Here is a 56,561-nt window from a genome sequence, read left to right as displayed (position 1 = left end):
CGGCTGGTGTGCGAGCTCGCCGAGCATTCCGGGATGGTGCTGACCCGTCAGCAGCTGCTCCAGCGGGTATGGGGATACGACGTTGGCGACGAACGGCTCGTCGACGTCCACGTCGGACGGCTCCGGCAGAAGATCGAACAGGACCCACGCGCCCCCGTGCACCTTGTCACGGTCCGCGGCATGGGATACAAGCTGCAGCGATGAGACGCGCCGGCCTCCGCACACGGGTCGTTGCCGGGTTCGCCGCGGGCGCGCTCGGCCTGTCGACCTCGATCGCCCTGGTGACCTATCACGCCACCCGCACTTCGCTGCTGTCCGCCCGGGAGCGGGTGGCTGTGCGGACCGCGTCCTTCGACGCGCGGATCATCCGCGAAGGACTCACCGCCGACGAACCGGACATCGTGGAGTTGCTCGGATCATTGGACATCGGCGGCAACCGCCGCGCCTTCGTCTATCGCGAAGGCCGCTGGTACGGACGCTCCGCCGACGACGGCACCACCGCCGCCGTCCCGGCCGGGCTGCGGCACCTCGTCGAGCAGGGCTACGCCAGTCTGCAGCGGGTCCGAGTCGACGGCGTCCCCGCCGCCGTGATCGGGATCCCGTTGTCGGCAAACACCGCGCTCTACGAAGTCGACTACCTGCGGGAACTGAACCAGACGCTGCGGGTGCTGAGCCTGGTCCTCGCAATCGTGGCGGCGGCAACCGCCGCCGCCGCTGCCGGACTCGGCTGGTACGCGGCCAGGTACGTGCTGCGCCCCATGCGTTCCATCGCCGCAGCTGCACAAGGCATCGCCGGCGGTGACCTCTCCACCCGGCTCGACCCGGCCATGGAACCGGACCTCGTGCTGCTCACGACGTCGTTCAACGACATGGTCGACCGGCTCGCCCAACGCATCGAGCGGGACCGCCGATTCGCCGCCGACGTCAGCCACGAACTACGCTCCCCGCTGCAGACCCTCGCAGCATCCGCGAGCGTCCTGGCCAAACGCCGCGAGCACCTCGACACCCGCAGCAACACCGCCGCTGGGCTCGTCGTCGACGAAATCGAGCGGTTCCAGTCGCTCGTCGACGACCTGCTCGAACTGGCCCGAAGCGACCAACCCGCCCAGCGCGCCGACGTCGATGTCGAGGAGGTCGCCCGACGCGCATGCCGGAACCGAAATCTGGCAGCCGACCTCGTCGAGGTCACCGGCGGCGGGTCCGGCCTCTGGCACGTCGACGGACGCAGAATCGAACGCATCATCGGCAACCTGCTGGACAACGCCACCCGCTACGGCGGCGGCCCGGTCACGGTCCGGCTGGGCCGATCCGGTGACAAAGCATTCATCGAGGTCGACGACGAAGGGCCCGGAGTCAGCCCCGAGGACCAACACACCATCTTCGAACGGTTCGTCCGCGGCCGGGCCGCACGCGCCCGCGGCGCCGACGACGGCACAGGCCTCGGACTGGCCATCGTCGCCCAACACGCCGCCGCGCACCACGGCACCGCCGTCGTGCGCGACCGGCCCGGCGGCGGCGCCCGTTTCCGCGTCGAACTCCGCGAGGAATACCCATGATCGTCAGACGGCCGCTCCTTGCCCTTGCGCTGTGTTTCGCGACCATGACCGCCTGCGGTGTACCGACCGAAGACCACCCGCGAACCTTCACTCCGCCAGGGGGAAGGTCGGCCAGCGCACCGTCCGCCACAACGAGCGCGGCGACCGGCGCACCGAAGCAGATCCTTTACCTGGTTCGTGACGGGCGGCTGGTCGTCGTCCATCGTCTGACAGCCTCGGACCCCACCATCAGCCAGCAGCTGGAAAGCCTCCTCGCCGGACCGACTGAATCTGAACGCAAGGCCGGTCTGACCAGTGCGCTCACCGGCATCACCGTCACTGGTCACGTGCGTCTCGACCGTGGCCAGGCAGACGTGGAGATCGACACCCCACCGGACGGCACCGGCCGCAGCGACGAAGTGCTCGCCTATGGACAGGTCGTCTGCACGCTCACCACCCGCAACGACGTGAATGCGGTGACCTTCACCCACGGCGGTGAGCCGCTCGGCATCCCCCGCGCCGACGGATCGCTTGCTGAAGGACCGCTCACCGCCGCTGACTACGCCGCCCTCATCACAACCTGATCGCGACCGCCCGCTCGCAGGGCACGCCGGTCCGTCATCAGCGGTGGGGCCCGGACCTCGCCCGCCGCCGACGCATCGCCGCGTCAACGATTCTCGGCGCCCGGCGGGTTACGCCGGGACTATCTGAGCGGTCCGTGCTCGCCGCTGTTGGCGCTCAGCACCGCGCCGCGATTCTGGAGCGCGTCGGCGACATTGCGGTGCGTGCTGAGTGTGGCGCTGCGAAGCGTTTCGACTGCCGTCCACACGGCGGCGGACGGCGCCACCAGGCGCAGGAACCCGCCGCGATCGACGGCGATCTGTGCAGCGGCGTCCAGGAGCATCGCGGCAGTCTCATCCATTGCCGTCACGGCACTGGTCAGCAGGACGAGGTTCGGGGGCCGACCGGTCAGTGCGCGAGCCAGGTGGACCTCGAGAGTGAGGGCGGTGAGCTCCACGACGTGCCCGCTGACGGTTATCAGCACGAATCCCTCGCGGCCTTCGGTGGTGACGCCGAGCCGGGGCGCGATCCGCTTCTCGTCGTCATTGCTTGGCTGGGCTGCGTCGGACATGTCAACCGCCGATCTCATGGGTGGGCGGGCCCGCGTGAACCGCCAAGCTGGCGCCCGTTGCGGGCTCACGGCTGCGACCGTCCTCATCGACTTCCCTACGGCGACCGTCGGTTCGAATGAGTTCGCTGTCCCGTGCTGTTGCCGATCGGCGCCGTCGCGCGCCGGCTTTATGGGCGTCAGTCAGCCAGACCCGAACCAGCCCTGGGCCGAGCAGACGCCGACGCATGCCAGCAGCGCACCGGAAACACCGAGCACTGCCAGAACCCAGACGGTCAGCGCGACAGCATCGGCCATGACTACCGCCGGGACACCGCCCAATGCGACGAGCAGGGCTCCGAGCGCCACATGGAAGCGCCACCGCACTACCGGCTCGAACCGGGACAACGCTCGCGCCAGCGCCGGGTCGTCGCCTGCAATCTGCTGCTCGATCTGCCGCAGACGCCACAACTCGTCGTCGTCGAGCATCAAACCATCCATCAGTCTCCGCCATTCCTCGGACCACCGGCGATCATCGCTGCGGGACATGACGAATGTTCTGCAGATGCATGACAGTCACGACATGACTTCCAGTAGAGGCTTCGGCCGCCAACGACGACGCCCTCGGCCGCGGTGTGCCGCAGGGTCAATGCGGACCGCTGATGCTGCCGATCACAACCGCCGGGCCGACCGGTTTCCTGCTGCTGGCCGGGCCGGCCGGGCCTTCCAGCAGCCGTGCCGCGACCAGCCTGACGTCGGCGCAGCGTAGTGCGTGGTGCACTGCGTCGGCGTAGCCGTCGTAGTGCGCGATGGCGTATCCGGCCGTCACGATCGCGATCCGGGCGTCGTCCGGCAGGCGGGGCGGGATCACCGGTTCTAGTACCGCTCCGAGCGGCAACGCGCCAGGTCCGGCATCCACGACGTCCAGCCGGCCGTCTGGTGTGTCTGCCGTGCTCCGCAGTGCGAGGATCTCCGGGCCGCCGCACCGTAGCACCTGTACCGCACCGGCCCGGCTCACCTGCACGAACGTGGCCGCTACGTACCCGTCGGGGGCGTACCGCCGGATCAAGGGTGTCAACACCGCCGCCATCTGCGGCAAGCCGGCGCCGCCGCGACGCACGGCCGCACGGAACGCCCGCTCCATCACCCACACACACCGTTCCGGATCCGGCACTTCCCCCATCACCATGCCGATCAGCAGCCATATGCCACCGCCCGGGGCGTACGCGGTGACGGCCACCTCGCCGGGCAGCCGCGACACCGCCAGCATCACCGGCCGGTCGACCCGCCCGGTGCCCACGTCGACAAAGGCCGGCTTTGCCGGCCGGGACCGGCGGAACAGGGTCCGTCGCCGCTGCCATGACAACACCGGCAGGACGGCAAGGTAAAGCGCGGAGGTCACCAGTGACCCCCGGTCGCCGCGGTGGCCCGGGACGATCGGTACTGCCACTGACAGCAGGATCAGCGCACCTGCCCAGCCGGACATCAAGGCCGCCACCCGCGGCCTCGACGCCATCCCGGCCACGCCGGGCACCAGCAGCCATCCGATCGGAGCGGTGACCCCGGCGGCGCCCATCACGACGGCGTTGCCGGTCACGGCGAGCAACGCCGCCCGGGTCGATACCCTCACGAACCTCACACCCACTCGGCCTCATCATCGGCCAGCATGGTCGGTCGGATCGCCGCACCCTGCGGACCTGGATCTGCTCAGGCCGACGGGGCCCTCACCCGGAACACCGTAGCCATAAACGTGCCGACGAGACAGCGCAGGCCTCGCCCGGCTGCTGGTGACCGGGCCGGGTCTGCGTGCTGTGGTGTCAGTCCGGGCCTCGCCGGAGGCGAAGATGGCGGGTGCACTGGTTGCCGGTCCCTGCTGGCAGGGTTCCCGGAACGGACGGAACTGACGGCGCCGGTGTCGACGTACCGCTCCCGCGGCCGCGGCACAGCCAGGATCTCAGCTGGGTGTTCGGCTGGGTGTATGGTGTCGCGATCTCGGTGCCCGGCGGGAGTTCGGCCTGAGCGGGGCGGCGGGTGTGACAGGGCGAGAGACAAGGTGGCGGTTGGCGACTGCCGTGGACAAGGTCGGCGCACCGATCGCCTGGCGCGGTGGGCGGTGCCATGTTGCCGGGCTCGCCGCGTTGATGCTTGCCGCGTCGCTGCTGTATGCGACGGTGTCACTCAATCGGTACCGCACGTGGCGCGCATCGACCTACGACCTGGTCATTTTCGACCAGGCCGTGCGGTCGTACGCCCAAGGCCGTCTTCCGGTCGCGGTCGTCAAGGGCGTCCACAACGGGTTCGGCCCCGACTTCAGCGTGCTGGGCGATCACGTGTCGCCCGTCCTTGTACTGCTCGCCCCGCTGTACCTGGTGTATGACGACCCCCGCACGCTCCTGGTGGCGCAGGCCGTCCTGCTGGCCTGCGCGATCTTGCCGTTGTGGCGGTTCGCCCGGCGCGAGATGGGTACCGCCGCGGCATACTGCGTTGTTACGGCGTATGCGCTGTCGTGGCCGGTGGCCGGTGCGGTCAATTTCGACTTCCACGAGGTGGCGTTCGCTCCGTTGTTGCTGGCAGTGCTGTTCGACCAGCTCTCCATGCTGCGTCACGGGGTCGGCCGGAGGTGGCGGCTCGCGGTGGCCGCCGGAGCCGTGTTGTGCATCAAGGAAGATCTTGGGTTGGCCTTGGCGGGTGTCGGGCTGTGCCTGCTTCTGCCGTACCGCGGCCGACGGCCCAGACGTGGCGATCTGCTGCTCGGACTCGGCTGCCTGCTCGGTGGCCCGGCCTACACCGCGTTCGCCACGCAGGTGATCATTCCCGCATTCGGGGGTCGGTCGGACTACTACTGGTCGTACAACCACCTCGGTCCCACAGCTCCGGCCGTGCTGTGGCACGTCGTCAGCCAGCCGCTCGACGCCTGGTACACCTTGACCCATCCGACGACGAAGATCAACACGATGCTCCTGCTCCTGGCCGTCGGCGCGCTCACGCCACTGGTGTCGCCCTACCTCGCGGTCACATTGCCGCTCGTGGCCGAACGGATGCTCTCGGAGTCACCAGGCTGGTGGGGAACCGGTGCGCAGTACAACGCATTCTTGGTGATTCCGTTGCTGTGCGCGGGCGTGGACGGCGCGGTCCGGCTGGAACGCCGCTGGCCTGCCTGCCGCATCGGCGCGGTCTGGGCGGTCACCGTGGTGACCGTCGCTGGGGTGACGCTTCCCCATTTCGCCTTCGGCGAGGTGCTCCGCACGTCGACCTGGCGGCAGACCGAGGACATCGGCGCGGCGGCACACGCCGTGGCCCAGATCCCAGACGGGGCACTGGTCGAGGCCGCATCCAGTCTCGGGCCCCATCTGACCAGCCGCACCCAGGTGCTGCTGTGGGACCGGATTCCCCGCTGGGCACCTTGGGTCATCGCCGATGTTGCGCGACCACAATTTCCGTTCTGCAGCATCGCCGATCAGCGTGCACGGGTTGAACTGCTCCGCAGCCACGGCTACCGGATCGTCTTCCAGGAGAAGGACTTCGTGGTGCTGCACGACCCGTCCGCGGTGCCTGAGCTGTTCGCCCCACCTGCCCCGCCGTGCACTTGACTGGCGGCACCGCGCCGTGGTGGCGTTCGACCCGAGCTGTGGCAGAGGATAATGATCCGATGAGCATCCATATCCGGCAGTTCCAGCGAGGTGCCGAGGCCGAATTCGTATCGGGGTTGGAGTGGCTCTTCGACCCGCCCGGCAGCCGTCCCTCGGATTGGGATCGCGACCGCGCCGTCGAGCGCACCGCGCAGGTCCTCGACCACGAGAACGTGGCGCTGTTCGAAGCCCGCTCGGATCAGGATCAGCTCGTCGGCGTGGCCAGCGTCTACATCGACATCCTGTCGGTTCGCTTCGGTCGACGGGCTTCGATCGAAGATCTCGCCGTACATCCCGAGTGGCGCTCCCGAGGGGTCGGCACCAGCTTGCTGACGGCCGCAAGGGCGTGGGCGCACGACCACGGCGCCAACTACGTCTTCCTGGAGTCCGGCGTTGCGCGGACCAACGCACATCGCTTCTACCTTCGCGAAGGTGCAACGCATGTGGCCGCAGCGTTCAGGTGGACCGGTCCGTACCTCGGTGGCGGGCGGCACGACCTGGCGAACCAGTAGGACTCGAGCTGCGCATCACCGTTCGTTCGCGAACGGATACGGCTTCCGGATCAGGTTCCGCTGAGGCGTTGGTGACGGCTCTGGGCGGAACTCCGTCGGTAAGCGGCCAAGCCGACCGCCGCCAGGAGCAGCGGGACCACTGCGAGGCCCGCGCCGTTGAAGCGGCTGTCGGGCCACGCCGCCGTGGCCCCAGCCGAGCTCACTCGCGCCCTGCTGTAGCTCGGTCGTGACCTGCTAAGACCGTTGAGCCGGACGTCCATGATGCGGGTGCCATCGTCGCCGACGAAATCCGCACGGCATTCGTTTCGGTCTGCGCACTGGATGTTCTCCACTTGACCCCGGATGCCCGAGTACGAGGCCTGAAGGCCGTCGAGTTCGTAGGGGGCGAGGCCGACAATTACTCCCACCACGACCCCACCGAGCAGCAGACCTCCCAGCCCGCGGAGGAACCACATGGCGGCGGTGTCGACCCTGCCTTCCGACCACCCGTGTTTCCCCACGAGATCATCGTGGGACATCAAGTCACCGTTGCCAAGGCGCATTCGCCGCGAATGCAACGTCCCGCTCCACCCGGGTTGGCAAGTCATCCATGAAGTCAATTGAGTCCGGAACGGTTGAGGTGGAAGTGAACTTGTCGTAGGTACTGATCGAGATAGACGCGCAGCACGAAAATACGTTGCCCTAACGACCAGGGGTTGAGCAATGAGCCATTTTCATCGTGACGGTGCTGGTCACCGATGGTGTGGCGGGTGGGGATCGACGTAGGGCGAGGCTCGCGGTACGACAGCTGTCGACCAAGACTCGGTGCCCCGACCAGGAGCCTCGTTGCTGTCCTACCCTGCCACGATCACACTGTCCACCCGCGTCCTCAACCAGCTCGCGGACCTGATCCGCCGGCAACGCCGTCAGCGTCGCAGCCGATGGCGGCGGCTGCAGCCGGGCGACCAGGCGCTGCTGGTCCTGGCCCACCTGCGCAACGGTGACACCTATGCCCGACTTGCCGACGGGTTCGCGATCGGCACCAGTACCGCGTGGCGCTACGTCCGAGAGGGCATCAGCCTGCTCACCGCCCAGGCAGACGACGTCCTCGCGGCCGCTCGCCGCGCGGCCCGGCTGGCCTACGCCATCCTCGACGGCACGCTGATCCCGATCGACCGTGTCGCGAACCAGCGCCCGTACTAGTCGGGAAAACACAAGTGCCACGGCGTCAACGTGCAACTGCTTGCCGACCCCGGCGGCCGGCATCGGTGGCGCACCTCGGGCAGCGTAAAGCAGGCGAAGCGAACCTCATGCATGTGGATGGTTGATCTGGTTCTGACCGGCGTGGTTGAGGTCGGCCATGCCGACAGCCCGGCCGTCGTGCCGGTAGGGCGACCGCCCGGCATCATGGACGCCATGGACCCATCGAGCAACGCCTCGAACCCCCAACTGTTCAACACCGAACGGGCACGTCCGGTGCCGACCAGTGGCCCAGATCCCGGCTACCCCCGGAATGCATCTGGTGAAACATACGGATCGGCCGCCGAGGCTGGGTCGCCCGACCAGGTGCCTGACCTGATCCTCGTCTCGTTCGGGCAGGGTCGACGAGGGTATGTGAAGAAGAAGGAGCTTGATCCACCTGACTTCACCAATCCTGAGGACGCCGTCGAATGGTCGCGACAGAACGAAGGCAAGCCGCCGCGGGTGATCACTGTGTACGAATCGGACGGTAAGACGGCCATCGGGACCCGCGCTTTCGGCTAGGAACCCGACCCGCCAGACCGCCCAGGCGCTGACTGTCCACTTTAGACAATAGTCGCCACGCGGTCGGGTCGGGACGCGATCGGCCCGAACAGCTTCGCGTGCTCTCGCAGTACACCGAGATCGGCGACGGCCTCAGTTCGAGCAGGTTCGCGGACGTGACTACGCCTGCGCCGTGATGGAGTCCCTGCTTGCCGCCACCTGAGTTTCATATGAGAAGCCGTGCGCGGACAAGAACTTCAGGAAGTCCGCGATGTCGAAAGCCTGGGCCGGGGACAGCACGCCGGTCCGGTCACCGCCGGCGACCAGGCGGCGGGCACCCTCGACTGCCATGACAGCCGTGGAGCCGTACACGTCGTAGCCGCGGATCAGGGCCCTTGCGAGCCTGCCGTCGGCGCTTACCGCCTCGGCCAGGACCGTGAATGTCGCGGCCGTGCGCTCGTGCTCGGCCGGTCCCTCGGGCAGTGCGTCGATGACCCGGGCGGCCGTCTCTGGGGGTGCCTGCAACAGCTGAGAGAACTCCGGCGTTGCGGCGGCTGCGTTGATGACCACCTCGACGTTGCGGGTTTGGACGTGCCGCGGGACGGTGACCACCTCGCAGCCCGGCCAGGCCATCACAGGCGCTTCGTCCGTCTCGCCCGGGAACCGTACTGCCGTGCGGCGGGCTGGACGGGGCGACCGGTTCCAAACGCCGTCGGTGTAGCCGAGTTGGGTGCCGTTCAGCATCTCGTACGCGGAACGCAGCGTGCCCCGGGTCATCCCGAAGTTGTTCAGGTCGTAGGCGACGACGAGTTCCTCAACCGGCTCGATCGCGGTGCCGGCAAGATGGGCGACGAAGTCACCGGGCAGGATGTCGTAACCGATGGCCGGGACGACTGCAACTCCGGCCCGCTGGGCCTCGCCGGCGAAGCGCTCGAAGACACCGGCGAGGAACTCCTGCTCGGCGCTGGTGTCGACGTAGTGGCAGCCGGCCGCGACAGCAGCGCCGACGACGCCCAGGCCGAACGCGGTAAATGGGCTGGCGCAGTTGATGACGGCATCGCAGCCGCGGAAGACGGTGGTGAGGGCGTGGGGGTCCTCGGCTCCCGCCGGGCGGACCTCGGCGCCGCCGAGCCCGTACGCCGTTTCCCGCAGGCGGCCGGCGTCGCGGCCGGACAGCACGGCCTCGATGCCGCGACGGCGCAGCTCCGCGGCGACGAGCCGACCGGTGTATCCACTAGCTCCGTATACGGCGATCTTCACGGTGATTCCCTTCTCGGTGCCTCGGGTGACGCACCCACCGTGTCTGCCACGCCGTGCTGTGGCCATCCCGCAGGTGAGGGGTGGCCTGGCCGGTCGCGAGCGGGCTACGGTCGGGCGATGCGCACAGCGAGACTCGGCTCCGGCGCCGCCGCCACGCGGGCCGCCATCGAGGCGCTGTGCGCGCAGCCGCTCGAGCCCGAGGTGATCGTCCAGGAGGTCGCCGAGCGGATCGGCCGGGTGGTGCCGCACGACACCGCCGCGTGGATGCGCACCGACCCGGAGACGCTACTGCCGACCCATGCCTTGACACTCGGCCTACCCGACGCGGACAGCGTGGCAGCGGCCAAGGCGCGGGGTGAGTTCGTCGACCACGACTTCAACCGTTTCCTCGACCTGGACCGCTCCGGGCGGACCGTGGCCACCCTGACCGCGGCCACCGGCGGTGACCTGACGCGCAGCGACCGGCACCAGGCCGTCTACGCACCGCGTGGCCTGCACGACGAACTGCGGCTGCTGGCCCGCTCGGCGACCTCGACATGGGCCCTGGCCTGCCTGGTCCGTGCAGCTGACGCACCGCCGTTCAGTGCCGAGGAGACGCGTTACCTCGCCGGCATCGCCCGCCACGTCGGCGACGGCCTACGCGCGGCCCTGATCCGCACCGCCCGCCCCGCACACACGGCAGAGACGGCACGGACGGCCGACCCCGGCGCTGGGCCCGGCATGCTCGTGCTCGACGAGCAGGGCCGGATCGAGGCGGCCACCGCCGAGGCCACCCGGTGGCTGGATCGGCTCCCCCGGTCCGGCCCGGGCGAGACTCCGCTGCCCGTGGCGATGGTCGCGCTGCAGGCACAGTCCGGACACACCGGCCGCCCGGCCCGGGTACGGGTACGGCTGGCCGACGGAGGCTGGCTGCTGGTCCACGCCGACATCCTCGTCGCCGGGGCCTCAGGGCCACCCCGAGTCGCCGTCATGCTGGAGCTCGCCGCCCCCGCAGAGCTGCTGCCAGTGCTCTTCGCCCTGCACGGCCTCACCGACCGGGAGCGCCAGGTGACCGGGCTGCTGCTGGCCGGCCACGGCACCGACGACGTCGCACGGCAACTGCACGTGAGCCGGCACACTGTGCGCGACCACATCAAAGCGACGTTCGGAAAGGTAGGCGTTTCCTCACGCGCCGAGCTGACCGCAACCCTCGCCGGCGCTTGAGCGGCGCCCAGCAGTCGTTGTCTCGATGGCTGCGACGCAGCCCACCACCAAGCACCGGCTGATCAGGTGTGACTCTCGGTATCAGTGGTTCGGGGCTGACGACTGCTAATCTTTGATGCTGGAGCGCTGGCCGGAGGTGGGGTGCGAAATGTCGGTGCCGCTGTATCAGGCGAAGGCGGAGATGTTCCGGACACTCGGCCATCCGGTCCGGATTCGGGTGCTGGAGCTGCTGCAGGATGGGCCCCGCCCGGTCCGAGACCTGCTGGCTGAGATCGACGTTGAGGCGTCGAACCTGTCGCAACAGCTCGCAGTGTTACGGCGGGCCGGAATCGTCACGTCGTACCGGGACGGTCCGCTGGTGATGTATGCACTGAGCACTCCCGACGTAGCGGACCTGCTCGCCGCTGGCCGCAGAATCCTCGGCTCGCTCCTCACCGACCGTGACGGCCTGCTGGTCGAACTCCGCTCACGTGGCGACTAGTCCAGTTCTTGCGGCGGCCACCATCCCTTGTGATTGGTGGCCGCCGTTTCAGCCGACCGTGTACGTGAGGGTGACGCTGTTGTTGTTCTCGTTGTATTCGGTGAAGTTGACCGAGTCGGCGTAGATCGTCGTCGTGTAGGTGCCCGGCTTGACCGGCACCTGGAACGACCGGGTGAACTCGCCGCTCGTGAACGTCTGCACGTTGTTGGCGAGGCAGGCGAGCCCTCCGCGGTAGCCGCCGCAGCTGAACCCGACGACGCCGCTGCCGGACCCGCCGCGGACCGGGAACTCCTCCGGCGTGGACGGCTGCAGGACGACGTACACCTCCTGGATGGTGGGCCCCGGCCACTGCACCGGCGCGGTGAGCCCACCGGTCCGCCAGCCCGTGCTGGTCACCAGCACGGTGTAGCTGTGGACGCTGCCGGGCGTCAGGGGCCCCGGATCGGTCCACGCGTCGATGGTGATGTCCGCCCACACCTTGTAGCACCGGATCCCGGTACAGGGAGCGGCCGCCGCAGGCGCGGCGCCGGCAAACATGAGACTTGCACCGAGGCCACCGGCAAGCACGCGCAGCCAGGATCTGGGAACCATCACCTGACGCTAGAAGTCGCCCATCGCGGCTTCAACGTGGTGGCGCCAACCCGACACGACCCGGGCGGTAGATTGCCGCCGCTACCGGCGACGGTCGCTTCGGCTGCGAGAAGGCTGCGACCTGAGTGTTCGGCAACGAGTGGCTGGACTGCGGTAGATCCGCGCCGATGGAGCCTCGTCGCCGGGCGGAGTCTGGTGTGCGGGCGCCACCACTGCGAACTGGGCGTGCACGACCGCCGAGGCGACCACTGTACGACGGCACGCGTTACTCACCTTGACCGGGCGCCGGCAACGGGCGGGCGTCGGACAGGCTCGGCCAGTCGGCGTCAGGGTCGTCGCGCATGACGCCGATGAAGTTGCCCTCGGTGTCGGCGAGGCAGGCCAGCCAACCCGCGCCGATCAATGGCATGGGGGCCACGAGAATCTCGCCTCCGGCGGCGACGGCGGCCTGTGTCACGGCGTCGAGGTCGTCGACGTGGACGGCGGGGATGGTGATCCCCTCGTCCGCGGCGGCACGCACTCGCGGGTCATGACTGGGGGTGATGACCCAGCAGCGCTGGCCCTCACCGGTGGCCAGCGACCACCCGAAGACCTTGGTGTAAAACGTGGCCGCGCGCTGTGGGTCGGTCGCGTAGATGCGCAGGTACACCTGCTGGCCCACGCCAACCTCCTGCGCGCTTCCCCGCGACCTCTCCGCGGGTCCTGCCTACGGAACGCTTTATCAGTTGATAATGTCTGCAACTACTGAAGTATGCAACCGTACGCTCGGCGGACACGGATGGGCCGAGCGCAGCGTCAGGGCAACGGCGGGGTTCCACTCGACACCCGGACATACCGTCCGCCCGTTCGCCCGCCGACTTTCCAACTTTCACAAACTTGCAACTGCTAAACTGAACATGTTGCAGCACACGCAGGTGGGAAGGGTGGGTGGCCGCATGTCCGTGCCGTTGTACCAGGCAAAGGCCGAGCTCTTCCGCACGCTGGGTCATCCCGTGCGCATCCGGGTGCTGGAGCTTTTGCAGGACGGCCCGAAACCGGTACGGGACCTGCTGGCCGAGATCGACATCGAGGCGTCGGGCCTGTCTCAGCAGCTGGCGGTCCTCCGCAGAGCAGGCCTGGTGACATCCGCCCGAGACGGGTCGACAGTGGTGTACGCGTTGAGCACCCCAGACGTTGCCGACCTCCTGGCCGCCGGGCGACGGATCTTGGGCGTGGTGCTGACCGATCGGGAAGGGCTGCTGGTGCAGCTCCAGGCGGGGCAACACGGCCGATGACAGCGGCGCCCCTGCGCGCTGCCGGGCGGCGCCTCTCGGACCTGCTGCCCCAGCGATCGGACTGGGCGGCTGCGCGCCGCGCCCCGCGCCGGGACCTGGTCGCCGGACTGACCGTGGCCGTGGTGGCGCTGCCGCTCGCGCTCGCCTTCGGAGCGACCTCGGGACTGGGCGCTCAGGCGGGCCTGGTCACGGCGGTGGTCGCGGGCGCGGTCGCCGCGGTGTTCGGCGGCTCCAACCTGCAGGTGTCCGGCCCGACCGGCGCGATGACCGTGGTACTGGTACCGGTGGTGCAGCAGTTCGGCGCTCGTGGTGTCCTGATGGTCGGCGCGTTGGCCGGGCTCATCCTGATCGCGTTGGCGCTGGCCCGGCTCGGCCGCTACGTGCGATACCTACCCACCCCGGTCATCGAGGGGTTCACCGCCGGTATCGCGGTCGTCATCGCCCTGCAGCAGGTGCCGGCCGCGCTCGGCGTCACCGGCGCCGACGGCGACAAGGTCTGGGCAGTGGCCGCCGATGCGTTCGTCCGCTTCGTCCGTGATCCGCACCTGACACCCGTCTGTGTCGCCCTCGGGGTTGCGGCGATCATGCTGCTCGGCGCGCGGCTGCGGCCGGGTTTGCCGTTCTCCCTGCTCGCCGTCGCGGCGGCAACGATCACGGCGGAAGTCGTACCACTCGACCTGGCCCGTATCGGTGCGCTTCCGGGCAGCGTGCCCGCGCCGTCGCTGGGCTTCCTCGATCCCGGCGCGATCGGCACGCTGCTGCCCTCCGCGCTCGCTGTGGCTGCGCTCGCCGCGCTGGAGAGCCTGCTGTCGGCGACCGTCGCCGACGGGATGAGCGTCAACCAGCGGCACGACCCCGACCGGGAACTGTTCGGCCAGGGTCTGGCGAACCTCGCGTCACCGCTGTTCGGCGGGATCCCGGCCACCGCGGCGATCGCTCGCACGGCCGTCAACGTCCGCGCCGGCGCCGGGTCGAAGCTGGCGGCGTTGACCCATGCCGTCGCCCTGGCGGTGATCGTCCTGGCTGCTGCACCGCTGGTGTCCCGTATCCCGCTCGCGGCGCTCGCCGGGGTCCTGTTGGCGACCACCGTGCGGATGGTCGAGGCCGGCACGCTGCTCGCGTTGGCCCGGTCGACCCGTGGCGACGCCCTCGTGCTGGCCCTGACCTTCACCGTGACCGTCGTGTTCGACCTGGTCGCCGCCGTAGCTGTCGGCATCGGCGTGGCGGCGGTCCTGGCTTTACGCGCCGTCGCCCGCAGTGCCCGGCTCGAACAGGTACCGCTGGAGCCTGGCGACCACAGCGCCGAGGAGCACCGCCTGCTCGCCGAGCACATCGTGGCGTATCGTCTCGACGGCCCGCTGTTCTTCGCCGCCGCCCACCACTTCCTCATCGAACTGTCCGAGGTCACCGACGTCCGGGTGGTGATCCTGCGGATGTCCCGGGTCACCACCATCGACGCCACGGGCGCGCACGTGCTCGGTGACGCGATCACCCATCTGCGGCGCCGCGGCATCGTCGTTCTGCTGTCCGGTGTCGTCACCGGCCACGACCAGGTCCTCACCGCGCTCGGCGTGACCGACGAACTGCGCCGCGACGGCCTGATCTTTCCCGACACCACCGCCGCCATCGATCACGCCCGGACACACATCATCACCCGAGGTTCCCGACGTGGATGACACCGGCGCCCCCGACAGCAAGCGGCATTTCGATCCAGCCGGGTCCTCCTTCACACGGTCTTGGGGACCTTGCCGGTGCAGGACAGCACGCAGCGCATCACCTTGTGGCCGAGGTCGGCGGCGGGGTCGTACATCAGTGGGCAGCCGCCGTCGATCACCGTGATCCCGTGGCTGCGGCCATATTCGGTGGCCGGCGCGGACACGCTGCCGGCGGCCACGTTGGTGCGCATGTCGTCCTCCTCGGATGTGCTGTTCAGTAGGCGGTGACCCCGGCGTCGATGAACCGGTCGCGGACCCTCGCCACGAGTGCGGCGTCCGGCGGGGGCGTGTCGCGCAGCGCGAACGGGATGCCGAGCCGGTCGTACTTGGCGGCGCCGAGGCGGTGGAAGGGCAGGACGTCGACGCGTTCGACGTTGCCCAGGCCGGCGGCGAACCCGGCGATGCCGTCGATGTCGGCGAGGTCGTCGGTGAGGCCGGGGACGAGGACGTAGCGGACCCAGACGGGTGTGCCGCGGTCGGCGAGGCGATGCGCGAAGTCCAGGGTCGGGCCGAGCTCGGCGCCGGTGAGGTGGTGGTAGCGGGCCGGGTCCCACGACTTGATGTCGAGCAGGACGAGGTCGGTGACGTCGAGCAGGTCGTCGCCGGCGCGGGCGCCGAGTGCGCCGGACGTGTCCAGGGCTGTGTGCAGACCGAGTTCCTTGGCGCCGGTAAACAGCGCCCGGGTGAATTCGGGCTGCAGCAGTGGTTCGCCGCCGCTGACGGTCATGCCGCCGCCGGTGGTCCGCACGAACGTGACGAACGAGCGAACCTGGCCGATGACCTGTTCGGCGGTCGTCGCGGTGCCGTCGCGCATGTGCCACGTGTCGGGGTTCTGGCAGTACAGGCAGCGCAGCGGGCACCCGGCGAGGAAGGCCACGAAGCGGGTGCCCGGCCCGTCGACGCCGGTGGAGATGTCCCAGGAGTGCAGCCGCCCCCGGGCCGGACGCCACAGGGAGGGGGGTCCTGAGGTGGCGTCCGGCCGGACGGTCCCGTCACGGGGGGCAGCTGACGGGACGGCTGGGAGGCTCATGTCGAGCCGTGGAAGGTGCGGTTGACCACGTCGCGCTGCTGTTCGGGGGTGAGCCGGACGAAGTTGACGGCGTAGCCGGAGACGCGGACCGTCAGCTGCGGGTGGCGCTCCGGGTGTTCCATCGCGTCCAGCAGCGCCTCCCGGCTCAGGACGTTGACGTTGAGGTGGAAGCCGCCGGCCATGGTGTAGGCGTCGAGGATGCGGGCCAGGTTGGTGGCCCGTTCGTCGTCGGCGCGGCCCAGGCCGTCGGGGGTGACGGTGCTGGTGAGGGAGATCCCGTCGCGGGCCGCCGCGTAGGGCAGCTTCGCCACCGATAGGGCCGAGGCGACCATGCCGTGGGTGTCGCGGCCGTTCATCGGGTTGGCGCCGGGTGCGAACGGTTCGCCGGCCCGGCGGCCGTCCGGGGTGTTGCCGGTGTGCTTGCCGTACACGACGTTGGAGGTGATGGTCAGCACCGACTGGGTGTGGATCGCGTGGCGGTAGGTGGGGTTGGCGCGGACCTTGTCCATGAACGCCTCGACCAGCCAGACGGCGATGCTGTCAGCGCGGTCGTCGCCGTTGCCGTAGGCGGGGTACTCGCCGTTGACGACGTAGTCGACGATGAGGCCGGTGGCGTCGCGGATCGGTTCGACGTGGGCGTACCGGATCGCTGCGAGGCTGTCGGCGGCGACGGAGAGGCCCGCGATGCCGCAGGCGAGGAACCGGCGGACCGGGTAGTCGTGCAGCGCCATCTCGATGCGCTCGTAGGCGTACTTGTCGTGCATGTAATGGATGATGTTGAGCGCGTCGACGTAGGTGCGGGCGAGCCAGTCCAGCGTCGCGTCGAACGCGGCGAGGACCTCGTCGTAGCGCAGGACGTCACCGGCGACCGGCGGGGTCGCGGGCGCGACCTGCGCGCCGGACATCTCGTCGCGGCCGCCGTTGATGGCGTACAGCAGTGCCTTGGCGACGTTGACGCGGGCGCCGAAGAACTGCATGTCCTTGCCGACGCGCATCGCCGAGACGCAGCAGGCGATCGCGGTGTCGTCGTCGCTGTAGCGGCGCAGCAGGTCGTCGTTCTCGTACTGGATGGCGCTGGTGTCCATCGACACCTTCGCGCAGAAGCGCTTGAACGGCTCGGGCAGTGCCGGCGACCACAGCACCGTCAGGTTCGGCTCGGGTGCCGGGCCCAGGTTGTACAGCGTCTGCAGGTATCGCAGCGACGTCTTCGTGACGAGGGTTCGCCCGTCGGCGCCCATCCCGCCGATCGACTCGGTGACCCAGGTGGGGTCGCCGGAGAACAGCTGGTCGTATTCGGGGGTGCGCAGGAACCGGATGATGCGCAGCTTCATGACGAAGTCGTCGACGAGTTCCTGCGCGCCGGACTCGGTCAGGGTGCCGTCGGCGAGGTCGCGTTCGAGGTACACGTCCAGGAACGTGGAGGTCCGCCCGAGGGACATCGCCGCGCCGTTCTGCTCCTTGGTCGCGGCGAGGTAGGCGAAGTACAGCCACTGCACGGCCTCCCGCGCGGTGCGGGCCGGCCCGGAGATGTCGTAGCCGTAGCTGGCCGCCATCGTCTTGAGCTCCTCGAGGGCCCGCAACTGCTCGGCGAGTTCCTCGCGGTCGCGGATGACGTCCGCGGTCGCGGCCCGGTCGTCGAGCGACGCCTTGTCGACGCGCTTCGCGGCGATGAGGAAGTCGACGCCGTACAGCGGCACCCGGCGGTAGTCGCCGATGATCCGCCCGCGGCCGTACGCATCGGGCAGGCCGGTGATGACGCCGGCCTTGCGCGCGGCGAGGATCTGCGGCGTGTACGCGTCGAACACGGCGGCGTTGTGGGTCTTGCGGTACCGGGTGAAGATCTCCTTCACGACGGGGTCGAGCGCGTAGCCGTATGCCTTCAGGCCGTTCTCCACCATCCGCAGCCCGCCGAACGGCATGATCGCCCGGCGCAGCGGCGCGTCGGTCTGCAGGCCGACGATGAGCTCGCGGTCGCGGTCGATGTACCCGGGCGCGTGCGCGGTGATCGACGCCGGGGTGTGCGTGTCGACGTCGTAGATGCCGCGCTCACGTTCCTGCGGGAACATCGCGGTCAGCAGCCCCCACACGTGGGTGGTCCGCTGGGTCGGACCGGCAAGGAATCCCTCGTCGCCCTCGTACGGATGGACGTTGGCCCGCACGAAGCCGGCCACGTCGACCCGGTCGCGCCACGGGCCGCCCTGGAAGCCGCGCCAGGCGGCAAGCTCGGCCGGCGCGCTGATGGTGGTCATCGGTTCCTCCTCGATGGTTCCTGCTGCGCTTCAAGCCTTGCCCGGCACGGCCGGAGCTCGTTCCTGGTGCACCGGTCAGAACATGACCGGCGCCTGGTAGCCCTTCGGCTGCTCGCCGGTGTCGTTCACCTCGAACGACAGGTGGCTGACGACGTCGACGACCCCGTCGATGCGCTCGATCTGGCGGACCAGCGCCGGCACGAGCGTGCCGCGGTCCACCTCGCCCAGCAGGGTGACGACACCGTCGTCGACCTCGACCCGCAGCTGGGACAGCTCGACGCCGACCAGGCCGTCGACCGCCTCGTCGAGAATCTCCCGGCGGATCTCGTCGTCGGTGCGCAGGAACACCTTCAACAGATCCCTGCGGGTCACCATGCCGATCAGCCGTCCCATGTCGTCCACGACCGGCAGGCGCTTGAGCTCGTCGGTCTCCATGATCCGCGCGGCCGCGACCACGGACGTGGTGCTCATGACCGTGACGGCCGGGGCGTTCATGAGTTCGCCGGCCGCGGTCGCGTGCGCCTTACCGCGCGCCTGCCGGGTGTGCCGGTTCTCGAACACCCGGAGGTGGTCGTCGTCACCGGCGAACTCGATCTTCGGCACGAGGTCGGCCGACGACACGACGCCGACGACCCGGTCGAACCCGTCGACGACCGGCACCGCGTTGATCTCGTGCGCCTCCAGGAGGTCGACGATCTCTTTGAACGGCGTGTCCTCCTGCACCGATATCGCGCCGATCGTCATCACGTCGGCGACGTTCCAGCGGCCCATGGCCTGCCTCCTTCTTCACGTCCTACGACTCGTCGCTGTTTCGTGACCCGACCGTATGGCCACGCCGGACGCACGCAGCAGGGCACAAGGACACCTCCGCGGGTGACGTTCGACCGGCCCGCCGACGCGGGTCCATCGGCCCTGCCAGCGGCCGGGAACCGTGCCTAGCGTCGAGTCGGAGCCCTTGGAGGTGCACCGTGACGCTGACCGTGGCGGCCCGGATGACCGCGGGCGCGGTCACCATCGACGAGCGCGCCGGACTGCAACACCTGGTCGACCTCGTCGAGGGCAGCCGGGTGGCGGGCGTCTCTGTCGTCGACGACGTCGGCCGGCTGCTCGGCACGGTCGACACCGCCGATCACCCGGACCTGTTCGGTTCCGCCGGCGGCACACGGGTCGCAGGCACACGGCGGCACCGCCGTCGCAGGGCGCGGCAGCAGCAGGCCGTCGCCGGCGACCTCATGACCGCCGCCACCGCGGTGCGCGACACCTGGACCGTGGCGCGGGCGGCACAGACGCTCGCTGCCGCCGGTGTGGACGTCGCGGTCGTCGTCGACGACCTGGGCTGCGTACGGGGCACCATCACCACCCGCCAGTGCCAGCCGGTGCCGGCGGCTCGTACCGCGCCGAAGGAGGCCGGCCGTGACCAAGTACGTGTATGACTTCGCCGAGGGCAGCAAGGAGCTCAAGGACCTGCTCGGCGGCAAGGGCGGCAACCTCGCCGAGATGGCGAACCTCGGTTTGCCCGTACCGCCCGGTTTCACGGTCACCACCGACGCCTGCCGCGCGTACCTGCGCACCGGCGACGAGCCGTTCGGCCTCGCCGACGAGATCAGCCTGCACCTCGAGCGCCTCGAGCAGCAGGCCGGCCGCCGGCTCGGCGACACGGCCGACCCGCTGCTGGTCTCGGTGCGGTCGGGGGCGAAGTTCTCGATGCCGGGCATGATGGAGACCATCCTCAACGTCGGGCTGACCGACGCGACCGTCACCGGTCTCATCGAACAGACCGGCGGCGACGACCGCTTCGCCTGGGACTCCTACCGCCGGCTGATCCAGATGTTCGGCAAGACCGTCTGCGAAGTCCCCGGCGAACGCTTCGACCGGGCACTCGACGCGGCCAAGGCGGCCAGGGGCACCACCGACGACCTCGGACTGGACGCGGCGGACCTGCGCGCGCTCGTCGGAACCTATAAGGAGATCTTCACCGCGCACACCGGGCGGCCGTTCCCCCAGGACCCGCGCGAACAGCTCGACCAGTCGATCCGAGCGGTCTTCAGCTCCTGGAACGCCGAACGTGCCGTGCTGTACCGCCGGCAGGAGCCCCGTGCTGATCGCCCGCCCGGGCAGAGCGCTGCCCACCAGGACCGACGGCACGCAGAGGTCGTGACCTTCTGCCCTCCTGAGCCAACGTCTCTGTGCCTATGTTGGCAGTAGGCCGTTTGGACGCACGATGGAGAGGGATGAGTCCGGTGGTGGCAGTGATGCTCGTGGCCACGATCATCGCGACCGTCTATCTTGCGCTGATCGCCATGCACGTCCTGGCCATCCGGGCCGGTGAGCCGTCGGGCAAGCGGTACCACCCGCGCATCGCCAGATGGCTCGCCGCTGGTGATGAGCGTAGGCGTGGCCGCGCCGAGAGCGACGCGGCGCGACGGCTCCTGGCCGGCTCGCTGGATCGGGCCTCGTACCGGGCCGCGATGGCCGCGATGGCCGCGCAGGACGCGATCGAGCACCCGTTTGACATACCGAAGTCCAAGATGTGACGCCCGGCCGGGGCATTGCGACCGGCCCGCGCCGCGGTGAGGGGACCGACATGGCTGCCGCGACCAACCCCGATCACCGCCAACATCCGACAGCGCCAGCAGGACCTCAGATCAGTTGGAGTTCCTGACGGAGGACGATGATGTAGGTGCGGTCCAGCTCGGACACGGGACGCAGCCCGCTGCTGAATCGCGGGCGCCACACCGCATCAGCGCCGCCGCTCCGACCACCGTCGCCTATCGTTGCGATGGCCGGCCGAAGTCGACCCGCACCGTCTCGAAGCCCTTGAATCGCTGCGCGACCGCGAACGTCGTGTAGATGCGTCGGTCGGCCTCGGTCAGTTCGACGTCGTCGGTGAACGGGGTGAGCAGTGCCCGGGGCCACAGGCGGTGGTTCGCGATCATGTTGATCTCGGCGCAGAGCATCAGCACGAGCGCTTGCAGGTATATCCAGGCGAGTGCGGCGAGAACGAGTCCGAATGTGCCGTAGAGCGCGCTCGCGTGACTGAGCTGGGCGGCGATGTATCGAGCGCCTACGGTCTGCATTGCCATCCAGAAGGTCGCGGCGATCAACCCGCCGGCGATGACCTGGCGCACACGCAGCGTCGGGGCGGTCAGCAGCTGCATCGCCGCGGTGAACAGGCCGGCATTGATCACGAACGTCAACAGATAGCCGAGCAGCTGCAGTCCGGGCCCGGACCGGCCGGTGATCTCGTTGGCAAAGGCCAGGAACGTCGCGGCCGCCGCCGACAGCAGCACCGCGCTGCCGAGCATCAGCAGCAGCCCGAGGCTGCGCAGCCGGGACCGGATCGGGTTGGGCTGTTCGTTGCGTGGGATGCCGTAGATGTGATTGAACCCGGCCTGCGCGGCCTGCATCGCCCCCAGTCCGCCGTACAGTGCACCGAGGACGCTGAGGACCAGGCGCATGCCGCTGCCCTGCAACTCGCTGACGTTGCGCTGCAACTCTGGCCCGATGCCCGGCAGGTCCCCCACCGCTGTCTGCACCAGTTGCTGGTGCAGACCGGGGTTGGCCTCCAGGAAGAAGCCCAGGGCAGTGAGGAACAGCAGTGTCAGCGGGAACAGCGAGATGAAGCCGTAATAGGTCACCATCGCGGCAAGATATGGACCACGGTCGTCGAAGAACTTGTAGACCACCGCCAGCGGGAATCCCAGCCAGGTGTGTCGGCGCTGGTGACGATCCAACCACGCGAACACGGCGACCATCTACCCTGTCGCCCCAGCGTCACGCCCGGCTGAGGCCCAGGGCGGCATCAGCCGCGCGATCGCGCGTCAGCCCCGTTCGACGCCAGCACCGTGGCCTTGGCGCGGTCGTACTCCGGTCGACTCAAGACACCGCGCTGTTGCAGGTCGGCGAGCTTTGCGAGCTCGTCGGCCGTGCTCGGCGCTCCGGCAACGTCGCGGACGTAACTGCGGACTTGGGCCTCCTGGCGCTGTGCACGCACCGCCGCGCGTTCATTCATCGACTTGCCCCGCGCGATGAGGTAGACCAGGGCACCGAGCCACGGGAAGACGATGAGGAACACCGTCCACGCGGCCTTGCCCCAGCCGTTCACGGCCGGATCGCGGAAGAGGTCGTTCAGAATGCTGATCATCAGCCAGATCCACGCGAACACCAGCATGAACCACACCGTGGACAACACTATGTCACCGAACGACACAGCAATCACCTTCCTCCGGGCTGCACAAGCACTGCAACATCGGCGCCAGGGCATACCAGCTCGCCGGATCCTGACGGGATCAGTGTCGACCGCCGGTAGCCGAGAGTCATCCTTCCCGGAGGATGAAACGAGGCAAGCCCACTGCTCGACGCCACCTGCCGCCGTACCGTCGGACCTGTTCGCATGAGTCCGGGTGACGTTGGGTGCCCGAGCCTCGGTCGGCGAGAGTCGGACGGCGGGTGGAGCCGTGCCCGGCTCCGGGCGCGGTCGGATCCACCGTTGCGAGGTTCTGGCCGCCGACGGTGACGCTGCCGCCGACCGTGACGAGGGGCGGGACCGACCGATCAGGGCGTCATCCGCTCGGCGCACGCTCAAGACCGCCAGCCGGGCTGAGCAGGCCGACACCGCCGTCGTAGCGACGGTAGAGGAGACGACCGCGGCCGGTGTCCTGGTCGGTGAAGAACAGAAACGGCAACCAGAATTCCGCGAGGTGGCTGGCCGCTGATTCCGGCGTGAGGACCGGAATGCGCCGCGAGTTCACTGTCGGTACCGGTGTTCCGAAGGTCAAGGCCGGACGCATGCTGTGCTGCCGGGCGACCCGCAGCCCGGTCGGGCCGGCGCGGTACACCACTGCGTCCTCGCCGGTGTCCACGTCGGTGAGCAGGTGGACGTCGTAGTCCATCGCGGCGAGGGTCGAGGCGGCCTGGCAGGTCCTGCGCGGGCGCAGCGGCACCGTCTTGCGGCGGGTGATCTGATCCCGGCCCGGGATCGCCAGGGCCCGCCGCTCCGGGTCGGGCCACGGCCACGGCTCCCAGGCCGTCGACAGCCGCCTGACCTGACGGTCCAGCCGCACCGCTGCGGCCGAGAAGGCCGCGGCCGGGTTCGGGCCGACGACCTGGATCCGGGCCGGTGCCCCGCGCACGCGGAGGTTCACCTGCACCACGAGTGGACCGCCAGGATGGTGGCCACCGGTCAACCGCACCCGCGCGCCGCCGGCCAGATGATGACGGGCGACGACGGCCGCGACCATCGCCCGCGCGCACTGCCGTTCATCGTGGCCGATCGGGCCGCGGCTACGCACGTCCACGTCGCCCGCGGGCGCGATCCGCAACAGGTCGAGCTCCGGCACCGGTACACCTCCTGGGTCGGGACCCGGACAGTGTCACCAGCCGTCGTCGGACCGCACGGTGCCGAAGGTCCCGAAGCGGACAGGCCCCCGGGAGTGCTCCGGTCGCGCTACATCACCGATGGCCGGTCCTTTCGTGCTCCAGTCTGGCCTCCAGCCGGTCCTGCAGCAGGTCGACGGCCTCGTAGGGGGTGTTGGCGTTCGCCTCGGCGTGCAGGATCCGACCGTTGAGGTCGATCTCGGCACGAGCGGTCACCGGGCGGCTGGCGGCAGGGTTCGCGATCCGGTCGAGCCGCACCCTGGCGTAGAGCACCGGGCGTCCTGTGTGCCCGAGCACCGTGGTGATCTTCTCCTGGGCATACCGCAGCAACTGCGGCTCCATTCCCGTCTGCAGCTGGACCTGGACTTCGACCTCGTCGTGCGTGCGGGACATCATCTCGTCCTTCCCTCGTCCACGGGCGGAGAGCCAACCGCCTGAGGTCATTTGATCTCTTCGTGCCGGATCGCCTCCAGGGTCCGTTGTCCGGTACGGCGGGACCAAGGTCCCGGCCGCGGTCGTCGTCCGGCTCCGGTCTGGCTGATCGCCCAGCCCGCAGCATCTGGTCAGGCGGGACTCGCGGTGGTCCGCCTGACGGCCAGGACCTTCGGCTCTGGCCCCGCTGTACATTGCGGCGCATCCTGGCCGGGTAGTCGGCCTCACCTCCTGCGGCGACGGCGAGCACTGCGGCCGCGCCGAGCGCGGCCCGGTCGTCGAAGCCGGCTTCGGCGCAGGATGCCCGTGTCGGCGCGTTCGTCACCGCGCGGTCCGGCGCCGAACGCGCCGACACACCGGTATTCATCACCAGCCATTGACAGCCCGCCGGCACCCGTCGCGCTGCGGCAGCCACTCGAGAACCGAAGCAGCGGCAGGGACCGCATCTGAAGGAGCATCGATGCGAGACATCGACATCGTCGTCGGCACCGACGGCTCGGCCGCCGGCACGTCCGCGGTCCGCTGGGCGGCGACCCAGGCGGACCGGTGCGGGGCGCGACTGCGGATCGTCTGCGTCTACCACTGGCACCTGCTGGGTCCGGGCGTGCCAACCGTCCGGCTGGACGCACCCGCCCGCGAGCAGGCCGGTGCCGTGCTGGCCGTGGCGGTCGCCGATGCGCGCGGTGTGCAACCGGCCGTTGACGTCCGCGGTCGCATGGTCCTCGGCTTACCGACCGATGCGCTGCTCACCGAGGCGAAGACGGCGGCGCTGCTCGTCGTCGGTTCGCACGGCCGGGGAGCGCTCGCGTCCGCGCTGCTGGGTTCGGTCGGTCTGCAGATCGCCACCGAGTCCTCCTGCCCGGTCGTCGTCGTCCGGGGCCGCGCACACACCGCCATCGGCCCGGTGGTCGCCGCCATCGACGGCACACCGTCGAGCGACCGCGTGCTCACGACCGGATTCGAGGAGGCGTACCGCCGCGGGTGTGGGCTCGTCGCCGTACGGACCGTGCCGACGGACGCACTGCGGGCGCGCGCCGGGATCCCGGTGCCGGCCGGGCCCGCCGGTGCGCTGCGGGCCCTCGTCGCAGTCGACGTGACCGACGCCGTCGCCCGTGTGCAGGAGCGGTATCCGACGGTGCCGGTGGAGGTGGAGCTGGCCGGCGGCAACCCCGCGGACATCCTCGTGGCGGCGTCGCGCAGCGCACAACTGGTCGTGCTGGACGGTCACGGGCGCGGCAGTGCCATCGGGCCTGCGCTCGATCCGGTCACGCATCACCTGTTGCAACGGTCCGACTGCCCCGTTCTCGTGCTGCGTGGCGCCTGACGACTCCCGCCGACCCGTTGCCCGTCACGGGCGGGCCGAACGTCCCGCCGGTGACGAGCCTCCGACCCTGGCCGGCCAAAGGGCACCGCCGCACCCTGAACCTGGATGCCCCGAGGAGGATGTGATGGACGCACTGCGGATCGTCGTCGGATACGACGGATCGATCGAGGCCCGCGAGGCCGTCGACTGGGCCGCGGACGAGGCCGAGCGGACGAGGTCCCGGCTGCACGTCGTCTACGCCTACCAGCTCGCCTGGCCGGGCGCGGAGTACAGCGAACCGGTCGGGGACATGACCGCCGAAGCACAGGCACGCGGCGACAGTCTCGTCGCCGAGATCGTCGAGCGCGTCCGCCGCCGCGGCACCGCTATCACCGTCGTCGGCACCGCGGTCCACGAGGCGCCCGCATCGGCGCTGATCGGCCTCGGTGACGCGGGAGCTGACCTGCTCGTGGTCGGCAACCGCGGCGGCGGCGGGATCACCAACCTGCTCGTCGGCTCGGTCAGTCAGCAGGTCGCCACGCACGCCCACGCCCCGGTCGTCGTGGTGCGCGGACGCCACGACGCGACCGACGGCCCGGTCGTCGTCGGCGTCGACGGCTCCCCCAGTTCCGACGCCGCACTGGGTCTCGCGTTCGAGGCCGCGAGGCTGCGTGGCGCCCGTGTGGTGGCCGTCCGTGCCTACGTGCCGCCGGCAGTCACCGCGCTGCCCTACAGCGTGATCGAGGCCTCCGAGCGACAGATGCTGGACGCCTCGGTGACCGGGTGGAGGGAGAAGTACCCCTCCGTCACGCTCGAAACCCGGCTCGTGAACGGCCGGACCGCACAGGCCCTCGTCGGCCACTCCCACACCGCTCAGCTGGTCGTCGTGGGCAGCCGAGGACACGGCGGCTTCGCCGGTCTGCTCCTGGGCTCCGTCGGCCAGCAACTCATGCACCACGCCGAGTGTCCGGTGCTGATCGTCCACGCGCCGAGGTCCACCTGATCCCGGTACTGCGGCAGGACGCCGCCGTCCACAGCGCGGAACGGCGTACGGCAGATGACCAGCACGGCATCCGCGGGCACCGGCAGACCGTCTGCCACCAGGGATCCCCGAGAACCAGCGCGTGGGCCGCGAGGAGAGCTCCTTCGAGACACAGGTCAAGCGGGTCGGCTGGCTGATCGCCCGCGTGGCGGCCCGGTGGCCCCGGCCCCGGACGGCGCGGGGTCGTAAGTCCCGGCCCAGCAGGGTCGTTCGACGCTGGACGTGCCCACACCAGGGCGTGTTGGCTGGATGCAGGCACCATTGCACAGGCGGAGGTGAAGTCATGATCACCGCACACGACCTGCTCGTCGCGCATCCGTTCATGGACGGTGTGCCGGACCGGTTCCTGGATCGCATGGCGCATTACTCCCACCGCGTCACGTTCCATCCCGGCACCCGGATCTTCAGCGAGGGCGGCCGGGCTGAACGGTTCTGGCTCATCCGTGACGGGCTGGTCAGCCTCGACACGCGTCTGCCCGGCCGGGGCAACGTGGTTGTGGAGACCATCGGCCCCGGACAGGTGCTCGGCTGGTCTTGGTTGTTCCCGCCGTACCGCTGGCACTTCGGCGCCACGGCGGACACTGCCGTTCTCGCGATCAGCTTCGACGGTGCGGGCATCCGTTCGCTGTGCGCCGCGGAACCGGAGCTCGGCTACGAGCTGACCAGACGGCTCATCCAGGTGGTCGTCGAGCGCATGCAGGCGACCCGGATGCGGATGCTCGACCTGTACGGGGACACGGCCTGAACGCATGCCGGCAGCCGCAAGGTGCCCGGATGGGTGAGGCGGTCATGCGCCGGCGTGCTGCCCGACCGCGACGCCGCAGTTCTCGCAGCGTGGCTGCCTCGAGCGGGCCCGTGCGCAGTTGTGCGAGGGTCTGCCGCAACAGCCTCCCAACGTGCATCTGTGAGAGGCGGGCCTCGGCGGCGATGCGCGCCTGACTCACCTCGTCGGAGAACCGCATCATCAGCATGCGCCGCTGACGCGACGTCAGCTCCGCGACAAGCGACCTGAGCGTGGACGTGATCGGCGAGCTCGGCTGAGGTCGGTGTCCGGCCGTGGATCTGGGTGAGGTCGCTGACCGCGGCCGCATGGCGAGGAGCAACTCCCGGATGGTCGGCTGGCGGTAGGTTGTTTTCGATGACCCGCGCTCGCAGGAGGTCCCGGTCGGGATGACCGGCCGGCAGCAGGCTGCGCGCGCAACAGCCGTTCCGTTGCGGTCGGCGGGTTACCGACCCGTGTATCGGAAGTCCCGCCCCCGGCCGGCCCTGCCCGAGTCCGTTGAACGGCGTCACCGTGGTGGTGCAGCGACACGCGATGCGCGGCGAGGTGCACCGGCGCACTCGACCCGGGCACTCACTGGGAGGCCCGGGTCAGGGTGGTCAGGTGTGGAAGTGGGTCAGGCGTTGACGAGCTTCCTGTCAGTGGCGTCCGGGACGGCGAAGCCCTTGCTGCCGGGGGTCGCGGCGGCGTGGATGAGTCCGGCGGCGCCGAGCAGGAGCAGGAGACCGGCGGCGCCGTACGCGACGACGGCGGCCTGGCCGGCCTTCACGCCGAACTCGCTGAAACCGTACGAGGTGAGCAGCAGCCCGCGCAGCGTCTCGCCCTTGAACACGGTCTCCCGCGCGGTGGTGGCGTCGGCGAGCTGCTGCTGCAGGCCCGCCACCGCCGGGTCGTCCTTGGGCAGCGCGGCGATCTTCGCCTTCAGGTCCGTCTGCACGTCGCCGAGCTGCGCGTACGTCTTACCACCCGCGATCGACTTCAGATGCAGCCCGATGAACTCGTTGGCGTAGCACTCCGCCTGCTTGCCGGTCGTCAGCTGCTGCCCCGCGTACCGCACCAGGCACGCCGACTCCTTCTCCTCGGCGGTCATGGTGCCGGCGGTCTTGAACGTGATCTGCTGCTGGCCGAGCTGGTCCTTGACGTAGTCGTTGGCGAAGTTGGCGTTGCTGGTCAGCACGATGCCGGCGACCAGCAGCAGCCCGGCGAGGACGACCAGGCCGAAACCGACGAGGATGTCGAGCGTCTTGCGCTTCATGGCGTGCCCTCCGGGGCTTCTGGTGGTGTGACGTTGTGATGCCAACAGCGTCAGGCACCGGCACGGCCACGCCGCAGAGGACAATCACCCTTGTCGACGGGACCTCCGTCCCCTCCGTCACGGGACCTCCGGCGAGACGGTGCGGTGAAGACGAGGCGGCCGTCCCGGTGTGGCGGGTAGAAGGACCCTGTCGCGGCGGGCATCGAGCGACGAGCGTCTGCATTGCACCGACACCACTGCTGAAGGGACCGGGACCATGTTCGCCGCCGAGGCCAAGACCAGGGTCGAGATGCACGCCATCGAACACGCGACGCAACGGTTGATCCTGCGGTACACCGGGCGCCACGACGTCGACGTGGTCCGGCAGACCGTCGCCCAGGTGACCGACCTGTACGCGACCGCCGAGGTGTACGCGTTCGTCCCGGTACTCATCGAGCGGGACGCTCGTCACATCCTCGATGAACCGCAGGAGTAGGCCGGCACGGGTCAGCGAGCCGGCGGTCCACTGCGCCGGCCCGCCGGGTCAGCGCCGAAGGGCTGGGCATCCCAGCACGTTCGGCGCGCCCTCGCGGGCTGGTTCCGGAGAACACTGGACACATGATTCGGGGGTATCCGCTCGACGACCACGATGTCGTCCGGTTCGACCTCGTCGGCAGCCCAGCGGGCCACGTCTGAACTGGCGGGCGGTCCATCGACGCCCGCGATCACTGAGTGGCGATTGGCGATCATGACACCCTGCCGGTGCAGAGACGGGTCCTACCCGCACTGTCACGCGGCCGGTCGTTGAAGACCAGGGCCATGGCCTCTTACCGCTGATCCGATCGCAACAGGCACCGCTATGACCGCGCCCAGTTCGCCGTCCAGAACATCGAGAGCTTCCTGCTGGTGGCTCCGTCGAGACGTCGTGAACGTCACCGAGCACATCGAACCTTTTGCCTGGTAAGCGGCCGACGCGACAGTACCTTCGGCCCTGGCATTCGCCTCATGCCCGGCGCATTGTGACGCTGGAGGAGGTGAATTCGATGAAACTCTATCTACGTGGTCGCGTGACGACACTCCGCCACGCGCTGCGCCATACGGCAGCGGTTCCTGTCGCGGAGCGGCTGCTCGAGAAGCACAAGGACGAGCTGCCGCCGCGGCTGTACGTCAGCTGACCGCAGCCGGCTGACGGCCCGCTGCGGTGTCCGGGTGATCTCTCGGCCCAACCGGATCCACCCGATCCAGCGTTCGGCATCCTGACGGGTGTGGCGGCAACGCCCGTTAAGGCATGACCAGCCGAGCGCCTGGCCGGAACCGACGGTGTCCACCACGTCACCGCGACCGGCAATCCGGGCGGTCACGTCGACGTAACCCTCCCGCAGCAGGTCCCACGTGTCGGCCCGGCCGCCCTCACGGATGAGCGGTACGAGCCGTCGCCCGCCGCGTGAACCGGCGAGCCGTTCCACATACCTCGGCTGGGCACTGGCCGTAGTACCCGACGTCCGCCGGCCGGTACCAGGTTCGGGCAGTCGGTTCTCACGCCACAGAACAGGACTTCCGGCACTGGCCACTCGGCCGCCTCTCACGACACGGTGATGACAGCTGGTGTATCGGAGGTGAGCAACATGACGACAGGAATGATCGTCTTCGGCGTGGTCTTCGCCGTGTACGGCATGGCGGCCGTCCTGGCGCCGGCCGTGGGGCGACGGATGCGTCCGCAGGAAGCCGTTCCAATGAGCCGGAGGCTGGCCGGCCGCGAGAGCGACGCGGCACGGCGGTTGATGGACGGCAGCCTCGAACGGGCGGCCTACCACGCGAGCATGGCCGCGCTCGCGGCGCAGGACGCGGCCGAACATCCTCTGGACGTACCGAAACTGCGGCAGTGACGTCCGGGGCGATCAGGATCGGCGCCGCGCAGCGCTGTCTCGAGCCACCTGCCGGGCCCAATCGGCGTGCAACCCGATCCGGTCCTCGTTGATGCGCCAGCGCCACGGCTGGGTACCCAGAACGGACGGGGCGCTGAGCGCGGCGAACGTGGCCTGTGTCAGCGAACGGCTGATCGCGCCGGACCGCACCGCGGCACGGCCGTCGGCGTAGTGGATGGCCACCGTCGCGCGCTCCTCGAGTGTTCCGCATCGTCTGCTACCCGCCACGGTCCCCGGAAACCGGCGCTGCGGGCAGGGACGGAGGTCCTATTCAGCATGGCCGGCGGCACCGTCACGGCGGCCGGGCCCGGTAGCCCTGCCGTCAGGTGACATTTGGCCCATGCACGCGGGCAGCGCAAGGGTGATGGTGAGGCGGACGGGGCCGCTGCGGTCCCACGGCCCGGGGCACCAGGAGGACGCCATGACATACCGGATCGCCATCAACGGATTCGGCCGGATCGGCCGATTCGACCGTTGAGCGAGATCATCGCTCCACTCATGGTGATTGATGCCCATATTTTCTATGCACAATGCTTTGATCGACATTGACATGTGCCGCTATCCATTCCAAGGTGTCGAGGGAAATTCCTCTACGTCGAAGGGCGCGGGATGGCCAACAGCGAGCACAGGTACGTCATCGTCGGGGCGGGACCCGCCGGTGTCCAACTAAGCTACTATCTGCAGCAGCACGACGCCGATTACCTGACGCTCGAGAGAGGCGATGCGCCGGGCGGGTTCTTCCGGCGGTTTCCACGCCACCGGCGGCTCATCTCGCTCAATAAGGTGCACACGGACAGCACCGATCCGGAGATTCGCCTGCGCTGGGACTGGAACACCCTGCTCAACGACGATCCCGAGCTGCTGTTCACGAAGTTCAGCGACGAGTACCTACCGGCGGCCGATGACCTGGTGCGCTACCTCGCCGAGTTTCAGCGCGCGCACGGACTCAACATCCGCTACGACACGAACGTGCAGCAAATCACGCGGACTGGTGACGGTTTCGTGCTGCGCACCGACCGGGGTGAGGTACGCGCCGCATGCCTTGTGGTCGCGACCGGATGGGGGCATCCGTTCGTGCCGGCCATTAAGGGCATCGCACACGCCGTCGGGTACGAGGACATGGAGATCGACCCGAAGGTGTACGACGACCAGCGGGTGCTGATCATCGGCAAGGGCAACTCCGCGTTCGAGACCGCGTCGGCGATCCTTGGCCGGGCATCGATGGTTCACCTGGCAAGCCGGCAGCCGCTGCGCTTGGCGTGGAACACCAAGCACCCTGGGGACGTGCGCGGCCAGTACGGCGCGGTCCTCGACAGCTACCAGTTCAAGACTCTGCATTCGGTATTGGACTGCACGATCGATGAGATCCGGTCCGTCGACGGGCGGTTCGAGGTGCGGATCACGTACACGCATGCCGAGGGCGAGACCGCAGTGCTCTACTACAATACGGTGTTGCGCTGCACCGGCTTCCGGATGGACACCAGCATCTTCGACGACACGTCACGGCCGGAGATGATCAGGGACGGACGAATGCCCGGGCTGCGCCCCGACTGGCAGTCCAACAACGTTGACGACCTGTACTTCGCCGGTACCGTCGCCCAGGCCCGTGACGTCAAGCACGCCTCGTCGCCGTTCATCGACGGCTTCCGGTACAACTTGCGGACGTTCACCCGCATCCTGCGAGAGCGTTACGAGGGAACGCCACTGCCCTTCACTGTGGCACAGGCGGAGGCGGTGTCGCTGACCAAGTTGATGCTCGACCGGGTCAACTGGAGCTCGGCGCTGTGGACCCAGTTCGAGTACCTTTGCGACGTCTTCGTCCGCGACGACGACACCGGCGACTTCCATCATTTCGAGGACCTGCCGGAGGACTACGCCGTGCAGCGGTTCGCGGCTGCCACGCACTGGTACACACTCGCGTTGCGGTGGGGACGCGACGACTACGGCGACGTCTTCGCGATCGAGCGTCATCCCACGCCGGACCGGGCCCGCGAGAGTGCCTTCATCCATCCGGTGATCCGCCGGTACCGTGGCGAGCACATGGTTGTAGAGCACCATCTGCTGGAGGACTTGCTGGCCGAGTGGCGTCGACCGGAGCGGCATGTCGCACCGCTGACCGAGTTCCTGGAGAGGGACCTCACCAACGGATCATGACCTCGTCGAGGGGTTTGCGGGCAAGGTCGGGTACCCGGGCGTCCTGCGCGGGATACCCGACAGGCATCACCACGTATGGGCGTTCTTCCGGTGGGCGCTCGCAGACCTCGTTGAGGAAGCGCATCGGGCTGGGCGTGTGTGTCAGCGTGACCAGCCCGGCGTGGTGCAGCGCGGTGATCAGCAGTCCGACCGCGATGCCGACAGACTCCTTGACGTAATAGGGTTTCGGGCTGTGCGGCCCGTGGTGCACCTCGAACACGACGATGACGGCGGGTGCGGTCTCCAGGAACGGCTTACGCCAGTCGGTGCCGAGCCCAGAGATCGCATCCAGCCATTCCTGCGAGGCACGGCGCTCGTAGAACGCGTGCTCCTCGGCTTCCGCCGCCTCACGCAGCCGACGTTTGCGCTCCGGGTCGCTCAGCACGACGAACCGCCACGGCTGGACGTTGGCGCCGCTGGGAGCGGTCGAGGCGGCCCGGATCGCGGCCTCGAGCAGTCCGGCGGGAATGGGTTCCGCGGAGAAGTCACGCACGGAGCGCCGCTGCGCCATCCGCTCCGCGAACGCCTCCGCCTCGCGCACCATGTCCGCCGGAGCTCTGCGGTCGTGCCGAACCGGAACCGTGGATCGCAGGTCTGCCTGGCTCACCTGTTGGCCTTCCCTTGATCGGTGGGGCCGGTCGCCGCGCGGCGGCCGGCCCCTCCAAGCGTTGCGGAGACCTGGCGGTTCGTCGTTATGCAGACGTGCTGACTTCGCGGGTGAGCACATCCGGCGCTGTACTGGCGGCGAGCTCGTCGACGACGTCGGTGAGATGGCCGCGCTTCGCCGCTGCGGCGCGCTGGCGGGTCGCTCCGTCTCCGTGCGTGCCGAGCCGCGCCAGCCACTCCTCGACCAGTTCGCCGTCGCCAGCTTCCTCGAGCGCTGGCCAGGCCAGCGCGGCGAGCCGGTCGGCGAGAGCCCCGGCCGGAAGCAGCCGTCCCGTGGTGACGTCGACGCCATGGCCGCTCATCCCGTCACGGGCGGCCCGCCAGTACGCGACCCGCATGAGCTCAGGCAGCGGCTGCGGCCCCTCGTCGCCCCGGTCGACGGCTTGCCCGGCAACGGCGGCGAGTGCCCTGACCAGCGCGGCGAGTGCCATGGACTCCTCGGCGGTGACGGGCACGTCGGCGACGCGTACCTCCAGCGTGGGATGATTCGCCGACAGGCGCAGGTCCCAGAAGATCGTGCCTCGGTCGACCAGTGCGCCTGCATCGCGCAGCAGGTCCACGTGCTCGTCGTACTGTCGCGCCGAGGTCAAGAACGGCGGCGGGCCGGCAACCGGCCAGCGTCCCCAGGTCACCGCGCGCCAGCTCGCGTATCCGGTGTCGCGTTCAGACCAGTAGGGTGAGTTGGCTGTGAGGGCGAGCAGCACCGGTAGGTGCGGGCGCAGGTGATTGCTGATGAGCACGGCACGGTCCCGGTCGGGCTCCTCCACGTGGACGTGAACGGCACAGATCGCGAGTTCGTCGTGCAGTCCTCGGAACGTCGCGTTGCCAAGATCCTGGCGCGGTCCTTCGGTGATCGGCGGCGGCACGGCACGGCCGAGCACCGGCGAACCGCTCGCAATGACGCGTAGCCCGGCCGACCGGGCAGCGGACTGCACGACGGCACGGCCCTCGGCAAGCTGCGCGCCGAGCACACGTAGGTCACGGCCCGGGTCGGTGCGGGTCTCGATCTGCAGCTTGGTGATCTCGCCGCCGACCCGGGCGCCGAGCGCCGGACGCGCGAGGTCGACGACGGCCGCAGCCTCCGGTACGACCTCGCCTGCGGTGTCCACGACAAGGAATTCCTCCTCGACGCCCACCATTGCAATGCTCGTCATGCCCACGCACGCTACGGGATTTTCGTGATGCGATGCCCTTCTGCGCACAGCGTGTCGACAAGGCCGGCCAGCAGCGCCGCGCGCTCCGGCATGCGATCGATGCAGATGTACTCATCGGCTGCGTGTGCTCCACCGCCGACCGCGCCTAGGCCGTCGAGGGTCGGCACACCGAGTGCGGCGGTGAAATTGCCGTCGGACGCGCCGGCGGCGTATGCACCGGCGAAGTCCGGGATGCCGAGTCCGCGGGCGGTCGTGCGGGCCAGTTCCAGCAGTGGCCGCGCGAGTGCCTCCGGCATCGGGTACCGGTTGATTCCGCCGCCGACGGCGAGCCTCGCGTCGGGGAGAAATGGCACCAGTCCGCGGATGGCATGGTCGACGCGTTCGAGCTCGCCCTTCGTCCAGGCCCGCACGTCCACGGCCAGACGGGCGCTGTCGGGCACCGTGTTGGTGGTCGTACCGGCGGACAGCAGGGTCGGCGTGACGGTGGTGCCGGCATTGTTCGTCGTCCCGAGCGCGTCCAGCGCAAGGATCTGATGGGCGACCTCGACTGTGGCGTTGATGCCGCGCTGCGGTTCGACGCCGGCGTGCGCAGCGCGGCCGTGGACGGTGAGGCTGTACACGGAGCCGCCCTTCCTGGCCACCTTTACGTGCCCTTCTGGGGTCGCCGACTCGCAGACGAGCACCGCTGCTGAGCGCTTCGCCTCGCGTTCGATCAACGCGCGGGACGTGACGGATCCGGTCTCTTCGTCGCAGGTGAGCAGGACGCCGACTCTGGAAGTGTCCTCGATCAGCCGCAGTGCGGCGAGCATCTGTACGATGCCGGCCTTCATGTCGCACACGCCGGGTCCTGTCGCGCGGTCTCCTACGACAGTGAACGGCCTCGACCGGATCGTGCCGACCGGGAACACCGTGTCGAAATGGCCGAGCAGCAGCACCTGCTGGTCGGCGGTCGGCCACAGCAGGTGCGGCAGGCCGTCGATCACGACCCGCCGGGCGGGCCGGCCGAGGGCCTGTGATCCCCAGTCGGCGAGTAGGCCGGCACAGGACTCCAGGTGCGGCAGGGAGCCCGGCGCCGATTCGCATGCGACGAGGTTGCCCAGCCGGTCGAGCATGTCTGCGCGCAACCGCTGCGCGGCGTGCAGTAGGCGGTGTCCGCGGTCCATCTAGCGACGATTGCGGATGAAGCGAGGCGTGCTCACCCTTATGTGTGCTCAGGCGGCCGGGGATGCGTGTCCATATCCGTCCTCGACGATGCGGCGTGCGGACTCGGCGTAGGCGTCGCGTCCCTCGGGTGCGAAGGTGCCCAGGCCGTCGACGTACCGGTTGAACATGCAGAACGCGGCGGCGATCAGCACCGTGTCGTGGATCTCCACGTCGGTCGCGCCTTCTGCGCGGGCGGCGGCGACCAGCTCGGTGGTGACCTCCCGGCCGCTGATCTGCACGGCGCCGGCAATGCGCAGCAACGCCCGCAGTTTGGCCGAGACCGGTGCGGTGTCGAGGTCGGTGCGCACCTGGTCGACGAGCGCGTAGCCCTGCTCCAGTTGCACCGCGGCGAACGCCGAATGCGATGCGCAGCAGAAGTCGCAGTCGTTGCGCCCGGACACGTAGGCGGCGATCAGCTCCCGTTCACCGGCCGGCAGCGAGTTCGGGGCGCGCAGCAGCACCTCGGCGAGTTCGTTGAGCGGCTTCGCTGCCTCGGGGCGGAATTGCATCGGTCCGGTGATGCCGGGGAACTGCTTCTCGTCGACCTTGAGATCGATGTGCGCCATGATCATCCCTTTCGGTGTGAGCTGACACCGCCGGCGTGCCGATGCCGCAGCCACGATCTCATTCCGGCGACCGGACCAGTAGTTCATTCGTGCGGTGTGCTGGAGACGTCGGCGTGCATGGGGTGGCGCACTGGTCGGATGCCTACGATGTCGACCGCGGCAGATTTCAGCGGCGGGGTGGTGCCGGCCGTGGGCGCTGCGTCGTGTGTGGCTCGGCGTCGCGCTGACAGGTGTCACACCGAGGTGCCGCTCTCTCGGGTGAGGGCTACGAGCGGGTGCGGACGCGTGGTCCTGGGGAGCCGAGGCAGACTCACGCGACCGTGTCGAGGCTGGCGAACATGTGTTCCTGGGCGAGGCCGCGGAGGGCTACCAGTGCCACCTCGAACAGCACGGCGCAGGCCACTGCGCTGGCGGCTGGGAAGTCGGGTACGAACTGCCGCTCGTGCTCGACGACGTGTTCGGCGGCACGGGCGTGCGGTGCGAGGATCTCCACTCCGCATTTCCAGCCTAACCGCTGCAGTGCCTCCAGGACCTGAGCGAGCATACCGACGCCGGGTGCGTCGGCAGCGATTGCCCAGCCCAGTTCGCGGAGGAATCCGCGCACCCGTTCGACCTCCGCGATGGATACCTCTTGCCAGGCGGTTCCGGTCTGGTCCAGCATCAGGGCCCGGTTGACCGCAACACACTGGCCCTGCAGGGTCAAACTCTTCGCGTCGACGGCCGCCAGCACCTCGCGGACCGAGGACAGCGACATACGGCCGACCGTCGTGAGGATCCGGATGAGCCGGAGCCGCCCCAGGTGCGAATCGTCGTACGTGGCCTGGTTGCGGGCAGTTAACACACCTGCCGGGAGCAGACCTTCGCGTAGATAGAACTTGATCGTTGCTACCGGAACATCGCTCTGCCGGCTGAGATCAGAGATTCGCATGCGGCCCCCGCCAGAGACATCGACGCTTGTCGCTGGCATATTACCGTCATTTACGGCATCGATCAACGGCGTTCATTCCATGCAACATTCCGGGTGGGCAACGCACCACCGGATCACCGGAAATATCGCGCTGACCAGCAGGTATCACCGTCGTACGAACTGGCGTTCGTATGCCAGAATCGCACGTCATCACTGTCCGTCGCCCTGCCCTGAGATATTTTCATGACAATGCCCCAGCAATTCTCGTAGCGTTTTGGGCCTTTTCCGTACGAAAATTGTTTTTGCCCCAACTGGGTATACCAGCTGGGGCAGAAGGCCGGACTCGGCGGGCACGGCACCCGCGACGTTCCAGGTCCGTGGTGGGCGTCGGTTGGCGACGTGCCGCGCGGGGGGCCTGCCCGTCGTCGACATCACGTGGGTCAGTCGACGGCCCCACAGCAGACGTCGATCCAGTATCAGCGCCCGCAGCAAACCCACGATCTCCTGGCCGCTCGGTCAGCCAATGCCCGACCGCCTCCCGGCTGGACGAACGGCACATGCACGCCGGGTGGGCCGGCCTTGGACCCACCCGGCGAGGTTCCGTACCGGTGCCTACTTGGCGGCGTCGCGAGGCGTGTTCTGATAGGCGGCGAGACGCCATCCGCTTTCCGTCTGGCGACAGAGCCAGGAGGCGCGGATCGTGTTTTCCGCCCGCACCGTGGTGTCGTCGCCCATGATCACGCCGCCTTCCGTGAACAGCAGGCACAAGCCGGCGCCGAGAGAACGCAGACCGATGGGGTCGCCGGTGACCCGGGAATTCTTGTACGGACCGGCGAACGACTCCCCCATGAAGGTGCGAATCGCCTCGCGGCCGGACATGAAAACGCCCGAAAGGATCATGGTGCCGTCCTCGTCGAACACGTCCGCGAATGCGTCGGCGTCCTGGGCCGCCCAGGCGGCGACGATCCGTGCCGGCAGCGCGGCAACCGCGGCCTGGTCATCGGCCGACGGCCCGGACTTCTGGGGGGTGCTGGTGCTCATCTGTGGCTCCTTCACTCGATCGGCCTCGACCAGGGTTGTTCCGGCCGTCACACGTACTGGCTGTTCGGCGACTGGCCGCAGAGGACCCGTCCGTAGAGCTCCGCGTTCGTATTCGGGTGCATGAGGGCGTGCAGGCCGAGTGCCTGCATGTCGCGGCGGATTCGCTGGATCGGCACCGCGAGCTGATTCGACGTGCCTCCGCTCGCATCAGCCAGGACGGCGACGGCGTCGGTCGCGCGGCGTACGACCGAACCCATGTCGGCCCGGGCTCGAACACGGTCGACCAACGACCAGCCGTCGTCCGCGGCCGCCTTGGCGTCTACCGTCGAGGCGAGACGATGCGCATGGAAGGCGGCCTCGTCGATCGTCGTGGCGGCGTCGGCGACCTGTAGATGCGTCAGCGGGGCTTCCAGCTGGTGGGCATAGTCCGTGTAGGTAATCTTGCGGTCACCAGCGCGTTCCATGAAGACCTCGTAGGCAGAGCGGGCAAGCCCCACCGCGGTCCCGACGGACGAGGCGGATGCCACCGGCAGCAATGGTGCCCTGTAGATGGATCCCTCTGCTCCCCGCGGCTGGTCGTGTCCGCCCGGGACGAGCCCGAGCGGGTGCATGCGCACCTGCGGCTGGAAGACGTCTGCAGGGGGCGTGCTGATGCCCTTGCCCTGCATCACCACCTCCAGTGGCAGCACGCGGGCCTCGGGCACGAACAGGTCCTGGGCGATCGTGCTCACGCTGCCGGTACCCCGGAGGCCGGCGGTCTGCCAGTCGTCGACAATGTGCAGTTCGGACATCGGCACGAGCGCCACGACTGGACGGGGCGGACCGGTCGGGTCGATGACGACGGCGATGCATTCCTGCCACTGGCTGTGCCAGGCGCCGGTGATGAAGCTCCACTTGCCATTGATGACGATGCCGCCGGGTGCGCGGGCCGCCATCGCGGTCGGGCTCAGTGTTCCGCAGATGCGCACGTCAGCGGTGCCGAAGACCTCATCGCGGGTCCCGTCCGGGAACAGTGACGCCATCCACGTGGGGATCCAGTACACCGAGGCCACCCAAGCGGCCGAGGCATCGCCGCGGGCGAGCTCAGCGGCGACCTCGAGGAGGGTGCTGGTGTCGCACTCGTACCCGCCGTAGCGCACGGGCGTACGCATGCGGAATATGCCTGCGGCCGCCATTGCCTCGATGACCTCGTCGTGGATACGGCGGTTCTCCTCCGACCAGGTCGAGTACTTCTGCAGCAGGGGCACGAGGTCGCTTGCACGTCGGCGGAGTTCGGTGGGGGTGGGCGGTTCAGCGTTCACAGGGTGGCTCCTTTGCAGGTCCAGGTGGCATCACAGGGGGGTTGCGCAAGCGCTACCGTTCCGCCGGTATGGCGCTTCAGGCTGCCTGCGGCATCAGCCCGGCGTGCAGCCGACTGTGCGTGGTGGTCGACGTCGTACGCACATCCGGCAGGGCGAGCAGCAGCGGCGGATCGAACACCCGCGCAGGGCCGAGCCTCACATGCACGATTGCCTCCGAGTTCGCATGCACCAGAATCGGACCGGCACTTGCCACGAAGGGAACCGACGCTAGGCAGTCGCCGATGCCGCGCAGTTCGCCGGGTCGGCGCGGTATGCCCTGACAGAGCAGGTACCACACACCGCTGGGCACTTTGTCGATGATGAACTCTCCGGAGCCGCTCATGATCGTGCAGCGCACCGGCTTGCCTTCCGGAATTCGGCTGGCGAACAGGCCGACGAAGGCGACCTCAATCTCCGCCGACGAACGCATCGACAGCGTCCCTGAGACGACGCCGTCGGCGTTGCAGGAGCTCTGGTCCTCTGCGTCGAGGTGAACCAGGTGGCTCACGCCACGAGCGCGGCGGTACTCCGTCGGCGCGAGTCCCACGCTGCGCGTGAAGCGTGTGCTGAACGTTCCCACGCTGTTGTAACCGACGTTGACGCTGATGTCGGCCACGTTCATCGAGGTCGAGAGCAAGAGGTCCTTCGCCCGTTGGAGGCGCATGGCCGACAGGAACCTGCCGGGCGATACGCCGGTCACCCGCTGGAAGACCCGCGTGAAGTGAAATTTGCTGAACATGGCGGCCCGTGCCATGTCGTCGACCGTCAGGTCCTCACCGATGTTGTCCCGCATCATGTCGAGTGAACGCTGCACCGCCAGCTCAAAATGATTTTCCACAGCCCCCCCAGAAGACATTGTCATACTCAACGACTTCCGACCAAATAGCGCAGGTGAATGCGCAAAGACAACCCGTGGTCAGTGGGTTCGATGCCACAAGACCATTCGCCGCTCCTTGCCTGTCGCCATCGGATGCGTCCGCCGGCGTCCGGCACCACCCACTCGCTCGGCGACCTCGTCGATTGGTCAGGTGATCCGTAAGCAGGCCAATGACACGTCGAGGCGCCCGGAATCGGCACCGCGCTGCATCGTTGTCGAAGGGGCGGACTCATGTCCCAGAAGAACCACAGTCGTCTATTGGTTCTTGTTGAGGCACAGGGATGATCCTGCCAATGTGATCACTGGCGGGCATCTCAGAAATTGCGATCAGTCAGCACGATTGAACAAGTACCCACCGACGAGTTGGGTGGCGGGCGGGATTACCCCGACCAGCAAGACGCGACATAGGCATACTGCAAAAAACGACAACCGGCACCCAGCGCGGCGAAACATACGATACCTCTCCGTGCCCGAAGGGTGCAGGAACACATTACGGAGAGAAATCCCGGACCGCTACCTAGCGTATCGACGGTGGCGCATCCGCATTCTGCATTCGAGCGGGGCGCGATCCCCTCTCACCTGCGTCAACGCCTCCGCCTTGGGCGCCGACACCTGCCCAGATGAGACGCCACCACATGGCACTCAGTAAGAGCGCCGAGCGGGGCAGGTATCACATCAACCTGAGCGTAACGGATCTGCAGCACATCGGGCCACGGCCACGATGAAAATGCACGCTCGCCTGCACGTGCATGCCTGGCCGAACACATCACCGCGCGAGTCGTGCAACCAAAGTCGGCCGATTCCGGTCGCCGCAGTGAGACAGGCACGAGCTCGCGAACCAGTTTGTCCCCGAGTCGAACACCCGGCAACACAAGGACACCAGCGCCTGAGCTCTGCCGTCGCGGAGGCGCACGTGCCGAAGCCGGCCTGGACACAGCTTCGATCACACGGCCGGACCGGCCGGGCTCGCTCTACACGGCCAGCACGATGAGGTGCGGGACCGCCTCGGGCAAGCAACCTATGGCTGTACCAACATTCGCGCCCGGCGGACCTGACGATGGCGGCCATCGGGCCACATCCCCGCACATCTCCTCGGCGAGAACCACAGGACAGGCCCGCAACCACGTCCGTGCGACCGAAGACGTCTCCGGCCCGACGTCAGGGCGACCGATTGCCGCCCGAGGATTGCGTCCGTACGGACGCGGTGCAACAGCCCATCTGGATTGGCCTGCTGGTCCACGACTCCACGACCTGGGCACCAGTGCCGCAAGGTTCGTTGATCAAGGAATCCGATACGACTCCGCTGGTGAACGCGACCACGCATTCCACCAACGTCATCCCCGCATGCCATAGACCCTGGTCTCTACCCTAAGGCATGCAAGCGCGTCACTCAAGTGTTGCTCGATGTAACAATCGTGTCCTACCTTTGTTCGCGACAGTCTACATGACCGCAGAAAACAATGGGGAGTGGCACTCACCACTCACGCTTGCTACGCCGCCCAACGCATGCACATCGGAGCACGGGGGTGCAGATTGCCTGCAGAAGAGGCAGCGACACGAGCGATTGCTGTCATGCGCAACCATGTCAGCGAAAGTGTCACCATAGACCGCCTTGCCGAGGCCGCACTATTCAGCAAGTATCACTTCACCCGAATATTTCGGAGCATCACCGGCATCTCCCCCGGACACTTCATGTCGGCCGTGCGGATCCAAGAAGCGAAACGCCTGCTTCTGAGCACCAGATACACGGTCGCCGACATCGGCACGTCGGTTGGCTATGCCAGTCCAAGCACTTTCAGCGCGCGCTTCACTCGCAGCGTGGGTGTCGGACCGGCAGCCTTCCGCGGGCGACATCGCCCGCCGACGCCGATTTTCATCAACTGGCTGCCGCCCCGATGCGGCACGATGGTGCATGGTGTGGTTCGCACGGACAGCTCCTTGGAAACCGGCCCGATATTCGTCGGGCTTTTCCCGCAACCGATAGCGGAGGGGATACCCGCGAGCTGGACTGTGCTGCCTCAGCCAGGGCCGTATCGACTCGTCAACCCGCCGAAGGGACGATGGCATCTCGTTGCATACCCCGTGGGACCCGCCTCGGCATGCATCACACCAGGATCTGACCGCGGGATCGGCGCACGCAGCGGGCCCTTGCCCATACAGGTCGGCATCTATCGGCCGCCCGTCAATGTCACGCTGCGTACCTGGCGGGACGTCGATCCACCAACACTGCTGTTCCTGCCCGGCGTGACGTGTTGAAAGCGGCCAGCGGCTGCGGACAGAGGCGACATTCTGACGAACGTTGTTGAGGCTGAGCTACGGTCGCACGCACTCGGTCTGTCCCGACGCGGGCCCGTGATACCACTCCTTGCCGCCATGACAGCGACAGGGACGGATTTGGGGCCGGCGAGCGCCCAACGTCATTGCCGGCCTGGCATCCACGGCACAATGCGGAACCGGGCACAGAGCCGGATCCGCCGGGTGTCAGGAGCCGGAGTCCCACCGTATGCCATCGACGCTGAGCGCCAGAAGCCGGCGGTCTCGAGACGGGTCAGGTGCGCTGGCAGCCGTTGTCGGACGCATGGCATCGAGGTCGGCAAACCACGCAGGCGCAGCACGACGATCCCGAAAGCACGTGGCGTCGCAAAGCACCGGGTCATGCGACGAGAACCCACCAAGTACTTCAGCGAACCGCTCGAGATTCGAAGCCGGCCTTCCGGCAACAGCTCCGGTGACGTCGAGCGCGTTGTCGTCTTGCCGGGGCTTGGCCAGCGCATCGAGCGAAACCGCAAGCCTGCGGTATTCCGCACGATACCGAGCCTCGAACTCCTCGAACAGCAGCGGCTCGTCGACGCCGCCCAGCATCGCTGTGTTGATCGATCGTGCCGCCTGCAGCGCACCGAACGTCGCAAGGTGGGTGCTGCGGCCCAGCGACGGTTCCACGACGCATGCGGCCTCGCCGATCCGAACCAGGCCCGGCCGCCAGAACGTCGGACGCGCGTGGGTACGCGCGGTACGTCGGATTGCCTCGCCGTACCGACCTTCAGTGACGGGCCGGCCGCCAGAAAGGTACTGGGCCGCGGCCGGACACCGATCGAGCAGGTCCTGCACCGTCCGCCTGATGCCGTCAGCGTCCGCGGTGACATCGGACATACGGGAGATGTTGGGGATGTCGCGGACCACGACGCGGACACCGGTCAGATCCGGTCCGAACGGAACACACCAGAACTCCCCACCGTCGAACGCAGCGACAAAGCTGTCGTCCGGGCAGGACGCGCTGGTGCGCCGCGCACCGGTGAAGTAGCTGAAAAAGGTGGTGAATGCGTCGTTCCCTGTCGGCTCATCGCCGTCGAGGTTGCCTCCGAAACCCGTCGCGTCGACCACGTACCGGCTGGTGGTGCGCCGCCGCACACCGTCGGAGGCGACCCAGTAGGCGCCAGCGACCCTGCCGTCCTGTTCGAACAGGTCAACCACAGTGCACTGGTCACGGAACTCGGCGCCCTGCCGGCGGGCGGCATCGGTCAAGATCTTCTTGAGCTGCGCACGTTCGACGTGGTGCGCCGTCGTGGCGTCGCTGGAACGATGCGGCGCAGCGGCGAACGGCACAGACCACGGATCGCCCCAGGCGCACCCCCACAGGGTTGCCCCGTGGCTCTCGGTGTGTTCCTGGCATCGCAGGAGCGCCTCTGCACCGGTCAAGCGGAACACGCCGTGGACCGTGGCTGGAGGCAGCAGTTCGAGCATCCCCGCATGGCGCGGCAACGCCTGATCCAGAATCAGCACGCGGTGACCTGCCAGTGCCACCAGCGTGGCAAGTGTCGAACCGGAGGGTCCCGCGCCGACTACGAGCACGTCGACGTCGAGCTCATTGCGCGGGATCATGCGCTGTCCCGTGCAACACGTCGCGCCTTGGGATCGGCGGACCCGGGCCCCGATGCCTCGTGCGGCGGCTCCTGGAAGTTGACGCCGTAGTCGGACGTATCCAGCTCCTGCACGATTAGATGGCCCACGTCGAGCGCCCGCTGGCGACGCAGACCGACGCCGCGGCGCACCAACATCGCGGCCACCCCCACGACCGACACCAGCACGAGCATCCTGCTGAGACGGCGGCGCCTGCTCGGACTCGCATGCCCGTCGACATCAGGAAATCCCACATCCGACATGTTGCCTCCTGTGACTGGTCCGCAGACGGCGATCACCTTGACCGACGCATGAATCCTCGCAGCGGCGCACCGCCATGCTCACCTTCCGCGTTGCCGGTGTGCGGGTTTGCGTTCAGGCGACGGCCGGCTCCGCTGGCCGCGGCTCGGGACAAAGCAGCAGCTTGCCGACCGTGGCGCGCGACTCCAGCGCGGCATGCGCTTGCCCGGCGCGAGCGAGCAGGTACCGGCCGTGAATCCGCGGCCGCAGACGGCCGGCGACCACGCCGGCAAGCACCCGCCCGGCACGGCGCACTACGTCGGCTGGAGCGCGGTCATAGTGGCTCAGTGACGGTTTGGTGAAGAACAACGATCCTCGGGCGTTGAGCGCACGAGGGTCGATCGACGTCACCACTCCCCCGCTCTGTCCGTAGAGCACGTATGTGCCTCGTGGCCGCAGACACCGGATGCTCTCATCGACCACAGCGGCGCCGACCGCGTCATAGACCACGTCGACTCCGCCGGCCGTGTGGTGCAGCACTTGCTCAGCGAACGACCCGGCAGAGTAATCGACGACATGTGCGGCTCCCGCGGCCCGGGCCGCAGTCATTTTGTCGGCACGTGAGACGGTCGCGATGACGGTCGCGCCGTACTGGACCGCGAACTGCGTCAGCAGCCCACCGACACCACCGGCGCCTGCGTGCACGAGCACGGTGTTGCCGGCCGTCAAGGGCACGACGTCGTTGGCGAGGAAATGTGCGGTCATCCCCTGGATTAGCACGGCCGCCGCGTCGGCCAGGTCCACCTCGGAGGGCACCCGCACCAGCCGCTCCGCCGGGACCACGCAGTGTGTGGCGTATGCGCCGCCGGAACCGACCCAGGCGACACGGTCACCTGCGGCGAAGTCGTGCACATCCGCGCCAACCGCCGCCACGACACCGCTGCCTTCCACACCGGGCGCGAACGGCAGAGCGACAGTGTATGCGCCGGAGCGTTGCAGGATGTCGAGGTAGTTGACGCCGGCAGCGGTCACAGCAACCAGGACCTCCCCGGCCCCCGGGGACGGTGCCGGAACGTCGACGAGCGTGAGCACGTTGGGCGGCCCCTGGCGGTAGGTGACGACCTGCTGCATCACCCACCCGCCATCGGCGAGATGATCGTGACGGTGCGGTCGGCCTCGACCATCGTCTGCGCACGCAGGTCCCGCGGGATCATCGCATCGTCGATACAGATGTTGAGGTACGTGAACGGCTGGTTGTCGCCATCGAGCAGCCGGCGGTGAAACTCCGGGTTGTCCATGGCGAACTGCCGAATGACGTCATGCAACGGACCCTCCGTGCCGGAAAATCTGGTGCGTCCGGCGTTCGTCCATACTGACGGCACAACGATACTGATCATGCTCGTTCCTCCTTCGTCACAGATCTCTCGCACAACGGAATCCGTGTGCAAATGTTGACCAACCGCTGGGGTCGCCGTGCATGCGTTCGCTGCATCGGACCTGATAACGGAAGTTCATCCACGATCCGCCGCGGATCACCCGGTACCGGCCCAGCGTCAGGCGGACTGTCGGGTCACACACCGAGTCGGGCCCGTACAGGCCTGACACTGTCGAGGTCCACTCGTAGACGTTGCCGGCCAGATCGGCGCAGCCGAAGGGGCTGCGGCTACGGTGTGGCATGTCCCCGACCGGCGTTGTCCGCGGGATCGGGCCGTCTTTGGCGAACATCGCCCGCCACCACTCCTGCCACTGCTCCAGCGACCGGAGTGTGCCCGCATGCAGCTCGGCGGTGTTGGCCAGGTGCTCGTCCCACCGATCGCCCCACGGCCAGATCCGAAACTCCGCGCCGCGGGCGGCGAACTCCCACTCCGACTCCGTCGGCAGACGCTTGCCGGCCCAGCTTGCATACGCCTCGGCGTCGGGGAAGGACATGTGCACCACGGGATGATGCTCGTAGCCCGTGATCGACGTGCCCGGACCTCCCGGCCTACGCCAGGAGACCTGCTCCCGCTCCTGCCATCCAACGTCGGTGTAGACCATGCTCATGCCGCGCTGTTCGGCGTCGGTCAGATAGCCGGTGGCCCGGGCGAACTCGTCGAACTGCGCGTTCGTCACCGGGAATCTGTCCATGCGGAACGGGCGGACAACTTGTGTGGTCGGCGGTGTCTCGTCGCCGAACCAGATCCGCGGCAACGTCTGGTCCTGTGTCATGAGCCAGTCCAACACCCATTCCGGCGAACCCTGGTCGAACCGGCCACCGGGCACCGTCACCATCGCGTCCATGCCGTTCCCCGCGCTCATCGTGTCTTCCCGCGATGCGGCTCGCGACCATCGGACACCCAACGGTGCGCGAGCATGAGCCCGTTCACGAGCGTGTCGATCTCGGCTGTGGTCGTATACAGATAGAAGGACGCCCGCGTCGTCGAGGTGACGCCGAATCTCGTGCAGACCGGCGCCGCGCAGTGCCGGCCCACACGGACCTGCACACCGAGCGAGTCCAGCAGGCTGCCGAGACGGACCGGCTCCACGCCGTCGACGTTGAACGAGATCACCGCACCGCGATCCAGGGTGGTCGTCGGGCCGTATAGCCGCATCCCCGGCACCTCCTGCAGGACCGTCAAGGCGTACGCGGTCAGGTCCCGTTCGTGGCGGTCGACCGCGGTCATGCCGAGCCCGGACAGATAGTCCACCGCGGCGCCAAGTCCCACGGCTGAAAGGATCGGCGGGGTTCCGGCCTCGAACCGGGCGGGTGGGTGGGCGTAGGTCGAGTGGCGCATCGAGACCACGTCGATCATTGAGCCGCCGCCGAGGAACGGTGGCATCAGCTCCAACAGTTCGGCCCGACCCCACAGCACGCCGATGCCGGTCGGTCCGCACATCTTGTGACCGCTGAACGCCACGAAGTCCACGTCCAGCGCCGTGACGTCGATCGGCATGTGCGGCACCGACTGCGACGCGTCGAGCAGCATCAGCGCGCCGACGGCGTGGGCCCGTGCCACGATCGGCGCGACAGGGTTGACGGTACCGAGGATGTTGGACATGTGCACGATCGACACGATCTTGGTCCGCTCGTTGACCAGCTCGTCCAGCCGGGTCAGATCCAACCGGCCGTCGTCGGTCAGCGGCAGCCAGCGCAAGGTAGCGCCAGTGCGATCGCACAACAGTTGCCACGGCACGAGGTTCGAGTGGTGCTCCATCTCGGACACGAGGATCTCGTCGCCTCGGCGCAGGACCAAGCGTTCGTCGATGATCCGCTGTGCTGCCGGAGCGCTGAACGTGTGCGCCACCAGGTTGATCGCCTCGGTCGAGTTCTTGGTGAACACCACCTCCTCGGGGGTGCGGGCACCGATGAATGCCGCGACCTTGCCCCGAGCCCCCTCGTACGCCTCCGTGGCCTCGTTGCCGAGGGTGTGCGCCGACCGCGCGGCGTTGGCGTTGTGCCGCCGCTGGTGTTCGCGCATCCGGTTCTGCACGAGGATCGGCATCTGCGAGGTGTTCGCGGAGTCGAGATATGTCAGCGGATGACCATTGACCTCTCGGCCAAGAATCGGAAAGTCGGCGCGTACTGCGTCGAGGTTGAGCGTCGCGTTCTGGGTTCTGATCGTCGTGGTCATGGCCTCCGCGCTCCTTGTTGAAGGGTCTCGGATGCGGCCGTCAACGGCGTCAAGGAGGCATCCTCGTTCGTCATACGCCGGCTGGACGGGTTCGCCGGCGAGCCGGCACCGGCACAGCCTTCACCGTCGCACCAGGTGCAGGCCGGGGCACCTTGCCAAGTGCGTTTCCCGAACGCCCCGGCGCACACCCCAGGTGTCAGGCGTTCACGCATCGCCGTACGCCGTGTCCGCCGGCAAAGCAGCGACCAGGTCGACGCGACCGGTGATGAGCGCGAGCCGAATCCGGTCACGCCATGACTCGCTAGCATGATCATCGGGCTGGTCACTCATCCAGGTCGCGGGCACCCCGACCGCCACCAGAAGTCCGGTCTCCGTTCGGATCCGGCTGGCGCAGGCAAGCGTGCCCTGCCAGTCCAGCCCATGCACCAGCACACCGACGAATCCCCTGGCGGCGAATCCGACCGCTTGCGCCACCAGCAGGTCCGCCACGCCGGACGATTCAGCGTCTGCCGGGCAGTGCAGTTCGACGAACTCGATGCCTCCGGCAGCGGGGCGGACGTGGGTGTGCGCGTTCGGCCTACCGCGGAGCACCGCACGGAGCGCCGTACCGGTGTGAACGTCGCCCTCGCACAACAGCACTAGCCCTGCACCGTCGTCGCCCCCGGTCGTCGACACCCGCCGGTTGGGCAGGCGCAGCGAGCCACGCTGCAGCGGCGCGTCGATCACGTCAGGCGTGCCGATTGGGCACCCGTCCAGCGGAGCTCCGCTGCGTTCGCGGAATGCAGTCTCGGCTTCGGCGACCCGTTCGCCGCATCGCTTCCGCAGGTCGGCATAGGAGAAGCCAGCGACGCGGGTCAGGAAGTGCAGGCCGAACTGCGCGGCCGGCAGGTTCATCCGCCGGTCGAACGTCTCCCACCAATGCATGCTGGCCGCGGCCCGCCGCTGGACCCGCTCGACCGGGCCGCGGCGGCGTTGCTCATACACCTTCAGCGCGGTCGCGGTGTCGTCGTGATCGCCGAGTGCAGCGGCGAGCGCGACGGCGTCGTACATGGCCAGCTTCGTGCCGGACCCGATGGTGAAGTGCGCTGTGTGCGCCGCGTCGCCGAGCAGCACGGTGCTACCGGACGACCAGCGTTTGTTGTGGACCACCGCGAACCGGTGCCACCGGTTGTTGCGGCTGATCAACGGATGGCCCTGCAGGTGCACTGCGAACATGGTCGACAGCGCGTCGAGTTCGGCTTGGCCGATTGGCACCGCCGCGTCATCCGCGCCGTCCTTCGGCCCGAAACCGGCGTCACGCCACGTCGCCTCGTCCATCTCGATGACGACGGTGCTCATCCCATCGCCGAATGGGTACGCGTGCGCGGCCACCGCGCCGAACGGTGTCGCGGCGAAGGCGAAGGTCGCGACGTCACCGAACTGGGCATGCGAGCCGAGCCAGATGTAGCGCGCGCGGCCTAGGCGCACCGTGCAGCCGAACTCTGCCGCCCGCGCGGCGCGGAGGCGCGACGCCGCGCCGTCAGCGATCACGAGCAGGTCGCGCTCGGACTGCGGGCGTGGGCCGACGGGATCCACGGCGTGCCGAAAGTGCAACCGGGCACCGGCCCGCTGGGCCTGCTCGCGCAGAATGTCCAGCAGGATCCGGCGCGAGATCGTCGCCATCGCGAAGCCGTCGTACCGCATGACCGCACCGGGAAGACGGACCTGGACGCCGGTGAGCGTCACGGCGGCCCGCATGATCTGCTCGTGTGTTTCCGGATCGTGTTCGGCGATGCCGGCCAGTGACCGGTCGCTCAGCGCCACCCCGAATCCGGGGTTCTCATCCGCGGTGTTGCGCTCATACACGTCGACGTGTACGTCGGGCGAGACCAGACCGATCATCCGGGCCAGGAACAGGCCGGCTGGGCCGCCGCCGGCGACCGTGACCCGGCCGGAGTGTTCGTTGCGCATGGTGGCTCCCGTCGCCGTGCCGGACCTGTATCGCCGCCATCGTCGACAGGAAGCAGCACACCTTCACCTCTGTGGATGCGCGATGCCGCCGATGTGCCCCGCGCCGCAGACGCGCGCAAACACGAAGGTGCGCGCGGCAATCGCGACCAAGCACGGTTTAAGCACTACCCCGTGCGCCCTCATACGGCTCGCCTGGTCATCTCGCTGCCCGGCGAGTGAAGGAGTGTTGATGAACCTCCCCGAACCCATCGCAATCGTCGGGATGGCCTGCAGATTCGCCGGGAACGTCGACTCCTTGCAGAAATTCTGGCAGCTTCTGCTCGCCGGCGACGACACCGTAGGAGATCTTCCGGCGGGCCGCTGGGACTGGTACGGCTCGCAGAGCCACAAGCATGGCAAGGCGCTGCGAAACGTCACGCGCCGCGGGGCGTTCCTCGACGACATCCAGGGGTTCGACGCCGACTTCTTCGAGATCACCCCACGCGAGGCTGAGTTGATGGACCCACAGCAGCGCATCACGCTCGAGCTTGCGTGGGAGGCACTTGAGCACGCCGGGATCTCGCCGCACCGCATCGCCGGGACCGATACCGGGGTGTTCATGGGGGTCGGCGCCGACGACTACGGCCGACGACTGCTGGAGGATCTGCCCGGCATCGAGGCGTGGAGCGGCATCGGTGGCGCCTACTGCGCGGTGGCGAACCGCATCTCACATCTGCTGGACCTGCGCGGGCCGAGTATGGCGGTCGACACAGCGTGCTCGTCCTCCCTGGTGGCAATTCATCTCGCCACGCAGGCCCTGCAGGCCGGGCAATGCCCGCTGGCGATCGTCGGCGGCGTCCTCGTGATGGCCGCACCGGGCTTGTCGATGGTGCTGGACGCGGCTGGCGCCACGTCTCCGGACGGCCGCAGCAAGTCGTTCGACGCGGCGGCCGACGGCTATGGACGCGGCGAGGGCGCCGGCGTGGTGGTGCTGAAACGTCTGCGCGACGCCCACCATGACGGCGACCGGGTCCTGGCCGTGATCCGCGGCAGTGCCGTGCATCAGGACGGGCGCACCAACGGCATCATGGCGCCGAACGGCAAGGCACAGGCACACCTCATGCGCCGAACATACGAGACGGCCGGCGTCGATCCCGCCACCGTTGCCTACGTCGAGGCGCACGGCACCGGCACCAGGGCGGGCGACCCGCTCGAGGTCGCCGCGATGAGTGAGGTGTTCGGTGCGGCCCGGCCCGCCGATCGGCCGTGCCTCATCGGTTCGGCAAAGCCGAACATCGGTCATCTGGAAGCCGGCGCCGGCATTGCCGGGGTCATCAAAGCCGTCCTGGCACTGGACCACGCCCTGATCCCGCCCAGTATCATCGACACGCCAACGCCGGTCGTCTCCTGGGACACCTGCGGGTTGAAGGTCGTCGACCGGCCCACGCCCTGGCTGAACACCGACGGGCCGCGCCGTGCCGGCGTGTCTGCCTACGGATACGGCGGCACCCTGGCCCACGTCATCCTCGAACAGGCGCCGGACCCGGACACGGCCCAGCAGCGCAACGACGGCGTGACCCGACCACCCGAGTCCGGCCTGCTGGCGTACCCGCTCTCCGGTGCCAGCGTGAGCGCAGTACAGGGGCTCGCCGGCCGGCTGGCCGATCACCTGGAAACCGCGACGGACGATTTGCTGGACGTGGCCTACACACTCAGCCGCCGCCGCGCCCACCTGCCGCATCGTCGCGTCGTCGTGGCCGCTGACAGGCCGCAGCTGGTGTCCCGGCTACGCGACCTGGCCGAGCTCGGCACGTCGGCGGTCGAGGGCCGGGTACTGCCGGGTGCCGGGCAGGGACTGGTGTGGGTGTTCTCCGGGCACGGGTCCCAGTGGATCGGCATGGGCGCCGGGCTGCTCGACCACGATGCGGCGTTCACGGCCGTCATCGACCGGCTCGAACCACTGTTCGCCGAGGAGATGGGCGTCTCGCTGCGTGCAGCGATCCACGCTACCCTCGCGCAGCCCGTCGACATCGCACAGCCGATGATCTTCGCGATGCAGACGGCGCTCAGCGCATTCTGGCGCGCTCGCGGCGTCCGTCCTGACGCGGTCATCGGCCACTCCGTCGGCGAGATCGCCGCAGCGGTCGCCGCGGACGTGCTCACCCTCGAACAGGGGGCGCGGCTGGTGTGCCGGCGATCACTGCTGCTGCGACGCGTCATCGGTCGGGGTGCCATGGCCATGGTGAATCTCCCGGCCGACGATGTCGACCGCCGGCTGCAGGACCGCGGCGACGACGTCACCGCCGCCGTCGCCGCGTCGACCAAGTCGACTGTGATCTCCGGCGGTGTCGACGCCGTGCGGACGCTGCTGCAGCAGTGGCGGGCTGAGGGTCTCCTGGTCCGTGAGGTCGACTCGAACGTCGCCTTCCACGGGCCGCAGATGGACCCGCTCCTGGCCGACCTGTCCGCGGCCGCCGCCGACCTTGAACCGGCTGCGCCGACCACCGTGCTCTACAGCACGGCGATGGAAGACCCGCGCTCGACGATCCGCCGCGACGGCGCCTACTGGGCCGCCAACCTGCGCGGCCGGGTCATGTTCAGCCAGGCCGTCACGGCTGCGGTGAAGGACGGGTACCGGCTGTTCCTCGAGATCGCATCACACCCCGTGGTCGAGCACTCGATCAATGAGGTCCTCGAGGACCTCGGGATCGACGACACCTGCGTCACTCACTCGACTCGCCGCAGGCGCCCTGAAGAAGCCGCGCTGCTGGACAGCCTTGCATTGCTGTACTGCCACGGTGCACGGATCGACTGGTCCCAGCCGCATCCCGCTGGGCGACTGGTAGACCTGCCGACCACCGTCTGGCAGCACCGACGGTACTGGGCCGCGGAGCCAGCACCGGTCTCCGGTGTGGCCCAGACACATGACCCGCTGAGCCACACGCTGCTCGGCGGGCGGATTGCCGTGCACGCCAGTACCCCAGCGCACGTGTGGACCACGCACCTCGAGCTGGATTCTCGGCCGTATCCGGGCGGCCATCCGGTCCGTGACGTCGAGATCGTCCCGGCTGCGGTGCTGCTGAACACCTTTCTGGCGGCGGCATCGCAGACGGTCGGGTGGTCCGACCTGGTCGACGTCACGCTGCGTACCCCGGTCAGTCTGACCAACCCCCGTGAGGTACAGGTGGTGCTGCAGGACCGCACGGTGCGGCTGTCCACGCGACTCGCCTCCTCGAAGGAGGACGAGTCTGAGTGGCTGACGCACACCACGGCGTCGGTCGCGCCCGTGGTGCAGCATGAACCGGAACAATCGGCCCCCGCAAACGCCGCCGGCGCCGCCGAAACTGCGCCACTGCCGTCCGACCATGTTGTGCGCCGGCTTGCCGAACTGGGCGTGGCAGCGATGGGTTTCCCCTGGCGGCTGCTGCAACTGCACGGCGGCCCGCGGTCGATCGCCGCGACCGTCGACGCGGGAGGCGCGGCATTCCACGGCACCTGGGCTTCGGTGCTGGACGCGGCGTTCTCCGTTGCGTCCGTGTCGTTCACCGGACCGCCCGTGCTGCGGATGCCCGCGCACATCGACCACGTGAGACTGACATCGGTCCCGCCGGCGCAGGCCCACGTGCGCGCCGTCGTCACCGGCGAAGACACCGTCGACATCGACATCAGCACGGTCGACGGAGAAGTCCTCGGCCGGATCTCCGGGCTGCGTTACGGGGTGTTCGACCGCGCCGAGAGCGCGACCGTCAACCCGCGGACGCTGGTCCACGAGGTCGGCTGGACGCCCGTCGAGCATCCGGCACCGGCCGCCGGATCACTCCGGATCACCGTGGTCGGGCCTGCAAGTGACCTGCGAACCCGTCTGCACACGGAACTCAGCCGCGCGCACGTCCAGCATCGGGTCGTCGCGGACGCGACGGAACTCCGCGCCGACGACCTTGTGTCCGGACACACGGTGCTGGTGGTGCCCGACCCAAAGCACAGCCTCGGCACGGCCGCCGCAGCGACACGCGGAACCTGGCTGCTGACGCGTACCGCGCAACGGTTGACCCGGAACCGCAACGTCAAACCGGCCCGGTTGTGGTGCATGACCGAGGGCGTCAAGGAGAGCACCGCCACCGCTGCACTGGTCTACGCGCCGCTGTGGGGGCTGGGCCGCATCATCGGCGGCGAGCACCCGGAGGTCTGGGGTGGCGTGATCGACGTCGACGGCACGGATCTTTCCCCCGTTGTCGACATCATCGCCACGATGCGCTGGGAGGACGTGATCGCAATCCGCGACGGCGCGCTGGCCGTGCCCCGCCTGCACGAGCTGCGCGGCGAACCGGTCCGGCCGCCAGTTGCGTGCCGGTCCGAGGGCACCTACCTGATCACTGGTGGTCTGGGCGCTCTGGGCCTGCGCGTCGCCCACTGGCTGGCCGGGCGCGGCGCCCGCCGCATCGTGCTTGTGGGGCGTCACGGGCTCCCGGCCCGCGACACCTGGGACGCCGTCGAACACGAACCGCTACGGGCCCAGGTGGACGCCGTCCGGTCGCTCGAACGGGCGGGTGTCACGGTCGTCACGGTCGCGCTGGACATCACCGACCCACGGCAGACCGCCGAGCGCCTCAGCCCCGACGCCCTCGGCCTGCCCCCGATCTGCGGCGTCGTGCACGCCGCCGGCGTGGTCGCCAACGGCATACTCGAGACGGTCGACGAGACCGCCGTGCACGACGTGATGCGCCCCAAGGTCGACGGTGCGCTGGTATTGCACGAGCTGTTCCCCGCCGGCAGCCTCGACTTCTTCGTGCTGTTCTCGTCGAGCGGCCAGATGCTCGGCCTGCCGGGCCAGAGCACGTACGCGGCCGCGAACGCATTCCTCGATGCGCTCGCCGTGCACCGGCACAGCCAGGGCGATTCCGCGACGATCAGCATCGGCTGGACCTCTTGGCGCGGGCTGGGCATGTCGACGTCGTCTGCCGCCATCGATGTCGAACTGCAGGCCCGCGGTACCGCGGACATCAGCGCGGACGAAGCGTTCGCGGCCTGGGAGGTGGCCGAGCGCCATGACCTGCCGTATGTCGCTGTGCTGCGCACACTCGCGCCGGATCAGAGCAACCGCCGGTTGCCGGTGCTCAGCGAACTCTCGCTGGCTGCCTCGGTCCCGGCGGAGTCGGCGGAGTCGACCGAACCGTGGGCGCAGCTGACGGGGAAGGAGCTTTACGACCACATCGCCGAGGTGATCCGCACCAGCGTGGCCGAGGAGACCGGGCTCAACGCGGGCGAGCTCGACGCCCGCCGGCCGCTGCTGGAGATGGGTCTCGACTCGGTCATGACGGTGCGCATCCGCGGCGCTCTGGAACGCAAGCTCCAGATTCCACTGCCGGCGACCTTGTTCTGGGACAGGCCGACCATCGATGCGGTCGCCACGCTCATGGTCGAGGTGATCTCAGGGGATGTGTGGCCGTGCTGACCGGAAGGGACGCAATGAAGACTGACGCACAGGCGAGCTGGCCCGCCGACCGGGTCGCAGCGTACATCGAAAACGGATGCTGGCGCGGCCAGCCGTTGGGGTCTCTGCTGTGGCAGTGGGCCGAGCGCAGTGGTGAGCGGATCGCCGTCGTCGACGGCGCCGTACGGCTGAGCTACCACGACCTCGCGGTCCGAGCCGATGCGCTGGCCGATCGGCTGGCGGCCACCGGGCTCACGCGCGGCGACAGCGTGCTGCTGCAACTGCCCAACAGTTGGGAGTTCGTCGTGGTGACACTCGCGTGCATCCGCGCAGGCGTCGCGCCGGTGATGATGCTGCCGTCGCACCGCGAGTACGAGCTGGGTTCGATCGGCGCCCACGTCGGCGCCAAGGCCGTCATCGTGCCCGACGTATGGCGATTCTTCGACCACCAGGATCTCGCGCATCACGTGGCAGCCATGCTGCCAGGGCCGGTCCGAGTTCTGGTTGTCGGCGACAACGTCCGCGCCGACAGCGTCGACGTCCGTGCGCTGCTGAGCACTGAGGGCGACGTCGCGGTGCGACGCCAGCGGCTCGACGCACTGGCGCCCGCGTCCTCGGAGGTGGCGCTGTTCCTGCTCTCTGGCGGCACCACAGGCGTTCCCAAGCTCATTGGGCGGACCCACGACGACTACGAGTACAACGTCCGTTGCTGCGCCGAGGCCTGCGGGGTCGACGACGAGACGGTCTACCTCACCGCGCTGCCCGCGGGTCACAACTTTCCGCTGGCCAATCCGGGCATCCTGGGCACGCTGTACGGCGGCGGACGGGTCGTGATGGCGCCGTCGCCGCGGCCCACTCAGGTCTTCGAGCTGATCGAGCGCGAGCGCGTCACCATGACGTCGGCGGTGCCGGCCGTGGCTCTCAAATGGGTGGCACAGGCCGCCAGCAGTCCACATGACATCACCAGCCTGCAGACGCTGCACGTCGGCGGCTCGATTCTCGCCCCCGCCGTCGCCGCCGGCATCGCGGCCGCCCTCAACTGCCACATCCAACAGGTCTACGGCATGGCCGAAGGACTCATCTGCTACACCCCAACCAACGCCC

53 protein-coding genes and 2 pseudogenes (1 of these 55 running past the window's edge) are annotated in these 56,561 nt (G+C 68.7%); 22 read left to right on the top strand and 33 right to left on the bottom strand.

From position 1 onward, the window contains the following. The 3 genes in view from AB0K00_RS19485 to AB0K00_RS19475 are tightly spaced (each overlapping or abutting the next) and all read left to right on the top strand, a layout consistent with a single transcriptional unit that may run on beyond the window. A protein-coding gene (locus AB0K00_RS19485) for a response regulator transcription factor (RefSeq protein WP_363522791.1) crosses the window boundary here: on the top strand, nt 1-204 show its end. It extends 474 nt beyond the left edge of the window; 204 of the gene's 678 nt are visible here — the last part of the coding sequence; the start codon falls outside the window, past its left edge; the stop codon is at nt 202-204. Further along, on the top strand, nt 201-1,556 hold the full coding sequence (locus AB0K00_RS19480) for a HAMP domain-containing sensor histidine kinase (RefSeq protein ID WP_363522549.1): 1,356 nt from the start codon (nt 201-203) through the stop codon (nt 1,554-1,556). The genes AB0K00_RS19485 and AB0K00_RS19480 overlap by 4 nt, the downstream gene beginning before the upstream one ends. Beyond that, a complete protein-coding gene (locus AB0K00_RS19475) occupies nt 1,553-2,119 on the top strand; it encodes a GerMN domain-containing protein (protein ID WP_363522547.1) in 567 nt (188 codons plus the stop codon). The genes AB0K00_RS19480 and AB0K00_RS19475 overlap by 4 nt, the downstream gene beginning before the upstream one ends. Before the next feature lie 119 nt (nt 2,120-2,238). On the opposite strand, the gene AB0K00_RS19470 is transcribed toward AB0K00_RS19475, so the two are convergent. The 3 genes from AB0K00_RS19470 to AB0K00_RS19460 all read right to left on the bottom strand — a co-directional run bounded on the left by AB0K00_RS19470 (nt 2,239) and on the right by AB0K00_RS19460 (nt 4,273). After that, the gene (locus tag AB0K00_RS19470; protein WP_363522545.1) at nt 2,239-2,667 is read right to left on the bottom strand and encodes an STAS domain-containing protein; all 429 of its coding nucleotides are present in this window, start codon (nt 2,665-2,667) and stop codon (nt 2,239-2,241) included. A gap of 180 nt (nt 2,668-2,847) precedes the next feature. Beyond that, nucleotides 2,848-3,132, bottom strand: a complete 285-nt coding sequence (locus AB0K00_RS19465) for a DUF3040 domain-containing protein (RefSeq protein ID WP_363522543.1) — start codon at nt 3,130-3,132, stop codon at nt 2,848-2,850. A gap of 157 nt (nt 3,133-3,289) precedes the next feature. Continuing rightward, the gene (locus AB0K00_RS19460; protein ID WP_363522541.1) at nt 3,290-4,273 is read right to left on the bottom strand and encodes a hypothetical protein; all 984 of its coding nucleotides are present in this window, start codon (nt 4,271-4,273) and stop codon (nt 3,290-3,292) included. Between the two features lie 430 nt (nt 4,274-4,703). On the opposite strand from AB0K00_RS19460, the gene AB0K00_RS19455 reads away from it, so the two are divergent. Beyond that, nucleotides 4,704-6,233: a DUF2079 domain-containing protein gene (locus AB0K00_RS19455; RefSeq protein ID WP_363522539.1), complete on the top strand. Its 1,530-nt coding sequence runs from the start codon at nt 4,704-4,706 to the stop codon at nt 6,231-6,233. A 59-nt stretch (nt 6,234-6,292) separates the two neighbouring features. Continuing rightward, a complete protein-coding gene (locus tag AB0K00_RS19450) occupies nt 6,293-6,784 on the top strand; it encodes a GNAT family N-acetyltransferase (RefSeq protein WP_363522537.1) in 492 nt (163 codons plus the stop codon). A 50-nt stretch (nt 6,785-6,834) separates the two neighbouring features. Here AB0K00_RS19450 and AB0K00_RS19445 read toward each other — a convergent pair whose 3' ends face one another. Continuing rightward, nucleotides 6,835-7,302 (bottom strand): hypothetical protein, encoded by a 468-nt coding sequence (locus AB0K00_RS19445; RefSeq protein ID WP_363522536.1) that lies wholly within the window; start codon nt 7,300-7,302, stop codon nt 6,835-6,837. Nucleotides 7,303-7,609: 307 nt separating this feature from the next. On the opposite strand from AB0K00_RS19445, the pseudogene AB0K00_RS19440 reads away from it, so the two are divergent. Further along, nucleotides 7,610-8,026: pseudogene (locus AB0K00_RS19440) on the top strand (transposase family protein); the annotation flags it as partial. Nucleotides 8,027-8,686: 660 nt separating this feature from the next. Here AB0K00_RS19440 and AB0K00_RS19435 read toward each other — a convergent pair. Next, complete coding sequence (locus tag AB0K00_RS19435; protein WP_363522534.1) at nt 8,687-9,766, bottom strand: saccharopine dehydrogenase NADP-binding domain-containing protein; 1,080 nt, start codon at nt 9,764-9,766, stop codon at nt 8,687-8,689. A 117-nt stretch (nt 9,767-9,883) separates the two neighbouring features. Between AB0K00_RS19435 and AB0K00_RS19430 the strand changes: the two genes are divergently transcribed. Then, nucleotides 9,884-10,969: a helix-turn-helix transcriptional regulator gene (locus AB0K00_RS19430; RefSeq protein ID WP_363522532.1), complete on the top strand. Its 1,086-nt coding sequence runs from the start codon at nt 9,884-9,886 to the stop codon at nt 10,967-10,969. Between the two features lie 148 nt (nt 10,970-11,117). Next, on the top strand, nt 11,118-11,450 hold the full coding sequence (locus AB0K00_RS19425) for a metalloregulator ArsR/SmtB family transcription factor (protein WP_363522530.1): 333 nt from the start codon (nt 11,118-11,120) through the stop codon (nt 11,448-11,450). A gap of 48 nt (nt 11,451-11,498) precedes the next feature. Here the strand turns inward: AB0K00_RS19425 and AB0K00_RS19420 are convergent, their stop codons facing one another. Together AB0K00_RS19420 and AB0K00_RS19415 are read right to left on the bottom strand one after the other, a co-directional pair. Further along, a complete protein-coding gene (locus tag AB0K00_RS19420; protein ID WP_363522529.1) occupies nt 11,499-12,041 on the bottom strand; it encodes a hypothetical protein in 543 nt (180 codons plus the stop codon). Nucleotides 12,042-12,306: 265 nt separating this feature from the next. Continuing rightward, nucleotides 12,307-12,702, bottom strand: coding sequence for a VOC family protein (locus tag AB0K00_RS19415; protein ID WP_363522528.1), 396 nt, complete (start codon nt 12,700-12,702; stop codon nt 12,307-12,309). Between the two features lie 274 nt (nt 12,703-12,976). Between AB0K00_RS19415 and AB0K00_RS19410 the strand changes: the two genes are divergently transcribed. Further along, complete coding sequence (locus tag AB0K00_RS19410) at nt 12,977-13,315, top strand: metalloregulator ArsR/SmtB family transcription factor (protein WP_363522526.1); 339 nt, start codon at nt 12,977-12,979, stop codon at nt 13,313-13,315. Further along, a complete protein-coding gene (locus AB0K00_RS19405; RefSeq protein ID WP_363522524.1) occupies nt 13,312-14,991 on the top strand; it encodes a SulP family inorganic anion transporter in 1,680 nt (559 codons plus the stop codon). The genes AB0K00_RS19410 and AB0K00_RS19405 overlap by 4 nt, the downstream gene beginning before the upstream one ends. A 50-nt stretch (nt 14,992-15,041) precedes the next feature. Here AB0K00_RS19405 and AB0K00_RS19400 read toward each other — a convergent pair whose 3' ends face one another. The 4 genes from AB0K00_RS19400 to AB0K00_RS19385 form a co-directional block, all read right to left on the bottom strand. Continuing rightward, a complete protein-coding gene (locus AB0K00_RS19400; RefSeq protein WP_363522522.1) occupies nt 15,042-15,221 on the bottom strand; it encodes a hypothetical protein in 180 nt (59 codons plus the stop codon). A 23-nt stretch (nt 15,222-15,244) separates the two neighbouring features. Further along, complete coding sequence (pflA, locus tag AB0K00_RS19395; RefSeq protein ID WP_363522520.1) at nt 15,245-16,060, bottom strand: pyruvate formate-lyase-activating protein; 816 nt, start codon at nt 16,058-16,060, stop codon at nt 15,245-15,247. Further along, nucleotides 16,057-18,309 (bottom strand): formate C-acetyltransferase, encoded by a 2,253-nt coding sequence (gene pflB / locus AB0K00_RS19390; protein WP_363522518.1) that lies wholly within the window; start codon nt 18,307-18,309, stop codon nt 16,057-16,059. Before pflB ends, pflA begins: the two co-directional genes overlap by 4 nt. A 75-nt stretch (nt 18,310-18,384) precedes the next feature. After that, nucleotides 18,385-19,080 (bottom strand): CBS domain-containing protein, encoded by a 696-nt coding sequence (locus tag AB0K00_RS19385; RefSeq protein ID WP_363522517.1) that lies wholly within the window; start codon nt 19,078-19,080, stop codon nt 18,385-18,387. A 197-nt stretch (nt 19,081-19,277) separates the two neighbouring features. Here AB0K00_RS19385 and AB0K00_RS19380 point away from each other — a divergent pair, with 197 nt between their 5' ends. The 3 genes and pseudogenes from AB0K00_RS19380 (at nt 19,278) to AB0K00_RS19370 (ending at nt 20,843) form a co-directional block, all read left to right on the top strand. Next, complete coding sequence (locus tag AB0K00_RS19380; RefSeq protein ID WP_363522515.1) at nt 19,278-19,742, top strand: hypothetical protein; 465 nt, start codon at nt 19,278-19,280, stop codon at nt 19,740-19,742. Further along, a pseudogene (locus AB0K00_RS19375) lies at nt 19,723-20,400 on the top strand (PEP/pyruvate-binding domain-containing protein); the annotation flags it as partial. The gene AB0K00_RS19380 and the pseudogene AB0K00_RS19375, both read left to right, overlap by 20 nt. A 140-nt stretch (nt 20,401-20,540) precedes the next feature. Further along, nucleotides 20,541-20,843, top strand: a complete 303-nt coding sequence (locus tag AB0K00_RS19370) for a hypothetical protein (protein ID WP_363522514.1) — start codon at nt 20,541-20,543, stop codon at nt 20,841-20,843. 234 nt (nt 20,844-21,077) lie between these two features. Here AB0K00_RS19370 and AB0K00_RS19365 read toward each other — a convergent pair whose 3' ends face one another. The 4 genes from AB0K00_RS19365 to AB0K00_RS19350 form a co-directional block, all read right to left on the bottom strand. After that, nucleotides 21,078-22,055 (bottom strand): YihY/virulence factor BrkB family protein, encoded by a 978-nt coding sequence (locus AB0K00_RS19365; protein ID WP_363522512.1) that lies wholly within the window; start codon nt 22,053-22,055, stop codon nt 21,078-21,080. A 56-nt stretch (nt 22,056-22,111) separates the two neighbouring features. Then, nucleotides 22,112-22,519 carry an SHOCT domain-containing protein gene (locus AB0K00_RS19360; RefSeq protein ID WP_363522511.1) on the bottom strand — a complete coding sequence of 136 codons (408 nt, stop codon included), beginning with the start codon at nt 22,517-22,519 and terminating at the stop codon, nt 22,112-22,114. A gap of 352 nt (nt 22,520-22,871) precedes the next feature. Continuing rightward, the gene (locus AB0K00_RS19355; protein WP_363522509.1) at nt 22,872-23,648 is read right to left on the bottom strand and encodes a sigma 54 modulation/S30EA ribosomal C-terminal domain-containing protein; all 777 of its coding nucleotides are present in this window, start codon (nt 23,646-23,648) and stop codon (nt 22,872-22,874) included. Nucleotides 23,649-23,760: 112 nt separating this feature from the next. After that, complete coding sequence (locus AB0K00_RS19350) at nt 23,761-24,078, bottom strand: HPF/RaiA family ribosome-associated protein (RefSeq protein WP_363522507.1); 318 nt, start codon at nt 24,076-24,078, stop codon at nt 23,761-23,763. Nucleotides 24,079-24,577: 499 nt separating this feature from the next. Here AB0K00_RS19350 and AB0K00_RS19345 point away from each other — a divergent pair, with 499 nt between their 5' ends. The 3 genes from AB0K00_RS19345 (at nt 24,578) to AB0K00_RS19335 (ending at nt 27,207) form a co-directional block, all read left to right on the top strand. Beyond that, a complete protein-coding gene (locus AB0K00_RS19345; protein WP_363522506.1) occupies nt 24,578-25,441 on the top strand; it encodes a universal stress protein in 864 nt (287 codons plus the stop codon). A 124-nt stretch (nt 25,442-25,565) separates the two neighbouring features. Continuing rightward, nucleotides 25,566-26,423: a universal stress protein gene (locus AB0K00_RS19340; protein ID WP_363522505.1), complete on the top strand. Its 858-nt coding sequence runs from the start codon at nt 25,566-25,568 to the stop codon at nt 26,421-26,423. Nucleotides 26,424-26,745: 322 nt separating this feature from the next. Continuing rightward, nucleotides 26,746-27,207, top strand: a complete 462-nt coding sequence (locus tag AB0K00_RS19335) for a cyclic nucleotide-binding domain-containing protein (protein ID WP_363522504.1) — start codon at nt 26,746-26,748, stop codon at nt 27,205-27,207. Here AB0K00_RS19335 and AB0K00_RS19330 read toward each other — a convergent pair. Next, nucleotides 27,134-27,553 carry a sigma factor-like helix-turn-helix DNA-binding protein gene (locus AB0K00_RS19330; protein WP_363522789.1) on the bottom strand — a complete coding sequence of 140 codons (420 nt, stop codon included), beginning with the start codon at nt 27,551-27,553 and terminating at the stop codon, nt 27,134-27,136. The two genes, AB0K00_RS19335 and AB0K00_RS19330, sit on opposite strands and share 74 nt — an antisense overlap. Before the next feature lie 306 nt (nt 27,554-27,859). Then, nucleotides 27,860-28,498, bottom strand: a complete 639-nt coding sequence (locus tag AB0K00_RS19325; protein ID WP_363522502.1) for a hypothetical protein — start codon at nt 28,496-28,498, stop codon at nt 27,860-27,862. A gap of 256 nt (nt 28,499-28,754) precedes the next feature. Here AB0K00_RS19325 and AB0K00_RS19320 point away from each other — a divergent pair, with 256 nt between their 5' ends. Together AB0K00_RS19320 and AB0K00_RS19315 are read left to right on the top strand one after the other, a co-directional pair. Further along, nucleotides 28,755-28,973, top strand: a complete 219-nt coding sequence (locus AB0K00_RS19320) for a three-helix bundle dimerization domain-containing protein (RefSeq protein ID WP_363522500.1) — start codon at nt 28,755-28,757, stop codon at nt 28,971-28,973. Between the two features lie 1,120 nt (nt 28,974-30,093). Continuing rightward, a complete protein-coding gene (locus tag AB0K00_RS19315; protein ID WP_363522498.1) occupies nt 30,094-30,363 on the top strand; it encodes a hypothetical protein in 270 nt (89 codons plus the stop codon). A gap of 12 nt (nt 30,364-30,375) precedes the next feature. Here AB0K00_RS19315 and AB0K00_RS19310 read toward each other — a convergent pair whose 3' ends face one another. Then, on the bottom strand, nt 30,376-30,585 hold the full coding sequence (locus AB0K00_RS19310; protein WP_363522497.1) for a hypothetical protein: 210 nt from the start codon (nt 30,583-30,585) through the stop codon (nt 30,376-30,378). Nucleotides 30,586-31,011: 426 nt separating this feature from the next. Between AB0K00_RS19310 and AB0K00_RS19305 the strand changes: the two genes are divergently transcribed. Continuing rightward, the gene (locus AB0K00_RS19305) at nt 31,012-32,556 is read left to right on the top strand and encodes an NAD(P)-binding domain-containing protein (protein WP_363522495.1); all 1,545 of its coding nucleotides are present in this window, start codon (nt 31,012-31,014) and stop codon (nt 32,554-32,556) included. Here AB0K00_RS19305 and AB0K00_RS19300 read toward each other — a convergent pair. From AB0K00_RS19300 to AB0K00_RS19265, 8 genes are all read right to left on the bottom strand, one after another. Next, the gene (locus AB0K00_RS19300; RefSeq protein ID WP_363522493.1) at nt 32,540-33,139 is read right to left on the bottom strand and encodes a nitroreductase family protein; all 600 of its coding nucleotides are present in this window, start codon (nt 33,137-33,139) and stop codon (nt 32,540-32,542) included. The two genes, AB0K00_RS19305 and AB0K00_RS19300, sit on opposite strands and share 17 nt — an antisense overlap. Nucleotides 33,140-33,287: 148 nt before the next feature. Continuing rightward, nucleotides 33,288-34,415: a glutamate--cysteine ligase gene (locus tag AB0K00_RS19295; protein WP_363522787.1), complete on the bottom strand. Its 1,128-nt coding sequence runs from the start codon at nt 34,413-34,415 to the stop codon at nt 33,288-33,290. Nucleotides 34,416-34,426: 11 nt separating this feature from the next. Next, nucleotides 34,427-35,578 carry a M20/M25/M40 family metallo-hydrolase gene (locus AB0K00_RS19290; protein ID WP_363522491.1) on the bottom strand — a complete coding sequence of 384 codons (1,152 nt, stop codon included), beginning with the start codon at nt 35,576-35,578 and terminating at the stop codon, nt 34,427-34,429. A 48-nt stretch (nt 35,579-35,626) separates the two neighbouring features. Beyond that, nucleotides 35,627-36,184, bottom strand: a complete 558-nt coding sequence (locus AB0K00_RS19285) for a carboxymuconolactone decarboxylase family protein (RefSeq protein WP_363522490.1) — start codon at nt 36,182-36,184, stop codon at nt 35,627-35,629. A gap of 310 nt (nt 36,185-36,494) precedes the next feature. Further along, nucleotides 36,495-37,112 carry a MerR family transcriptional regulator gene (locus tag AB0K00_RS19280; protein ID WP_363522488.1) on the bottom strand — a complete coding sequence of 206 codons (618 nt, stop codon included), beginning with the start codon at nt 37,110-37,112 and terminating at the stop codon, nt 36,495-36,497. 591 nt (nt 37,113-37,703) lie between these two features. Continuing rightward, nucleotides 37,704-38,132 carry an SgcJ/EcaC family oxidoreductase gene (locus tag AB0K00_RS19275; RefSeq protein ID WP_363522486.1) on the bottom strand — a complete coding sequence of 143 codons (429 nt, stop codon included), beginning with the start codon at nt 38,130-38,132 and terminating at the stop codon, nt 37,704-37,706. A 47-nt stretch (nt 38,133-38,179) separates the two neighbouring features. Further along, entirely contained in the window at nt 38,180-39,433 is a 1,254-nt protein-coding gene (locus AB0K00_RS19270; RefSeq protein WP_363522484.1) for an acyl-CoA dehydrogenase family protein, read from the bottom strand. Nucleotides 39,434-39,509: 76 nt separating this feature from the next. Continuing rightward, complete coding sequence (locus tag AB0K00_RS19265) at nt 39,510-40,310, bottom strand: AraC family transcriptional regulator (RefSeq protein WP_363522483.1); 801 nt, start codon at nt 40,308-40,310, stop codon at nt 39,510-39,512. Nucleotides 40,311-41,921: 1,611 nt separating this feature from the next. Here AB0K00_RS19265 and AB0K00_RS19260 point away from each other — a divergent pair. Then, nucleotides 41,922-42,605: a helix-turn-helix transcriptional regulator gene (locus AB0K00_RS19260; protein ID WP_363522482.1), complete on the top strand. Its 684-nt coding sequence runs from the start codon at nt 41,922-41,924 to the stop codon at nt 42,603-42,605. Between the two features lie 225 nt (nt 42,606-42,830). Here AB0K00_RS19260 and AB0K00_RS19255 read toward each other — a convergent pair whose 3' ends face one another. The 7 genes from AB0K00_RS19255 to AB0K00_RS19225 all read right to left on the bottom strand — a co-directional run bounded on the left by AB0K00_RS19255 (nt 42,831) and on the right by AB0K00_RS19225 (nt 50,047). Next, on the bottom strand, nt 42,831-44,228 hold the full coding sequence (locus AB0K00_RS19255) for a tryptophan 7-halogenase (RefSeq protein ID WP_363522480.1): 1,398 nt from the start codon (nt 44,226-44,228) through the stop codon (nt 42,831-42,833). Beyond that, nucleotides 44,225-44,440: a hypothetical protein gene (locus tag AB0K00_RS19250; protein WP_363522478.1), complete on the bottom strand. Its 216-nt coding sequence runs from the start codon at nt 44,438-44,440 to the stop codon at nt 44,225-44,227. The genes AB0K00_RS19255 and AB0K00_RS19250 overlap by 4 nt, the downstream gene beginning before the upstream one ends. Before the next feature lie 181 nt (nt 44,441-44,621). Beyond that, the gene (locus AB0K00_RS19245; protein ID WP_363522786.1) at nt 44,622-45,617 is read right to left on the bottom strand and encodes a quinone oxidoreductase; all 996 of its coding nucleotides are present in this window, start codon (nt 45,615-45,617) and stop codon (nt 44,622-44,624) included. Further along, a complete protein-coding gene (locus AB0K00_RS19240; protein ID WP_363522476.1) occupies nt 45,617-45,811 on the bottom strand; it encodes a MoaD/ThiS family protein in 195 nt (64 codons plus the stop codon). The genes AB0K00_RS19245 and AB0K00_RS19240 overlap by 1 nt, the downstream gene beginning before the upstream one ends. Before the next feature lie 88 nt (nt 45,812-45,899). Next, a complete protein-coding gene (locus AB0K00_RS19235; RefSeq protein ID WP_363522784.1) occupies nt 45,900-46,766 on the bottom strand; it encodes an SUMF1/EgtB/PvdO family nonheme iron enzyme in 867 nt (288 codons plus the stop codon). A 14-nt stretch (nt 46,767-46,780) separates the two neighbouring features. Beyond that, nucleotides 46,781-48,097, bottom strand: a complete 1,317-nt coding sequence (locus AB0K00_RS19230) for a cysteine desulfurase (protein WP_363522474.1) — start codon at nt 48,095-48,097, stop codon at nt 46,781-46,783. Nucleotides 48,098-48,301: 204 nt separating this feature from the next. Next, nucleotides 48,302-50,047, bottom strand: a complete 1,746-nt coding sequence (locus AB0K00_RS19225; RefSeq protein ID WP_363522472.1) for an FAD-dependent monooxygenase — start codon at nt 50,045-50,047, stop codon at nt 48,302-48,304. On the opposite strand from AB0K00_RS19225, the gene AB0K00_RS19220 reads away from it, so the two are divergent. Together AB0K00_RS19220 and AB0K00_RS19215 are read left to right on the top strand one after the other, a co-directional pair. Continuing rightward, nucleotides 50,046-55,478: a type I polyketide synthase gene (locus AB0K00_RS19220; protein WP_363522470.1), complete on the top strand. Its 5,433-nt coding sequence runs from the start codon at nt 50,046-50,048 to the stop codon at nt 55,476-55,478. The genes AB0K00_RS19225 and AB0K00_RS19220 overlap by 2 nt on opposite strands. A gap of 14 nt (nt 55,479-55,492) precedes the next feature. After that, the coding region (locus AB0K00_RS19215; RefSeq protein ID WP_363522469.1) for an AMP-binding protein at nt 55,493-56,561 on the top strand (1,069 nt) is incomplete at its 3' end.

This window comes from Dactylosporangium sp. NPDC049525, assembly GCF_040676755.1.
Classification (GTDB): Bacteria; Actinomycetota; Actinomycetes; order Mycobacteriales; family Micromonosporaceae; genus Dactylosporangium.
This window is presented reverse-complemented; position numbering and strand designations above follow the sequence as displayed.

Excerpts from the sequence above, each read along its gene's own strand:
- AB0K00_RS19480 (WP_363522549.1), top strand. The coding sequence starts at position 201 with ATGAGACGCGCCGGCCTCCGCACACGGGTCGTTGCCGGGTTCGCCGCG.
- AB0K00_RS19475 (WP_363522547.1), top strand. The coding sequence starts at position 1,553 with ATGATCGTCAGACGGCCGCTCCTTGCCCTTGCGCTGTGTTTCGCGACC.
- AB0K00_RS19470 (WP_363522545.1), bottom strand. The coding sequence starts at position 2,667 with ATGTCCGACGCAGCCCAGCCAAGCAATGACGACGAGAAGCGGATCGCG.
- AB0K00_RS19465 (WP_363522543.1), bottom strand. The coding sequence starts at position 3,132 with ATGCTCGACGACGACGAGTTGTGGCGTCTGCGGCAGATCGAGCAGCAG.
- AB0K00_RS19450 (WP_363522537.1), top strand. The coding sequence starts at position 6,293 with ATGAGCATCCATATCCGGCAGTTCCAGCGAGGTGCCGAGGCCGAATTC.
- AB0K00_RS19445 (WP_363522536.1), bottom strand. The coding sequence starts at position 7,302 with ATGTCCCACGATGATCTCGTGGGGAAACACGGGTGGTCGGAAGGCAGG.
- AB0K00_RS19430 (WP_363522532.1), top strand. The coding sequence starts at position 9,884 with ATGCGCACAGCGAGACTCGGCTCCGGCGCCGCCGCCACGCGGGCCGCC.
- AB0K00_RS19425 (WP_363522530.1), top strand. The coding sequence starts at position 11,118 with ATGTCGGTGCCGCTGTATCAGGCGAAGGCGGAGATGTTCCGGACACTC.
- AB0K00_RS19420 (WP_363522529.1), bottom strand. The coding sequence starts at position 12,041 with ATGGTTCCCAGATCCTGGCTGCGCGTGCTTGCCGGTGGCCTCGGTGCA.
- AB0K00_RS19410 (WP_363522526.1), top strand. The coding sequence starts at position 12,977 with ATGTCCGTGCCGTTGTACCAGGCAAAGGCCGAGCTCTTCCGCACGCTG.
- AB0K00_RS19405 (WP_363522524.1), top strand. The coding sequence starts at position 13,312 with ATGACAGCGGCGCCCCTGCGCGCTGCCGGGCGGCGCCTCTCGGACCTG.
- AB0K00_RS19400 (WP_363522522.1), bottom strand. The coding sequence starts at position 15,221 with ATGCGCACCAACGTGGCCGCCGGCAGCGTGTCCGCGCCGGCCACCGAA.
- pflA (WP_363522520.1), bottom strand. The coding sequence starts at position 16,060 with ATGAGCCTCCCAGCCGTCCCGTCAGCTGCCCCCCGTGACGGGACCGTC.
- pflB (WP_363522518.1), bottom strand. The coding sequence starts at position 18,309 with ATGACCACCATCAGCGCGCCGGCCGAGCTTGCCGCCTGGCGCGGCTTC.
- AB0K00_RS19385 (WP_363522517.1), bottom strand. The coding sequence starts at position 19,080 with ATGGGCCGCTGGAACGTCGCCGACGTGATGACGATCGGCGCGATATCG.
- AB0K00_RS19370 (WP_363522514.1), top strand. The coding sequence starts at position 20,541 with ATGAGTCCGGTGGTGGCAGTGATGCTCGTGGCCACGATCATCGCGACC.
- AB0K00_RS19350 (WP_363522507.1), bottom strand. The coding sequence starts at position 24,078 with ATGTCCCGCACGCACGACGAGGTCGAAGTCCAGGTCCAGCTGCAGACG.
- AB0K00_RS19345 (WP_363522506.1), top strand. The coding sequence starts at position 24,578 with ATGCGAGACATCGACATCGTCGTCGGCACCGACGGCTCGGCCGCCGGC.
- AB0K00_RS19340 (WP_363522505.1), top strand. The coding sequence starts at position 25,566 with ATGGACGCACTGCGGATCGTCGTCGGATACGACGGATCGATCGAGGCC.
- AB0K00_RS19335 (WP_363522504.1), top strand. The coding sequence starts at position 26,746 with ATGATCACCGCACACGACCTGCTCGTCGCGCATCCGTTCATGGACGGT.
- AB0K00_RS19330 (WP_363522789.1), bottom strand. The coding sequence starts at position 27,553 with ATGCGGCCGCGGTCAGCGACCTCACCCAGATCCACGGCCGGACACCGA.
- AB0K00_RS19325 (WP_363522502.1), bottom strand. The coding sequence starts at position 28,498 with ATGAAGCGCAAGACGCTCGACATCCTCGTCGGTTTCGGCCTGGTCGTC.
- AB0K00_RS19320 (WP_363522500.1), top strand. The coding sequence starts at position 28,755 with ATGTTCGCCGCCGAGGCCAAGACCAGGGTCGAGATGCACGCCATCGAA.
- AB0K00_RS19305 (WP_363522495.1), top strand. The coding sequence starts at position 31,012 with ATGGCCAACAGCGAGCACAGGTACGTCATCGTCGGGGCGGGACCCGCC.
- AB0K00_RS19300 (WP_363522493.1), bottom strand. The coding sequence starts at position 33,139 with ATGGTGCGCGAGGCGGAGGCGTTCGCGGAGCGGATGGCGCAGCGGCGC.
- AB0K00_RS19295 (WP_363522787.1), bottom strand. The coding sequence starts at position 34,415 with ATGACGAGCATTGCAATGGTGGGCGTCGAGGAGGAATTCCTTGTCGTG.
- AB0K00_RS19290 (WP_363522491.1), bottom strand. The coding sequence starts at position 35,578 with ATGGACCGCGGACACCGCCTACTGCACGCCGCGCAGCGGTTGCGCGCA.
- AB0K00_RS19285 (WP_363522490.1), bottom strand. The coding sequence starts at position 36,184 with ATGGCGCACATCGATCTCAAGGTCGACGAGAAGCAGTTCCCCGGCATC.
- AB0K00_RS19280 (WP_363522488.1), bottom strand. The coding sequence starts at position 37,112 with ATGCGAATCTCTGATCTCAGCCGGCAGAGCGATGTTCCGGTAGCAACG.
- AB0K00_RS19275 (WP_363522486.1), bottom strand. The coding sequence starts at position 38,132 with ATGAGCACCAGCACCCCCCAGAAGTCCGGGCCGTCGGCCGATGACCAG.
- AB0K00_RS19260 (WP_363522482.1), top strand. The coding sequence starts at position 41,922 with ATGCGCAACCATGTCAGCGAAAGTGTCACCATAGACCGCCTTGCCGAG.
- AB0K00_RS19255 (WP_363522480.1), bottom strand. The coding sequence starts at position 44,228 with ATGATCCCGCGCAATGAGCTCGACGTCGACGTGCTCGTAGTCGGCGCG.
- AB0K00_RS19250 (WP_363522478.1), bottom strand. The coding sequence starts at position 44,440 with ATGCTCGTGCTGGTGTCGGTCGTGGGGGTGGCCGCGATGTTGGTGCGC.
- AB0K00_RS19245 (WP_363522786.1), bottom strand. The coding sequence starts at position 45,617 with ATGCAGCAGGTCGTCACCTACCGCCAGGGGCCGCCCAACGTGCTCACG.
- AB0K00_RS19235 (WP_363522784.1), bottom strand. The coding sequence starts at position 46,766 with ATGGACGCGATGGTGACGGTGCCCGGTGGCCGGTTCGACCAGGGTTCG.
- AB0K00_RS19230 (WP_363522474.1), bottom strand. The coding sequence starts at position 48,097 with ATGACCACGACGATCAGAACCCAGAACGCGACGCTCAACCTCGACGCA.
- AB0K00_RS19220 (WP_363522470.1), top strand. The coding sequence starts at position 50,046 with ATGGTGGCTCCCGTCGCCGTGCCGGACCTGTATCGCCGCCATCGTCGA.
- AB0K00_RS19225 (WP_363522472.1), bottom strand. The coding sequence starts at position 50,047 with ATGCGCAACGAACACTCCGGCCGGGTCACGGTCGCCGGCGGCGGCCCA.